Annotated in this window: 47 protein-coding genes, 1 tRNA gene, 1 pseudogene and 1 riboswitch; of the genes and pseudogenes, 21 read left to right on the top strand and 28 right to left on the bottom strand. The window is 71.3% G+C overall.

Annotation, left to right across the window (positions count from 1 at the left end):
- Nucleotides 1-776: 776 nt before the first annotated feature.
- On the top strand, nt 777-2,138 hold the full coding sequence (locus DY218_RS04485; RefSeq protein WP_128554591.1) for a ricin-type beta-trefoil lectin domain protein: 1,362 nt from the start codon (nt 777-779) through the stop codon (nt 2,136-2,138).
- Nucleotides 2,139-2,143: 5 nt separating this feature from the next.
- On the opposite strand, the gene hutI is transcribed toward DY218_RS04485, so the two are convergent.
- From hutI to hutU, 4 genes are all read right to left on the bottom strand, one after another.
- Nucleotides 2,144-3,331, bottom strand: a complete 1,188-nt coding sequence (gene hutI / locus DY218_RS04490) for an imidazolonepropionase (protein ID WP_128554592.1) — start codon at nt 3,329-3,331, stop codon at nt 2,144-2,146.
- 144 nt (nt 3,332-3,475) lie between these two features.
- The gene (locus DY218_RS04495) at nt 3,476-4,828 is read right to left on the bottom strand and encodes a formimidoylglutamate deiminase (RefSeq protein WP_128554632.1); all 1,353 of its coding nucleotides are present in this window, start codon (nt 4,826-4,828) and stop codon (nt 3,476-3,478) included.
- A complete protein-coding gene (locus tag DY218_RS04500) occupies nt 4,825-6,015 on the bottom strand; it encodes an allantoate amidohydrolase (protein WP_128554593.1) in 1,191 nt (396 codons plus the stop codon). Before DY218_RS04500 ends, DY218_RS04495 begins: the two co-directional genes overlap by 4 nt.
- Nucleotides 6,016-6,185: 170 nt before the next feature.
- Nucleotides 6,186-7,850, bottom strand: a complete 1,665-nt coding sequence (gene hutU, locus DY218_RS04505) for a urocanate hydratase (protein WP_128554594.1) — start codon at nt 7,848-7,850, stop codon at nt 6,186-6,188.
- A gap of 187 nt (nt 7,851-8,037) precedes the next feature.
- On the opposite strand from hutU, the gene DY218_RS04510 reads away from it, so the two are divergent.
- Nucleotides 8,038-9,420 (top strand): APC family permease, encoded by a 1,383-nt coding sequence (locus DY218_RS04510; RefSeq protein WP_128554595.1) that lies wholly within the window; start codon nt 8,038-8,040, stop codon nt 9,418-9,420.
- Nucleotides 9,421-9,451: 31 nt separating this feature from the next.
- On the opposite strand, the gene DY218_RS04515 is transcribed toward DY218_RS04510, so the two are convergent.
- Nucleotides 9,452-10,288 carry a MurR/RpiR family transcriptional regulator gene (locus DY218_RS04515; RefSeq protein WP_128554596.1) on the bottom strand — a complete coding sequence of 279 codons (837 nt, stop codon included), beginning with the start codon at nt 10,286-10,288 and terminating at the stop codon, nt 9,452-9,454.
- Between the two features lie 51 nt (nt 10,289-10,339).
- Nucleotides 10,340-11,830 carry an aromatic amino acid ammonia-lyase gene (locus DY218_RS04520; RefSeq protein ID WP_128554597.1) on the bottom strand — a complete coding sequence of 497 codons (1,491 nt, stop codon included), beginning with the start codon at nt 11,828-11,830 and terminating at the stop codon, nt 10,340-10,342.
- Nucleotides 11,831-11,978: 148 nt separating this feature from the next.
- Between DY218_RS04520 and DY218_RS04525 the strand changes: the two genes are divergently transcribed.
- The 5 genes from DY218_RS04525 (at nt 11,979) to DY218_RS04545 (ending at nt 16,082) form a co-directional block, all read left to right on the top strand.
- Nucleotides 11,979-13,130 carry an ABC transporter ATP-binding protein gene (locus tag DY218_RS04525; protein ID WP_128554598.1) on the top strand — a complete coding sequence of 384 codons (1,152 nt, stop codon included), beginning with the start codon at nt 11,979-11,981 and terminating at the stop codon, nt 13,128-13,130.
- Entirely contained in the window at nt 13,127-13,777 is a 651-nt protein-coding gene (locus DY218_RS04530; RefSeq protein ID WP_128554599.1) for an ABC transporter permease, read from the top strand. Before DY218_RS04525 ends, DY218_RS04530 begins: the two co-directional genes overlap by 4 nt.
- Before the next feature lies 1 nt (nt 13,778).
- Nucleotides 13,779-14,450, top strand: a complete 672-nt coding sequence (locus DY218_RS04535; RefSeq protein WP_128554600.1) for an ABC transporter permease — start codon at nt 13,779-13,781, stop codon at nt 14,448-14,450.
- A 27-nt stretch (nt 14,451-14,477) separates the two neighbouring features.
- Nucleotides 14,478-15,401, top strand: coding sequence for an ABC transporter substrate-binding protein (locus DY218_RS04540; RefSeq protein WP_128554633.1), 924 nt, complete (start codon nt 14,478-14,480; stop codon nt 15,399-15,401).
- 255 nt (nt 15,402-15,656) lie between these two features.
- Nucleotides 15,657-16,082 carry a hypothetical protein gene (locus DY218_RS04545; RefSeq protein WP_128554601.1) on the top strand — a complete coding sequence of 142 codons (426 nt, stop codon included), beginning with the start codon at nt 15,657-15,659 and terminating at the stop codon, nt 16,080-16,082.
- Nucleotides 16,083-16,393: 311 nt separating this feature from the next.
- Here the strand turns inward: DY218_RS04545 and DY218_RS04550 are convergent, their stop codons facing one another.
- Nucleotides 16,394-17,788, bottom strand: a complete 1,395-nt coding sequence (locus DY218_RS04550) for a cystathionine beta-synthase (protein ID WP_128554602.1) — start codon at nt 17,786-17,788, stop codon at nt 16,394-16,396.
- 205 nt (nt 17,789-17,993) lie between these two features.
- Between DY218_RS04550 and DY218_RS04555 the strand changes: the two genes are divergently transcribed.
- The 3 genes from DY218_RS04555 to DY218_RS04565 all read left to right on the top strand — a co-directional run bounded on the left by DY218_RS04555 (nt 17,994) and on the right by DY218_RS04565 (nt 21,559).
- On the top strand, nt 17,994-19,067 hold the full coding sequence (locus DY218_RS04555; RefSeq protein ID WP_128554603.1) for an SGNH/GDSL hydrolase family protein: 1,074 nt from the start codon (nt 17,994-17,996) through the stop codon (nt 19,065-19,067).
- Between the two features lie 70 nt (nt 19,068-19,137).
- A complete protein-coding gene (locus tag DY218_RS04560; protein ID WP_128554604.1) occupies nt 19,138-20,358 on the top strand; it encodes an acetyl-CoA C-acetyltransferase in 1,221 nt (406 codons plus the stop codon).
- Nucleotides 20,359-20,710: 352 nt separating this feature from the next.
- Entirely contained in the window at nt 20,711-21,559 is an 849-nt protein-coding gene (locus DY218_RS04565; protein ID WP_128554605.1) for a hypothetical protein, read from the top strand.
- Nucleotides 21,560-21,590: 31 nt separating this feature from the next.
- On the opposite strand, the gene DY218_RS04570 is transcribed toward DY218_RS04565, so the two are convergent.
- Nucleotides 21,591-21,902: a hypothetical protein gene (locus tag DY218_RS04570; protein ID WP_128554606.1), complete on the bottom strand. Its 312-nt coding sequence runs from the start codon at nt 21,900-21,902 to the stop codon at nt 21,591-21,593.
- A gap of 105 nt (nt 21,903-22,007) precedes the next feature.
- Here DY218_RS04570 and DY218_RS04575 point away from each other — a divergent pair, with 105 nt between their 5' ends.
- A complete protein-coding gene (locus tag DY218_RS04575) occupies nt 22,008-22,238 on the top strand; it encodes a DUF4287 domain-containing protein (protein ID WP_128554607.1) in 231 nt (76 codons plus the stop codon).
- Nucleotides 22,239-22,367: 129 nt separating this feature from the next.
- On the opposite strand, the gene DY218_RS04580 is transcribed toward DY218_RS04575, so the two are convergent.
- Nucleotides 22,368-23,258: a Bax inhibitor-1/YccA family protein gene (locus DY218_RS04580; RefSeq protein ID WP_128554608.1), complete on the bottom strand. Its 891-nt coding sequence runs from the start codon at nt 23,256-23,258 to the stop codon at nt 22,368-22,370.
- Between the two features lie 281 nt (nt 23,259-23,539).
- On the opposite strand from DY218_RS04580, the gene DY218_RS04585 reads away from it, so the two are divergent.
- The 4 genes from DY218_RS04585 to DY218_RS04600 all read left to right on the top strand — a co-directional run bounded on the left by DY218_RS04585 (nt 23,540) and on the right by DY218_RS04600 (nt 26,081).
- A complete protein-coding gene (locus DY218_RS04585; protein ID WP_128554609.1) occupies nt 23,540-24,025 on the top strand; it encodes a DUF1269 domain-containing protein in 486 nt (161 codons plus the stop codon).
- Nucleotides 24,026-24,148: 123 nt separating this feature from the next.
- Nucleotides 24,149-24,967, top strand: coding sequence for a hypothetical protein (locus tag DY218_RS04590; RefSeq protein ID WP_128554610.1), 819 nt, complete (start codon nt 24,149-24,151; stop codon nt 24,965-24,967).
- Nucleotides 24,968-25,040: 73 nt separating this feature from the next.
- A complete protein-coding gene (locus DY218_RS04595) occupies nt 25,041-25,592 on the top strand; it encodes a GNAT family N-acetyltransferase (protein ID WP_128554611.1) in 552 nt (183 codons plus the stop codon).
- Between the two features lie 15 nt (nt 25,593-25,607).
- On the top strand, nt 25,608-26,081 hold the full coding sequence (locus DY218_RS04600; protein WP_128554612.1) for a nitroreductase family protein: 474 nt from the start codon (nt 25,608-25,610) through the stop codon (nt 26,079-26,081).
- Between the two features lie 15 nt (nt 26,082-26,096).
- On the opposite strand, the gene DY218_RS04605 is transcribed toward DY218_RS04600, so the two are convergent.
- From DY218_RS04605 to DY218_RS04615, 3 genes are all read right to left on the bottom strand, one after another.
- The gene (locus tag DY218_RS04605; protein ID WP_199566629.1) at nt 26,097-26,783 is read right to left on the bottom strand and encodes a hypothetical protein; all 687 of its coding nucleotides are present in this window, start codon (nt 26,781-26,783) and stop codon (nt 26,097-26,099) included.
- Between the two features lie 173 nt (nt 26,784-26,956).
- Nucleotides 26,957-27,247 (bottom strand): hypothetical protein, encoded by a 291-nt coding sequence (locus DY218_RS04610; protein ID WP_128554613.1) that lies wholly within the window; start codon nt 27,245-27,247, stop codon nt 26,957-26,959.
- A 189-nt stretch (nt 27,248-27,436) separates the two neighbouring features.
- Nucleotides 27,437-28,918, bottom strand: a complete 1,482-nt coding sequence (locus DY218_RS04615; RefSeq protein WP_199566630.1) for an MFS transporter — start codon at nt 28,916-28,918, stop codon at nt 27,437-27,439.
- A 108-nt stretch (nt 28,919-29,026) separates the two neighbouring features.
- On the opposite strand from DY218_RS04615, the gene DY218_RS04620 reads away from it, so the two are divergent.
- A complete protein-coding gene (locus tag DY218_RS04620) occupies nt 29,027-29,896 on the top strand; it encodes a helix-turn-helix transcriptional regulator (RefSeq protein WP_128554614.1) in 870 nt (289 codons plus the stop codon).
- 27 nt (nt 29,897-29,923) lie between these two features.
- On the top strand, nt 29,924-30,061 hold the full coding sequence (locus DY218_RS34120) for a hypothetical protein (RefSeq protein ID WP_158573974.1): 138 nt from the start codon (nt 29,924-29,926) through the stop codon (nt 30,059-30,061).
- A 125-nt stretch (nt 30,062-30,186) separates the two neighbouring features.
- Here the strand turns inward: DY218_RS34120 and DY218_RS04625 are convergent.
- Nucleotides 30,187-30,269: transfer RNA gene (locus DY218_RS04625), tRNA-Leu, on the bottom strand.
- 363 nt (nt 30,270-30,632) lie between these two features.
- Here DY218_RS04625 and DY218_RS04630 point away from each other — a divergent pair.
- Nucleotides 30,633-31,448, top strand: coding sequence for an ABC transporter ATP-binding protein (locus tag DY218_RS04630; RefSeq protein WP_407703551.1), 816 nt, complete (start codon nt 30,633-30,635; stop codon nt 31,446-31,448).
- A gap of 51 nt (nt 31,449-31,499) precedes the next feature.
- A complete protein-coding gene (locus DY218_RS04635) occupies nt 31,500-34,034 on the top strand; it encodes an ABC transporter permease (RefSeq protein ID WP_128554616.1) in 2,535 nt (844 codons plus the stop codon).
- 88 nt (nt 34,035-34,122) lie between these two features.
- Here the strand turns inward: DY218_RS04635 and DY218_RS04640 are convergent, their stop codons facing one another.
- From DY218_RS04640 to DY218_RS04685, 10 genes are all read right to left on the bottom strand, one after another.
- Nucleotides 34,123-35,439 (bottom strand): SAM-dependent methyltransferase, encoded by a 1,317-nt coding sequence (locus DY218_RS04640; RefSeq protein WP_128554617.1) that lies wholly within the window; start codon nt 35,437-35,439, stop codon nt 34,123-34,125.
- A 281-nt stretch (nt 35,440-35,720) separates the two neighbouring features.
- The gene (locus tag DY218_RS04645; RefSeq protein ID WP_128554618.1) at nt 35,721-37,160 is read right to left on the bottom strand and encodes an NAD(P)/FAD-dependent oxidoreductase; all 1,440 of its coding nucleotides are present in this window, start codon (nt 37,158-37,160) and stop codon (nt 35,721-35,723) included.
- Nucleotides 37,161-37,558: 398 nt separating this feature from the next.
- Complete coding sequence (locus DY218_RS04650; protein WP_128554619.1) at nt 37,559-38,512, bottom strand: Ppx/GppA phosphatase family protein; 954 nt, start codon at nt 38,510-38,512, stop codon at nt 37,559-37,561.
- A 131-nt stretch (nt 38,513-38,643) separates the two neighbouring features.
- The gene (locus DY218_RS04655) at nt 38,644-39,156 is read right to left on the bottom strand and encodes a DUF501 domain-containing protein (protein WP_128554620.1); all 513 of its coding nucleotides are present in this window, start codon (nt 39,154-39,156) and stop codon (nt 38,644-38,646) included.
- An 85-nt stretch (nt 39,157-39,241) separates the two neighbouring features.
- The gene (locus DY218_RS04660) at nt 39,242-39,730 is read right to left on the bottom strand and encodes an FtsB family cell division protein (protein ID WP_128554621.1); all 489 of its coding nucleotides are present in this window, start codon (nt 39,728-39,730) and stop codon (nt 39,242-39,244) included.
- A 127-nt stretch (nt 39,731-39,857) separates the two neighbouring features.
- Nucleotides 39,858-41,138 carry a phosphopyruvate hydratase gene (gene eno / locus DY218_RS04665; protein ID WP_128554622.1) on the bottom strand — a complete coding sequence of 427 codons (1,281 nt, stop codon included), beginning with the start codon at nt 41,136-41,138 and terminating at the stop codon, nt 39,858-39,860.
- 422 nt (nt 41,139-41,560) lie between these two features.
- Complete coding sequence (locus DY218_RS04670) at nt 41,561-42,244, bottom strand: LysM peptidoglycan-binding domain-containing protein (RefSeq protein ID WP_128554623.1); 684 nt, start codon at nt 42,242-42,244, stop codon at nt 41,561-41,563.
- Between the two features lie 4 nt (nt 42,245-42,248).
- Nucleotides 42,249-42,433: riboswitch (cyclic di-AMP (ydaO/yuaA leader) on the bottom strand.
- 191 nt (nt 42,434-42,624) lie between these two features.
- Complete coding sequence (locus tag DY218_RS04675) at nt 42,625-43,794, bottom strand: transglycosylase family protein (RefSeq protein ID WP_128554624.1); 1,170 nt, start codon at nt 43,792-43,794, stop codon at nt 42,625-42,627.
- A 120-nt stretch (nt 43,795-43,914) separates the two neighbouring features.
- Nucleotides 43,915-45,303, bottom strand: coding sequence for a cytochrome P450 family protein (locus DY218_RS04680; RefSeq protein WP_128554625.1), 1,389 nt, complete (start codon nt 45,301-45,303; stop codon nt 43,915-43,917).
- On the bottom strand, nt 45,300-46,262 hold the full coding sequence (locus tag DY218_RS04685; RefSeq protein ID WP_128554626.1) for a nucleoside triphosphate pyrophosphohydrolase: 963 nt from the start codon (nt 46,260-46,262) through the stop codon (nt 45,300-45,302). The genes DY218_RS04680 and DY218_RS04685 overlap by 4 nt, the downstream gene beginning before the upstream one ends.
- A gap of 426 nt (nt 46,263-46,688) precedes the next feature.
- Between DY218_RS04685 and DY218_RS04690 the strand changes: the two are divergent.
- Nucleotides 46,689-46,918 (top strand): annotated as a pseudogene (locus tag DY218_RS04690) (hypothetical protein); the annotation flags it as partial.
- Nucleotides 46,919-47,121: 203 nt separating this feature from the next.
- Here the strand turns inward: DY218_RS04690 and DY218_RS04695 are convergent.
- The 4 genes from DY218_RS04695 to DY218_RS04710 all read right to left on the bottom strand — a co-directional run bounded on the left by DY218_RS04695 (nt 47,122) and on the right by DY218_RS04710 (nt 50,440).
- Nucleotides 47,122-47,778 (bottom strand): SurA N-terminal domain-containing protein, encoded by a 657-nt coding sequence (locus DY218_RS04695; protein WP_128554627.1) that lies wholly within the window; start codon nt 47,776-47,778, stop codon nt 47,122-47,124.
- Between the two features lie 313 nt (nt 47,779-48,091).
- Nucleotides 48,092-48,841 (bottom strand): N-acetyltransferase, encoded by a 750-nt coding sequence (locus tag DY218_RS04700; protein ID WP_128554628.1) that lies wholly within the window; start codon nt 48,839-48,841, stop codon nt 48,092-48,094.
- An 88-nt stretch (nt 48,842-48,929) separates the two neighbouring features.
- A complete protein-coding gene (locus DY218_RS04705) occupies nt 48,930-49,463 on the bottom strand; it encodes a GNAT family N-acetyltransferase (RefSeq protein WP_128554629.1) in 534 nt (177 codons plus the stop codon).
- A gap of 71 nt (nt 49,464-49,534) precedes the next feature.
- Complete coding sequence (locus tag DY218_RS04710) at nt 49,535-50,440, bottom strand: SCO6745 family protein (RefSeq protein WP_128554636.1); 906 nt, start codon at nt 50,438-50,440, stop codon at nt 49,535-49,537.
- A gap of 152 nt (nt 50,441-50,592) precedes the next feature.
- Here DY218_RS04710 and DY218_RS04715 point away from each other — a divergent pair, with 152 nt between their 5' ends.
- Entirely contained in the window at nt 50,593-51,228 is a 636-nt protein-coding gene (locus DY218_RS04715) for a TetR/AcrR family transcriptional regulator (RefSeq protein ID WP_128554630.1), read from the top strand.
- Between the two features lie 54 nt (nt 51,229-51,282).
- On the opposite strand, the gene mfd is transcribed toward DY218_RS04715, so the two are convergent.
- The gene (gene mfd / locus DY218_RS04720; RefSeq protein WP_128554631.1) at nt 51,283-54,819 is read right to left on the bottom strand and encodes a transcription-repair coupling factor; all 3,537 of its coding nucleotides are present in this window, start codon (nt 54,817-54,819) and stop codon (nt 51,283-51,285) included.
- Nucleotides 54,820-55,062 lie beyond the last annotated feature (243 nt).

The raw sequence follows: 55,062 nt of genomic DNA on the forward strand, positions 1-55,062 counted from the left end.
CCGCGGCGCAGCCCGCACCGCCGGCCGGGCCCGCGACGGCGGGTTCCGGCCTCGCCGCGCTTCCGAGGACCGCACGCGGACGGGCCGCCGGAGCCGCCTTCGGGTCCACCGCCGTTCCACCGCTGCCGACTTCGGCGTCGACGTCGGCAGGGGTTCGTGGGCGTACGGGACGCCGGGGCGGCCCGGCGGGAGGCGGAGCGCTGCCGGGCACCGGGGCGGTGCCGGCGCCCGCAGCCGCACCCGGGCCAGGGGCCGACGCCGTCGGCATACCACCCCGTCCGACATCGACGCCGGCAGGCGGCTCCGCACCGGGCGGCGAGACACCGGCGCCCTCCGCAGCAGCACCGAACCCCCTGACCGGAACCACCGACGGAACAGCACACGGCGCCACCGGCATACCGCCCCGCCCGGCCTCGGCGCCGGCAGCAGCGTCCGGACGGGCCGCGCGGCGGCGTACGGCGCAGGGTGGGCCTGGTCCAAGGGCGGGGCGAGCGGCCGTAGTCGGGGCGGGACCCGGCGGTGTCGAGGAGCCGTCCGGGCCTGCTTCCGCCGTGGAGCCGCGGGGCCGCAAGGCGCGGCGGCGGGAGGCCGAGCGGAGCGGCGGGGCGCCGGAGCGCGCAGGCGGGACACCGAGCTCCAGGACGATCCTCGGGACCCCGGGGACCGGGAGCCGCGGCACCGGCACACCGCCCCGCCCGACGTCACAACCGGCACCGACGGGAGTCGGCAGCGGGGCCTCCGGCGAGGCCGCCCGGCCGGGCACCGGCTCCGGGCACATGGCGGACACCGGGCAACAGTCCGCCCGGCAGCCCGGCGGCGGACCCGCACAGGACGGCACGGACTGGGCCGCCTTCGCGCCGGACGACAGCGCGACGGGCCGGACCACCACCGACCCCACGAACAGCAGCACCGCGGGGCCGGGCGCGAACGGCGCCCCGAAGCCCGGCGGGCGCTACGACTCCGGCAGCTCGGATCCGGACGGCGCGGACCGGGAGTGGGCCGCCTTCGGCCGGGAGCACGACGGCGCGGACCCCGGCACGCTCCGGCCCCACGGCGAGAGCCCGGACAGCAGCACCGGCGGGATCTACGGCGACCGACCGGACAGCGGCACGGCGTGGACCACCGGCGGGCTCGGGACGCAGGGCGCCCCCGCGATGCCCACCTCCCGGCCGAGCGAAGGCGCAGTCGGCGGGCACCACTCCGACCGGCCGGACCACCCCCTCACCCGGGAGGACACCGGGAGGCACAAGCCCGAGCGCACCCGGTTCGGCGGCACCCGCCGGCACGGGTGGGCCACCGGAGCCGACGGGCCGGCCGGCGCGGAGACCGGCGGGCACACGGTCCGCCCGGCCGACATCGCCGCGTTCGACGACGGCGGGACCGCTGTGGCGGACCACCCCGCCCCGGCACCGCGGCGCCGCGGCGGGCGGCACGGGAGCGGCGACGGGCTCGCCGCGCTCGGGGCGCCACGCGGCTTCACGCTCGGGGCCGTGGTGCTCGGGGTGACGCTGGCGCCGTTGGCCCTGATCCTGCTCACCACCGGCTCGGACGAGGACACCGGCTCACGCGGCAACGGCACCGCGCCGTCCGCCGCACCGCCCGGCCCCGAGGTCACCGTCACCGCCACGGTGCCCGCTCCACCGACCGAGCCCACCCCGCCCGAACAGGCCACGCCACCACCGGAGTCGGACCCGCCGGAGACCTCGGCGCCCTCGTACCGGCGCGGGGACTTCACCCAGCTGGTCAACGCCCGCACCGGGCTCTGCCTGGACATCGAGGACGGCGAACTGAAGAAGCGCACCGATGTCGTCTCGATCAAGTGCAGCGCATCCGACACCCAGCGCTGGCGGGTGGACATCGACCGCGGCGTCATCCAGTCGCACGCCGACCCGTACTTCTGCCTGGACGGCCGCGGCGAGCCGGACCGCGCGGTGGTCATCCGGGCCTGCGACGCGGTCGACGACGACGACCCGTCCGGCCTGTCGTTCACCGTGGACGCCGCGGGCACCATCCGCGCGGTCGCGGTGCGGGGCCACGTGCTCACCCCGCGGGACGACAAGGAGGGCAGCGGCGTGGTCCTGCGCAAGGCCGACTCCGGCCAGGACCAGCGCTGGAGGTCCGGCAAGTCCCCCGTCTGAGGCCTTCAGACCGCGGGCCCACCGCCGACGACCCGTGCGCCCCGCTGCCACACGTCGGTGACCAGCGGCACACCCGGACGGTAGGCGAGGTGGACGTGACTGGGCGCGTCGAGGAGCACCAGATCGGCGCGCGCCCCGGGCACGATCCGGCCGACGTCGTCGCGGCGCAGCGCCCGTGCGCCGCCCGCGGTGGCCGCCCGGATCGCCTCGTCCGGAGTCATGCCCATGTCCCGTACAGCGAGCGCGATGCAGAACGGCAGCGAGGACGTGAACGAGGACCCGGGGTTGCAGTCCGATGAGAGCGCCACGGTCGCGCCCGCGTCGAGGAGCCGGCGCGCATCGGGCCACTCGGCGCGGGTGGAGAACTCGGCGCCGGGCAGCAGCGTCGCCACCGTGTCGCCCTGGGCGAGCGCGTCCACGTCGCTGTCGGTGAGGTGGGTGCAGTGGTCCGCGCTCGCCGCGTCGAGCTCGACGGCGAGCTGCACCCCGGGGCCGTACGACAGCTGGTTCGCGTGCACCCGCGGGGTGAGGCCCTTGGCCCGGCCCGCGGTGAGGATCGCGCGTGCCTGATCCCCGTCGAAGGCGCCCTTCTCGCAGAAGACGTCGACCCAACGGGCGTACGGGGCACAGGCGTCGAGCATCTCGCCGGTCACCAGGGCGACGTACGCGGCAGGGTCCTCGGCGTAGTCCGGGGAGACGATGTGCGCGCCGAGGAAGGTGACCTCGTCGGTGTGCTCGCGGGCGATGCGCAGGGCGCGGGCCTCGTCCTCGACGGTCAGTCCGTAGCCGGACTTGGTCTCGAAGGTGGTGGTGCCCTGGCGGAGTGCCTCCGCGAGGTAGCGGGCGACGTTCGCGGAGAGCTCCTCGTCGCTCGCGGCGCGGGTGGCGGCGACGGTGGTACGGATGCCGCCGGCGGTGTAACTGCGGCCCGACATACGGGCGTTGAACTCCCGGGTGCGGTCGCCGGCGAAGACGAGGTGGGAGTGGGAGTCGACGAATCCGGGGATCGCGGCGCGGCCGCCCGCGTCGTGCGCGGTGTCGGCGGCGGGGGCGGTGGCCGCGGGGCCGGTCCAGGCGATCTCTTCGCCGTCCAGGACGACGGCGGCGGCCTCGATCAGGCCCAGGGGGCCGTCGCCCCGGGTCTCGTCGTTCGTGACGAGCGAGCCGATGTTCGTGATGAGGGTGGTGGTCATGGGTCCTCCCGGTGGGTTGTTTCCCCAGCCCCGCCCCTTCCCGAAAGTCCTCAATCGCCGGACGGGCTCCATAGGAGCCCCTCCGGCGTTTGAGGAGGCCCGCCCGGCAGGGCTTTCGGGAAGGGGCGGGGCTGGGGAGCATTTCTAGGGCCGCAGCGCGGCAATCGCAGACGCCAACTCCCCCGCCACGTCCGGCACGGACAGGTGGACACCGGACCGCACCACGGTCCGCCCCGCCACCACGACATGACGGACGTCACCCGCGGCGCCCGCGAACACCACCGCCTCCGCCGCAAGCCGCGGCACCGGCCCGGCCGTCCGTACCGAATCGAGCGCGACGCAAGCGAAGTCGGCAAGGCGGCCCACCTCGAGGGCCCCCGCAGAGTCCCACCCCAGCGCCGAGTGCCCCGCCCCGGACGCGGCTCGAAGGAGCGCCGCCGCCGTCCAGTGCCCCCGCGTCCGCGACCGCAGCCGCTCGTTCAGCTCGAGCGCCCGCGCCTCCTCCAGGAGATCGATCACGGCGTGGCTGTCGGAGCCGAGCGACAGTGGCGAGCCCGCCCGCTCGAGCGCGGGCGCGGGCCCGATCCCGTCGGCCAGATCGCGTTCCGTCGTCGGGCACATGCAGGTACCGGTGCGGGAGCCGCCGATAAGGGCGATGTCCTCGTCGGTGAGGTGGGTGTTGTGGACGCCGGTGGTCCGCGGCCCGAGCACCCCGTGGTCGGCGAGCAGCCGGGTGGGCGTACAGCCGTGGGCCGCCACACAGGCGTCGTTCTCCGCGGTCTGCTCGGAGAGATGGACGTGCAGCGGCGCGTCCCGCTGCCGGGCCCATTCGGCGACCGTGCCCAACTCCCCCGCGGGGACGGCCCGTACGGAGTGCACCGCCGCCCCGATCCGCGCATGCCCTGCGCCCTTGAGCGCCGAGACCCGCTCGGCCCACTCCTCCGCGCTGCCGTCGGAGAACCGCTGCTGGTGCGTGTTCGGCGGCTTCCCGAAGCCGCCCGCCAGATACGCCGTGTCGAGCAGCGTGATCCGGATGCCCGCCTCGGCGGCCGCGGCGATCAGCGCCTCCCCCATGGCGTTCGGGTCGTCGTAGCGCGCCCCGCCCGGCGCATGGTGGAGGTAGTGGAACTCTCCGACGGCCGTGATCCCGGCGAGTGCCATCTCCGCGTACACGGCCCGCGCGAGGCGGAAGTACGAGTCCGGGTCGAGCCGCGAGGCGACCTGGTACATCACCTCGCGCCAGGTCCAGAAGGTGCCGCTGCCCACCTGCACGGTGCCGCGCAGGGCGCGGTGGAAGGCGTGCGAATGGGCGTTGGCGAGGCCGGGGACCGTGAGGCCGTGCAGCGCCTCGTCGCCCGGTCCCGGGCGCTCGGCCCCGCGCCGTACCGCCGCGATCCGGCCGTCGGCGGCGACGTCCACGGCCACGCCGGGCTCGACGTGGGAGCCGAGCCAGGCGTGCTCCAGCCAGTACGTCCGCGACGGCTCCTGTGTCGTCATCGGCACGCGAGACCCTCCAGTACGTCGGCGAGCGCGGTCACCCCGGCCAGGCAGTCGTCCTCCGCGGCGAACTCGGCCGGGGAGTGCGAGACGCCCGTGGGGTTGCGTACGAACAGCATGGCCGTCGGGATGCTCGCGGAGAGGATTCCCGCGTCGTGTCCCGCGCCGGTGCCGAGCACGGGGGTGTCCGGGCCGAGGATGCCGGTGAGCTCGTCGCGCAGCGCGTGGCCGAACTCGACGACGGGTGTGAACGACTCGCGCACCACGTCCAGGTCGACGCCGTGCCGCGCGGCGTGCTCCCGGGCGGCCTTCTCCACTGCGGTGACGACGGTGTCGAGTGCGGACTGGTCGGCGGCGCGGCTGTCGAGCCAGCCGCGGACCAGGGACGGGATGGCGTTGACGCCGTTCGGCTCGACGGCGATCTTGCCGAAGGTGGCCACGGCGCCGGCGAGTTGGGCCTCCCGGCGGGCGGCGAGGACCGTCTCGGCGTACGGGAGCATCGGGTCGCGGCGGTCCACAAGGCGGGTGGTGCCGGCGTGGTTGGCCTCGCCGCGAAAGTCGAACCGCCAGCGGCCGTGCGGCCAGATGGCGCTCGCGACGCCGATGCGGTCGCCGGTCAGGTCCAGGGCGCGGCCCTGCTCGACGTGGAGTTCGACGAACGCGCCGATGCGGGCGAGGCGTTCCGGGTCCGGGCCGATCGCCTCGGGGTCGTGGCCGGCCTGCTCCATGGCCCGCGGCAGGGTGACGCCGTCGGCGTCCCGGAGGCGGTGGGCCTGGTCGCGGGTGAGCTGTCCCGCGGTGAGCCGGGAGCCGACGCAGGCGAGGCCGAAGCGGGCGCCCTCCTCGTCACCGAAGTTGACGATCGCCAGGGGTCTGGTGAACTCTGCTCCCCTGTGGCGGAGTTCGTCCAGGGCGGCGAAGGAGCTCACGACGCCGAGGGGGCCGTCGAAGGGGCCTCCGTCGGGGACGGAGTCCAGGTGGGAGCCGGTGACCACGGCGTCTTCCCGGGTGGGGTCGCCGAGCCAGGCCCACTGGTTGCCGTTGCGGTCCAGTTCGTAGGTCAGGCCCCTGGTCTCGGCCTGAGACCGGAACCAGTCCCGGCAGTCACGGTCTGCCTCCGTCCACGCGAAGCGGCGGTACCCCTTCGACTCTGCGTCGCGGCCGATGGGGGTCAGGTCTCGCCACATCTCGTGGAACGAGGGGGGATTGTCCCCAGCCCCGCCCCTTCCCGAAACCGGGGCTCCGCCCCGGACCCCGCTCCTCAAGCGCCGGAGGGGCTGAATTTCAGCCCCTCCGGCGTTTGAGGAGGCCCGTCCGGCAGGACTTTCGGGAAGGGGCGGGGTGGGGTGCATGTCACTCACGCGCCGTCACCCTCGCGCATGGGTACGCGGACACCCCGCGACGAAGCAACCGACTCCGCACCGGAGTAACCCGCATCCACATGCCGAATGACCCCCATCCCGGGATCGTTCGTAAGAACTCGCCGAATCTTCTCCCCGGCCAGCGCGGACCCGTCCGCCACCGTCACCTGCCCCGCGTGGATGGACCGCCCCATCCCGACCCCACCACCGTGGTGAAGCGAGACCCAGGACGCCCCGGACGCCACGTTCACCATCGCGTTCAGCAGCGGCCAGTCCGCGATCGCGTCGGACCCGTCCAGCATCGCCTCCGTCTCGCGGTACGGCGACGCGACGGACCCGCAGTCGAGGTGATCGCGGCCGATCGCAAGGGGCGCGGCCAACTCCCCCGAGGCGACCATGTCGTTGAACCGCTCCCCGGCCCGGTCCCGCTCCCCGTACCCGAGCCAGCAGATCCGCGCCGGCAGGCCCTGGAAGTGGACGCGCTCGCCGGCCATCCTGATCCAGCGGTGCAGCGACTCGTTCTCGGGGAAGAGCTCGAGGATCGCCTTGTCGGTCTTGTGGATGTCCGAGGCCTCCCCGGACAGCGCCGCCCAGCGGAAGGGCCCCTTGCCCTCGCAGAACAGCGGCCTGATGTACGCCGGTACGAAGCCGGGGAAGTCGAACGCCCGCCCGTACCCGGCGAGTTGCGCCTCACCGCGGATCGAGTTGCCGTAGTCGAAGACCTCGGCGCCCGCGTCCATGAAGCCGACCATGGCCTCCACGTGCCGGGCCATCGACTCGCGGGCCCGGGTGGTGAATCCGGCGGGGTCCTTCGCCGCGTACGAGGCCATCTCGTCGAAGTCGACGCCGACGGGGAGGTAGGCGAGCGGGTCGTGGGCGGAGGTCTGGTCGGTGACGATGTCGATGGGCGCGCCCTCGGCGAGCATCCGCGGGAGCAGCTCGGCCGCGTTGCCGAGCAGGCCGATGGAGAGCGGGCGGCGGGCGTCGCGGGCCTCGACGGCGAGCTGCAGCGCGTGCTCGACGGAGTCCGCGCGGACGTCCAGGTAGCGGTGCTCGATGCGGCGCTCGATGGCGCGCGGGTCGACGTCGATGCAGATCGCGACGCCGTCGTTCATGGTGACCGCGAGCGGCTGGGCGCCGCCCATGCCGCCGAGTCCGGCGGTGAGTGTGATGGTGCCGGCGAGCGTGCCGCCGAACTTCTTGGCGGCGACGGCGGCGAAGGTCTCGTAGGTGCCTTGCAGGATGCCCTGTGTGCCGATGTAGATCCATGAACCGGCCGTCATCTGGCCGTACATGGTGAGGCCGAGAGCCTCGAGGCGGCGGAACTCCTCCCAGTTGGCCCAGTCGCCGACCAGGTTGGAGTTGGCGATCAGGACCCGGGGCGCCCACTCGTGGGTCTGCATGACGCCGACCGGGCGGCCGGACTGGACGAGCATCGTCTCGTCCTGCTTGAGGGTGGTGAGGGTGCGCACCATCGCGTCGAAGGAGCGCCAGTCGCGGGCCGCCTTGCCGGTGCCTCCGTAGACGACGAGCTGCTCGGGGTGCTCGGCGACCTCGGGGTCGAGGTTGTTCTGCAGCATCCGCAGGGCGGCCTCCTGCTGCCAGCCCAGGGCGCTCGGCCGGGTGCCTCGGGGGGCTCGTACGGCGCGGGGTCCTGACATGGGGGGCCTCCTCGTGTAGCTGTCGGTGTCCGTGGCGGGTGTTCGTAAACGTATTCACATCCTGTTCCGCTGAATAGACCTAGTCAAGAGCGCGTCCGGGGCATCGTCCTGCCGGGCCTGGGCAGAACGACCGCAGAACGACCACTTGACCACCCGCGAGCAGTCCCCCAGACCTCCGGAGGTTGATGTGTCAGGCACCGTCCCGCCCGTCGAGGGCCCGGCCGACGGACCACCCGAAGGCCCCGCCGGCGAGCCGGCCCTCAAGCGCGCCATCGGCCCGAAGCTGCTGATCCTCTTCGTCATCGGCGACATCCTCGGCACGGGGATCTACGCGACGACGGGCAAGGTCGCCGACAAGGTGGGCGGCGCCCTCTGGCTGCCGTTCCTGATCGGCTTCGTGGTGGCCATGCTCACCGCCGCCAGCTATGTCGAACTGGTCGGCAAGTACCCGAAGGCGGCGGGAGCCGCGCTCTACACCCAGAAGGCGTTCAAGATCCCCTTCCTGACCTTCATCGTCGCCTTCATGGTGATGTGCTCCGGCCTGTCGTCGGCGAGCGCCGCGGCCCTCGCCTTCAGCGGCGACTATCTGAGCGAGCTGACCAGCGACGCGGTCTCGCCCACGCTCGTCGCGATCCTGTTCGTGCTGGCGCTCGCGGCGGTCAATCTGCGCGGCGTCTCGGAGTCGGTGAAGGCGAATGTGGTCCTCACCCTGGTCGAGCTGACCGGGCTCCTGGTGATCCTCGGCATCGGCGCCTGGGCCGTGCTCGGCGGCGAAGGGGAGCCGTCGCGGCTGGTCGAGTTCGAGACGTCGGGCACCGGATACGCCCTGATGACGGGGGTGCTCGGCGCCACCGCGCTCGGCTTCTTCGCCTTCGTCGGCTTCGAGGACTCGGTCAACATGGCCGAGGAGACCCAGGATCCGCAGCGCACCTTCCCGCGGGCGATCTTCATCGGCGTGACCGTCACCGGCACCATCTACGTCCTGGTGGCGCTGATCTCCTCGCTCCTGGTCAGCACCGAGACCCTCGCCGGCTCGAGCGGGCCGCTCCTCGAGGTGGTGAAGGCCGCGGGCACCGACTTCCCGCCGAAACTCTTCGCCCTGATCGCCCTGTTCGCGGTCACCAACTCGGCGCTGATCAACATGATGATGGCCTCCCGCCTCTGCTACGGCATGGCCAACGAGCGCATCCTGCCGCGGGCGATGGGCAAGGTCCTGTCCGGCCGCCGTACGCCGGTGGTCGGCATCGTCTTCGTCACGCTGCTCGCGCTCGGCCTGGTCTCCACCGGTGAGATCGCGGGGCTCGGCGACACCACCTCGTTCCTGCTCCTGTGCGTCTTCGCGGTGGTCAATGTCGCGGTGCTCGTGCTGCGCCGCGACCCGGTCGGCCATGCGCACTTCCGTACGCCGACGGCGCTGCCGGTACTCGGCGCGATCACGGCCCTGATCCTCGCCAGCCCGCTCGCCGACCGGCCCGCCGACGTCTACATCCGCGCGGGCGTCCTGGTCGCCCTCGGCATCGCACTCTGGGCGGTCAACAAGCTGGTGATGCGGGTACGGGCCGAGGGCTGAACCCGGGCACCGGGCCTGTTGGTGGAGCGGGTCACTCCACGAACAGCCCTCGCTCCGCCGCCGTCGCGTCGAAGGCCTCGAGTCGGGACTGCGCCTCCGGCAGGTGGTCGCACATCGCCTCGAGCAGGGCGCGCCCGAGCAGCATCGGCGAGCAGGCCGTGTCGAAGGCGAGACCGGTGCCGACGGCGGCCGGCAGCAGCAGGTCGGAGACCCGGGCGACCGGTGCGAAGGCGCTGTCCGCGACCGTGACCACGGTCAGCCCGGCCTGCTGGGCGTGTTCGAGCGCCTCGACGACCTCGCGCGGATGCCGCGGCAGCGCGAAGCAGAGCAGCACGCTCGCCCCGGCCCGTACCGCGGAGTCGATGCGGTCGCCGAGCATGGTGCCGCCCTCGTCGAGCAGCCGTACGTCGGGGTGCACCTTGGCGGCGAAGTACGCGAATCCGTGCGCCTGGGCGGCCGCGGCGCGCAGGCCGAGCACCGGCAACGGCCGTGATCCGGCCAGGAGTTCGGCCGCGCGCTGCACGGGGCCCGGATCGGCGAGCAGGTCGGCCAGATGCCGGAGATTCTCGATCTCCGCCTCGACGGCCTGCTGGAAGGTGTTGTCCGGGGCACCCGTCGCGGCGGGCTCGGCGGCCTCCAGCTCGCGCAGATGCTTGCGCAGCGCCGGGTAGCCGTCGAAGCCGAGGGCGACCGCGAAGCGGGTGACCGAGGGCTGGCTGACGCCCGCGAGTTCGGCGAGCTCCACGGACGAGAGGAAGGGCACGTCCGCGGCGCGCCGGACCATGCAGTGCGCGATGCGCCGCTGGGTCGGGGTGAGCCGGTGCCCCTCGAACAGCTGCTGCAGCCGGGTGGCCGGACGATCGCTCATGGGTTCCTCTCGGGCGGTTCCTACGGGGGCGGCGGCTTCGGACGGCGTGTCCTACAGCGCGGCGAGCCGGTCGAGCAGGCCCGCCGCCGCCGTGACGTCGTCGGTCAGCGGGCGGTCGGCGGGGTCGTCGTCGAGCAGTTCCGCTGCGAGCCGGAAGGCGACACCGACCGGCAGTTCGGGCTCCGGCTGCAGATCGCGCAGCCGCAACGCCCGTACGGCGGCCACGAGTTCACAGCCCACCACGAGACGGTACGGCTCCGCCACACGCAGGGTCTGCCGGGCGGCGAGCGAGGCGAAGCTGGCCTGTTCCTCGACGCCGCGGGAGAGCACGGTGTGCCCGAGCGAGGACGGCGCCGACACCTCGCGCAGCTCGCCGAGGGCGGCCCCGGCGGCGTACTCCAGGATCATCACCCCGGACGAGGCGGCCTCGCCGTCCGCGAGGAAGGGGCGCAGGCGGGTGAAGCCGGGCTCGTTCAGCGCCGCGAGCCGTGCGGTGGACAGGCGCGCGGTCCCCATCAGGGCCAGCCTGAAGTGGTCGAGTGCCAGGGCGAGTTGGGCGAGGTAGAAGCCGCCGTGGTGGTACGCGGCGTGGTCGTCGGCCGAGATCAGCGGGTTCTCCGCGGCGGCGTTGAGCTCGATGGCGAGGGTCTGCTCGAGCGTGTCGGCGGCGTCGCGCGCGGGGCCGTGGATCTGCGGCAGACAGCGGAATCCGTACGGGTCCTGGATCCGGCCGAGCGGCGGCGTCGGGCGCTCCGGGGCGCCGAGGAGATGGCGGCTGTGCGCGGCGACGGCGTACGAGCCCCGGTGCGGTCGGGCCGCGTGCACCGGCTCGGCGTAGGCCTCGTAGGAGCCGTCCACGGCGAGCAGCGAGAGCGCGCCGACCACCTGGGTGGCGACGGTGAGGGTGCGCAACTCCTCGAGTGCCAGGGCAGCTTGACCGAGCGTCAGGGCGTTGCTGCTGATCAGTGCGAGGGCGTCGTTGTTGTCGAGCGCGAGCGGTTCGGGGGCGCGGCCGCCGCGCCAGGGGCGTTCACCGGCGAGTGCGAGGCCGGCCTCGGAGAGGGCCGCGATGTCGCCGGTGCCGACCGAACCGTACTCGTGCACCACCGGATACGCCCCGCTGGTGAGGGCCTCGCACAGGCTGGTGACCACGGTGGGGCGCAGGCCCGCGCCGCCCGCCAGGATCTGGTTGGCACGGACGGCGAGCATGGCGCGCACCTCGCGGGCGGGCAGCTCCTCGCCGATCGCGCCGGCGTGCGAGCGGAGCAGGCGCAGCCCGTGCTCGGCGGCCGCCTCGGTGGGCACCGACTCGCTCCGGTTCGCGCCGACGCCGGTCGATCTGCCGTACACCCGGCCGGCCGCGGCGAGTTCACGTGCGGTGTCCCAGGACACCTCGGCGCGCTTGACGGCCTCGCTCGCGGGTACGGGTGCGGCGGTGCGGTCGGCGAGCCGGACCACGTCCGCGGCCCGCAGACTCCGCCCGTCGAGGGTCAGCGACTCGGTCGGCACCCCGGCCGCCTGGTCCACCATGCGAGATGACATCGGGCGCAAATCCCTCCGTTCCGGACAGGGCGTCTTGATCGGCGAGCACAAGTCACCCGCTCTTTACGTGCGGGCATTGACAACTTATTCACTCAGCAAGAACTCTGCATGAGCATATACAGCCGGGCAAGAGGCGAGTGATGAGCTGATGATCGAATTCCAAGCAGTGCACAAGCGCTTCCCGAACGGCACGACCGCGGTGCACGACCTGACCCTGGAGATGCCCGAAGGCGGCATCACGGTCCTCGTCGGATCCTCCGGTTGTGGCAAGACCACCACCCTTCGCATGATCAACCGCATGGTGGAGCCCACCAGCGGCACCATCCACGTGGGCGGCACCGACGTCACCGCACAGGACGCCGCCGAGCTGCGGCGCTCCATCGGATACGTCATCCAGCAGTCAGGCCTCTTCCCGCACCGCACCGTCCTCGACAACATCGCCACCGTGCCGCTGCTCCTCGGCTGGGGCCGCCGCAAGGCCCGCGCCCGCGCCGCGGAACTCCTGGACACCGTCGGCCTCACCGCCGAGTCCGGCAAGCGCTACCCGCACCAGCTCTCCGGCGGGCAGCAGCAGCGCGTCGGCGTGGCACGGGCGCTCGCCGCGGACCCGCCGGTGCTGTTGATGGACGAGCCGTTCGGCGCGGTCGACCCGGTCGTACGCACCCAATTGCAGGACGAACTCGTGCGCCTGCAAAAGGAGTTGAGCAAGACCATCGTCTTCGTCACGCACGACATCGACGAGGCGGTACGACTCGGCGACCGCATAGCCGTCTTCCGCACCGGCGGCCACCTGGTCCAGTGCGCCCCGCCCGCCGAACTCCTCGCCGCCCCGGCCGACGATTTCGTCGCCGACTTCCTCGGCGCCGAACGCGGCCTCAAACTGCTCTCCCTCGTCACCCTCGCCGACATCCCGCGCACCCCCGCCGCCACCGTCCACACCGGCGAGAAACCACCGGCCGGCGCCGGCTGGCTGCTCGTCACCGACGCGGCCGACCGCCCCCTCGGCTGGTTCGACGCCGCCACCGCGCCCAAGGGCACCGCAGCCGGCGACACCCCGCTGCTCCCCGTACGCCCCCTGCGCGACGGCGACACCCTGCTGTCCGCACTCAACGAATCCGTAGCGTCCCCCGCCGGACTTGTCGCACGCGTGGACGACGCCGGCGCCCTGACCGGAGTGTCCGCACGGGACGCCATCCACGACGGCGCGGGCCTCGCACACGCCGGCGCCCTCACCACCGCGGCCGGCACCCCCGCCCCGGCCGACGAGCCCGTCACCGCGGACGCGGGCGATGCCGTATGACCATCGACACCAGCTGGATCGGCAGCCATGCCGGCGAACTCACCTCACTGAGCGTCTCGCACCTCCAAGCCGCCCTGTCCGCCGTCCTGTTCGGCCTGCTGATCTCCCTCCCGCTCGCCGTCGTCGCCCACCGGATACGACCCCTGCGCGGAGTGCTCCTCGGCCTGTCCAACGTCCTCTTCACGATCCCGTCGATCGCGATCTTCGTCCTGCTGCTCCCGGTCTCCGGACTCACCCGCACCACCACCGTCATCGGCCTGACCATCTACACCCTGGTCGTCCTCCTGCGGAACACCGTCGAGGGCCTCGACTCCGTCCCGGCCAGGACCAAGGAGGCCGCCGTCGCCATGGGCACCCGCCCGCTGCGGGTCCTGCTCACCGTCGAACTCCCGCTCGCCCTGCCCGTCATCATGGCCGGCGTCCGTATCGCCACCGTCATGTCCATCTCGCTGGTCTCGGTGGCCACCTACATCGGCGACGGAGGCCTCGGCCAGCTCTTCACCGACGGCTTCCAGCGCAACTTCCCCACCCCGGTCGTCGCCGGCGTCGTCCTCACCCTGCTGCTCGCGCTGCTCGCCGACGCACTCCTGGTCGCCGCCCAGTACGCGCTCACCCCGTGGACCCGTACCAGGAAGCAGAGGGCCTGAGATGTACGAACTCTTCACCGACCTAGGCTCCTGGCTGGTCGGCTCACAGCAGTGGACCGGCGGCGACGGCATCGGCCACCGCCTCGCCGAACACCTCCAGTACTCCCTGATCGCCACGCTCATCGCCGCGGCCATCGCGCTGCCCGTGGGCCTGCTCATCGGCCACACCGGGCGCGGCGCCTTCCTCGCGATCAACCTCTCCTCGTTCGGGCGCGCCCTGCCGACCGTCGGCCTGGTCGTCCTGGTCTTCCTGGCCAGCGGACTGTCCATGACCCCGGTCTACGTCGCCCTGGTCGCCCTCGCCGTACCGGCCATCGTCACCAACACCTACGCCGGGATGAGCGCCGTCGACCCCGAGGTGCGGGACGCCGCACGCGGCCAGGGCATGCGCGGCCACCAGGTGCTCCTGCAGGTCGAGTTGCCCCTCGCACTGCCGCTGATCATGACCGGCCTGCGGCTCGCCCTCATCCAGGTCGTCTCCACGGCGACCATCGCCGCGTACGTCTCCTTCGGCGGCCTCGGCCGCTACGTCTTCGACGGTCTGGCCCAGCGCGACCTCGTCCAGGTGCTCGGCGGCGCGGTCCTGGTCGCCGTGCTCGCCGTCGCCCTCGACCTGGCACTCGCCGGTCTCCAGCGTTTCCTCTTCCGCCACCGCCGCGGCGCCACAGCCTAAAGACCCCAAGGACTTCGCATGCCCCACCTGAACCGACGCACCCTGCTCGGCGGCCTGCTCGCCACCGCATCCGTCCCCGCACTCGCCGCCTGCAGCAGCGGCATCACCTCACTGGACGGTGACGGAGGCGGCGGCTCCGGCGGCGGCTCCAGCAGCGGCGGCCTCACCATCGGCACCGCCAACTTCACCGAGAACCAGATACTCGGGTACCTGTACGCGGCCGCACTCGGCGCGGCCGGCGTCAAGACCGACGTCCGCGCCAACCTCGGCACCCGCGAGATCCTGATCCCCGCGATCAAGGGCGGCGACATCGACCTGCTCCCCGAGTACCAGGGCGCGCTTCTGCACTATCTCGACCCCAAGTCCGAGATCACCGAGGAGGGCGAGATGCAGAACGCCCTCGCCGTCGCCCTGCCGAAGGGCACCCAGATCCTCCCGTACGGCCGCGCCGAGAACTCCGACGTCTTCGCCGTCACCGAGGAGGCCGCCGAGAAGTACGGCCTGCGCACCCTCGCCGACCTCGCGAAGCACAACGGCAAGCTGGTCATCGGCGCCGCTCCCGAGGTCAAGAAGCGCACGGTCGGCGCGGTCGGTCTCAAGGATGTCTACGGCGTCGAGTTCAAGGAGTTCAAGTCCCTCGACTCCTCCGGCCCGCTGGTCAAGGGCGCACTCAAGAAGGGCGACGTCGACGTGGCCAACCTCTTCAGCACCGACACCGACATCAAGGCCGAGGGCTGGATCGTCCTCACCGACCCCAAGAACCTCATCCCCGGCCAGCACATCGTCCCCCTCATCGCCGACCGCAAGGCCGACTCCACGGTCCGCAAGGCCCTGGCCCGCCTCGGCACCGTCCTCACCACCCCCGAACTCACCGAACTCAACCGCAAGGTGGACAAGGACAAAAAGAACCCCCAGGAGGTCGCCGACACGTGGGCCGAGGCCCACCTCTAGAGCAGATCAATCTCAGCCCGCCCGACGTCGATTTCAGCCCGCCCGGCATCCATTTCAGCCCGTCCGGCATCCATTTCAGCCCGTACGGCGTTTGAGGACATCTTTTCCAGCCCGTCCGGCGTTTGAGGACATCCTTTCCAGCCCGTCCGGCCAAGGACAAAGACCCACGGCCCCGCACCCTGGGGGGCACCCCACACCCAAACCCTGGGGTTAACCCCACTGTGCAGAGCGCAGCGAATCCGTACCGTGGAACACATGGACGCCCCCGACCCCGAGCTCAAGAAGGAACTCGACGCCACCCTGCACACCCGCAGGGACCTCGGCGAGGAGTACGACTCCGCACTGATCGAGTCATTCCTGGAGAAGGTCGAGCACCGCATCGACACGACCATCGACCGCAGAGTCCGCCGACAGGTCGCCGAACAACAGATGAACGCGGCCCGCGACGCCCGCTCCGGCCGACCCTCCGAGGACTCCTGGGGCGAGCGCTTCGGCTTCGGCGTCGTCTCCCTCGTCCTGTCGGTCCCCCTGTCGGCGATCGGCGCGGTGAACGCGGGCCTCGCAGGCCTGATAGTCACCTGGGCCGGAATCGTGGGGGTCAACGCGGTACATGCCCGCCTCCGCTTCCCCCGCTTCGGCGAATCCCGCGGCCGCGACTCCGCATCGGACTGGGAGCCCTGAGCGCGAAGCGCGGGGACCGCCGCACCCCCTGGTGAAGGGGGGCGGGACGACGGCGGTCCCCGCGAGGGACGCGGGCCGGGTCAGGACCAGGCACTGTGCGCCCTGGGCGTTCAGGAGGTCCGGGAGCCGCTCCGGAGGTCCTGCGCGCCGCTCGGTCGCCGCCAGGCTTCCGGTCGCCCCCGAGCTGCCACCCGGTGGTCTCCGTCCCCCTGCCGACACCACGACTATGACGGACCCGTGTTAACCGAGTGCTGCGCCCACATGTCGCCCCCGTACCAGTCCGGGGAACCCCGACCGGGCGCCGCTCGCGCCTACTTGGAGCCGCGCGCCAGAAACGCGAGCAGGTCCTGACGGCTCACCACACCCGTCGGCCGGCCCTCCACCAGCACGATCGCCGCATCCGCCCCGGCCGACCGCCCGAGCACCTGCATCAGATCGGCCACCGGCTCACCCGAGCCGACCTGCGGCAGCGGATCCGACATGTGCTTCTCCAACGGGTCGGAGAGCGAGGCACGCTGGGCGAACAGCGCATCCAGCAGCTCCCGCTCCACGACGGAGCCGACCACCTCGGCCGCCATCACATCGGGGTGCCCGGCCCCCGGCTTGACGATCGGCATCTGCGAGACGTCGTACTCACGCAGCACCTCGATCGCCTCACCGACGGTCTCCTCCGGATGCATGTGGACCAGCTTGGGGATACCGCCCTGCTTGTACCGCAGGACGTCGCCGACGCTCTCGGACGGGCCGGACTCCTCCAGGAAGCCGTAGTCCGCCATCCAGTCATCGTTGAAGATCTTCGAGAGGTAGCCGCGGCCCGAGTCCGGGAGGAGGACGACGACGACGTCGTCGGGGTCGAGGGTCTTGGCGGCCTCGAGGGCCGCGACGACGGCCATGCCGCAGGAGCCGCCGACGAGGAGGCCCTCCTCGCGGGCCAGGCGGCGGGTCATCTGGAAGGAGTCCTTGTCGGAGACCGCGATGATCTCGTCGGTGACCTCGCGGTCGTAGGCCGAGGGCCAGAAGTCCTCGCCGACGCCCTCGACGAGATAGGGCCGCCCGGAGCCGCCCGAGTAGACCGAGCCCTCCGGGTCCGCGCCGATGATGCGGACCTTGCCGTCGGAGATCTCCTTCAGATAGCGGCCGGTGCCGCTGATGGTGCCGCCGGTGCCGATCCCCGCCACGAAGTGGGTGATCCGGCCCTCGGTCTGCTTCCAGAGCTCCGGGCCGGTGGTCTCGTAGTGCGAGCGGGGGTTGTCCGGATTGGAGTACTGGTCGGGCTTCCAGGCGCCGGGGGTCTCACGGACGAGGCGGTCGGAGACGTTGTAGTACGAGTCGGGGTGCTCGGGGTCGACCGCGGTCGGGCAGACCACGACCTCGGCGCCGTACGCCCGCAGCACGTTGATCTTGTCCGTGGACACCTTGTCGGGGCACACGAAGATGCACTTGTAGCCCTTCTGCTGGGCCACGATCGCCAGACCGACGCCCGTGTTGCCGCTGGTCGGCTCGACGATCGTGCCGCCGGGCCGCAGTGCGCCGCTCTGCTCGGCCGCCTCGATCATGCGCAGCGCGATGCGGTCCTTCACCGAGCCGCCGGGGTTGAAGTACTCGACCTTGGCCAGGACGGTGGCCCCGAGCCCTTCGGTCACGCGGTTGAGCCTCAGCAGCGGGGTGTTGCCGACGAGACTGATCATGGAGTCGTGGAAGTGCACCCTGTTCTCCAGGCATGAAGGAGTGATGATGCGGCCAGCGTATGCGCTTCGCGCCCGGTCGTCGCAGCACCGCCGGTACTGCCCGAGGAGTACCCGGGAAGTGCTCCGTACCCGTCCGGACCTTTCCCCCGGCTCGCCGAGATTGACCGACCGTCCTCACGGGGCAAGCAGTTGATGTACGGGCTTCGAGGAGGTGGCTGCGTCCATGTCGAGGGCGAGGGTGGCACGGCGCATCGCCGCGGGCGCGGCGTACGGCGGAGGCGGGCTCGGGCTTGTCGGTGCGGCGACGGTCGGTGTGGTGCTCGCGGAGGTACAGCTGGCGAAGCGCTCGGTGGGCAGCGGCGGATCGTCGTCCCCTCCGGTCGCGGACGGTCTCTACGGTGATCTGGGCGGCGAGGATCTGGCCGCGGGTGGTCCGCTGCGTCTGACGCTGCTCGGGGACTCGACGGCGGCGGGGCAGGGTGTGCACCGCGCCCGTCAGACGCCGGGTGCGCTGCTCGCCCTCGGGGTCGCGGCGATCGCCGAGCGGCAGGTGCGGCTGCGGAACGTGGCGTTGCCGGGTGCCCAGTCGGACGATCTGGACCGGCAGGTGAATCTGGTCCTGGCGAATTCGTCGGCGGTCCCGGATGTCTGCGTGATCATGATCGGTGCGAACGACGTGACGCATCGGATGCCGCCGACCCGTTCGGTGCGGCATCTGGCGACGGCGGTGCGCCGGCTGCGTACGGCGGGCGCCGAGGTGGTGGTCGGCACGTGCCCCGATCTGGGTTCGATCGAGCCGGTGTACCAGCCGTTGCGCTGGCTGGCCCGGCGGGTGTCACGGCAGTTGGCGGCCGCGCAGACGATCGGCGCGGTGGAGCAGGGGGCTCGTACGGTCTCGCTGGGTGATCTGCTGGGGCCGGAGTTCAAGGCGAATCCGCGGGAGCTGTTCGGTCCGGACAATTTCCATCCGTCGGCGGAGGGGTATGCGACGGCCGCGATGGCGGTGCTGCCGACGGTGTGTGCGTCGCTCGGTCTGTGGCCGGCCGAGGAGATGCGCCCCGACGTCTCGCGGAACGAGGGCTTCCTGCCGGTGGCCCGGGCCGCGGCGGAGGCGGCGTCCGAGGGCGGTACGGAGGTCACGGCCGCGATGCCGACGGGGCCCCGGGGCCCGTGGGCGCTCCTCAAGCGCCGTCGCCGGCAGCGGATTCCGGCGGACGCGGCGGTGGGCGTAGCCGATGCCCCCGTGGGTGAGCAAGCGCTTAGAAAAGAGGTGGGAGTCACACGCCGCAAGCGGTGACCCGCGCTCTACGTGCAGGTAACTTCCCCCACGGTCGTACCTGCTCGAACGAACCGAACTGGGAGTTCCGATGCCCGAAGCCGTGATCGTCTCTACCGCCCGGACCCCGATCGGACGCGCCTTCAAGGGCTCCCTGACGGAACTGCGCCCGGACGACCTGACCGCCACCATCATCCAGGCCGCGCTCGCCAAGGTGCCCGAGCTCGACCCGAAGGACATCGACGACCTGATGCTGGGCTGCGGCCTGCCGGGCGGCGAGCAGGGCAACAACCTGGGCCGCATCGTCGCCGTGCAGATGGGCATGGACCACCTGCCGGGCTGTACGGTCACCCGCTACTGCTCCTCGTCGCTGCAGACCAGCCGTATGGCGCTGCACGCCATCAAGGCGGGCGAGGGCGACGTCTTCATCTCGGCCGGTGTCGAGACCGTCTCGCGCTTCGCGAAGGGCAATTCGGACAGCCTGCCGGACACCCACAACCCGCTGTTCGCCGAGGCCGAGGCCCGCACCGCGACCGTTGCCGAGAAGGGCGCCGAGTCCTGGCACGACCCGCGCGAGGACGGCCTGGTCCCGGACCCGTACATCGCGATGGGCCAGACCGCGGAGAACCTGGCGCGGCTGAAGGGCGTGACCCGCGCCGAGATGGACGAGTTCGGCGTGCGTTCGCAGAATCTCGCCGAGGAAGCCATCAAGAAGGGCTTCTGGGAGCGCGAGATCACCCCGGTGACGACGCCGGACGGCACGGTCGTGAGCGCCGACGACGGCCCGCGCGCGGGCGTCACGCTGGAGGGCGTCTCGGGCCTGAAGCCGGTCTTCCGCCCCGACGGCCGGATCACCGCCGGCAACTGCTGCCCGCTGAACGACGGCGCCGCCGCGCTCGTCGTGATGAGCGACACCAAGGCCCGCGAGCTCGGCCTCACCCCGCTCGCCCGCATCGTCTCCACCGGCGTCTCGGGCCTGTCCCCCGAGATCATGGGTTACGGACCGGTCGAGGCGTCCGAGCAGGCGCTGAAGCGGGCCGGTCTGACCGTCGACGACATCGATCTGGCCGAGATCAACGAGGCGTTCGCCGCCCAGGTGATCCCCTCGTACCGGGACCTCGGGCTGCCGCTGGACAAGGTCAACGTGAACGGCGGGGCGATCGCCGTCGGCCACCCCTTCGGCATGACCGGCGCCCGGATCACCACCACCCTGATCAACAGCCTGCAGTTCCACGACAAGCAGTTCGGTCTGGAGACCATGTGCGTGGGCGGCGGGCAGGGCATGGCGATGGTCATCGAGCGCCTGAGCTGAGCCACGCCGGGGGCCGGACGGCCGCGGCTCTCCCCTCGCGCCGATCGGCGCGAGGTGGTGTGATGGGCGCACGGGGCAACTGTCCCGGCGTTCGCTCAGGGGCGCACGGGGCGTGACCCCGGGAGCACCCAGAGCATCAGGAGCCGCTCGAGCCCCAGTCGTGACCCAATCTCCCCCAGGATGTGACCTATGTCCTGGGGGAGCCGCATATCTGCAGGTCACAGGGGTCGCCGTCTAAACCTCGGGCCCTAAGACCTGACCGTTTCGTGACCTAATGCACTGACAGTTTCCCGTCCCTGACGACAAGCTGGGGTAGGAAGTCGGGGGTCGACTGAAATCCGGGAGAACGACAGTGAGCGCCATGCCTCTTGCCCTGCTGCTCACCACGGCCGCCGCCACGGCCGTGGGCGCCGTTGCCCTGCACTCCGTGCGCGGGCTCCGGAAGCAGATCACGTCGCTGCGCGGCGAGCTCGCCGCGAACCGCGCCGAGATCGACCAGTCCGCACGGGTCCCCGCCGCCCGCACCGCGCCGGAGGGCTCCGCGCGCACCGACCTGGCCACCATCCGCGCCGCCGTCTCCGAGGCCCTCGCCGAGGAGCGGGAGCGCGAGCTCGCCGAGGCGCGGGCCTTCTGGGCCGCGCAGGAGGCCCGCGACGCGTCGGACGCCCCGTCGCTGCTCGGCAATCTGCCGCCGAATCTCGCCGAGGAGCTGTTCCTGCCCCGCCCGGCCGACTTCGCCGGGCTCGAGCCGGGTCTCGATGCGGGCTTCGAGCCGGAGCTGGACACGGTGGAGACCACCGAGGTCGAGTTCGCCGAGGACTCCCCCGAGCTGGCCGCCGCCCGCCGCCGGCACCCCTCGCACCCCGACTTCGTGCCCGTGCAGGCCGTCCGGGACACCGTGAGCGACCACGAGTCGACGGTGCACCGCCTGGAGGGCCTGGCGCACGCCCGTACCGAGCTGTCCGACGTACGCCCCGGCCCGCTCGGCACGCTCGACGTGTACGTCTTCACCGACGGCACCACGCTCTGTATGACCCCGGGCCACCGGGAGACGGCCGAGCGCCTCGCTCAGGCGCTGCGGGCCGGTGAGACCCCGGTGCTGCTCGGCGGGTCCGGCATCTCCGGTGCGTACACCCTGACGTTCGAGTGCGGCGGCGAGACCGTCTACATCCTGGCGGACCGGGTCATAGCCTCCGCCTGACGCACTGCCGGGCCGGGGCCGCTCAGGCGGCTCAGACCCCGGCCCGCTGCTGCGCCTCGGCCACCAGGCCGACCGCTTCGGCGAGTTCACCGGGATCGGTGAGGACTAGCGCCAAATCCCGCGCGGCGACCGTGACTTGATCGGCGGCAGCGAACATGCCAGCGTCCGGCATCTCCCGCGGTTCTGTCCCCGGCTCCTCGATGGCCTGGGTCCGCGCCGACAACTCCCTGGCCAGACTCAGCGCTTCGGCGGCCGCGCCGCGCTGCAGCCGGCTCTGCGGGGCGGCCCGCAGCCGGTCGGCGAATCGGTCGGCGGCGCTCGTGAGCGTAGTGGTATCCAGCACTCCGCGACCCTATGCGCCCTCCGCGGACTGTTGCCAACGCACCGCCCCTCGGGCACGGTGGCGTGAAGGACTATCGACCAGTCACGCCAGCGTCCGGAGGCGCCGATGTCCCTAGTCTTCTCCGAGGAGACCCATCGCAATATGCTCGCCCGCATCCCCAACTGCACCGGCCGCGAAGTGTCCGACTGGCTTCGCGCCGTGGACGACGGCCCCGCCTTCCTCCGCTTCGAGGAGAAGGTCAGCTGGCTCCGCGGCGAGTACGACCTCGCATACGGCCACGCCAAGGCCATCGTCCACGAGTACGACATGAGAAGGGCCGCACGCCGGCTGATCTGAGCCGCGTGCCGCACCGTCCCGCTACCCGGCACGGACCGTCCGACCACTCCACACAGAGCCGAAGGCCCCGCGGACTGCTCCGCGGGGCCTTCGTCGTGGTCCGTCCGGCTGCTGCTGGGCTCAGCTGCGTCAGTCGTTGCCCTGCAGGATCGCGATCAGGCGCAGCATCTCCAGGTAGATCCACACCAGGGTCATGGTGAGGCCGAAGGCGGCCATCCAGGACTCCTCGCGCGGGGCGCCGTACGCGATGCCGTCCTCGACCTGCTTGAAGTCGAGGGCCAGGAAGAAGGCACCGAGCAGGACGCCGACGAGGCCGAAGATGATGCCCATCGTGCCGCTGCGGAAGCCGAGGCCGTTACCGCCGCCGAAGACCATGAACAGCAGGTTGACCGCCGTCAGAGCCAGGAACGAGATCGCGGCGATCATCAGGTAGCGCACGAAGCGTGCGTTGACCCGGACGATGCGGGTCTTGTACAGCACCAGCATGGTGACGAAGACCGCCATCGTGCCGAGTACCGCCTGCATGGCTGCGCCGCTGGCGACGAACTTGTTGACGTAGTTGCTGATCGCGCCGAGGAAAAGTCCCTCGAGGCCCGCGTACGCCAGGATCAGCGCGGGGACCGGCTTGCGCTTGAAGGACTGCACGAGCGCCAGGACCATGGCGACCAGACCGGCGCCGATGGCGAGGCCGAGGGCCATGTCGGTGACCCACGCCACCGCGGCACCGGCGATGACCAGGCCGAGCGTGATCGCGGTGCGCGAGACGACGTCGTCCATCGTCATGCGGCCGGTGGTGGTCGGGGCGCCGGGGAACCCTGGCTGGGCTCCGGGCTGTGCGTAAGGGTTCTGCGCGTACGGGTTGGTCGGTGCCTGCGGGGCCTGCGCGTACGGATTGCCTCCGTAGGGGGCGCCCTGGGTACCGACAGCGGGTCCCCCGGCCTGCGGCGCCGCGTTGAAGCCCGCGTGGCCGTTGTCGCGGCTGAACCCCCGTCGCGAGAAGACCGGGTTACTGCTCCTCATTTCACTCCTCCGTGGCCACCCAGTGTGGCCTTGGGTCAAGAGTAATGCGTTCGCAAAAGATGCACCCTAGTGCTCTGGGAGGATCTTTTCGCAGTACGCCCTCCCGTGGCCAGAGTCCATGGACCCCAGTTACGGCGAACCTTCCGCGAACCACGATCCACCAGGGGCAACGCGGCGGCATCCGGGAGCATTCCGTAGCGCGCATTTCTCGGCCTCAATTGGGCGAAATGCCCGACTCTGCTCTAGTTTTGCGGCATCCGAAGGAGACCTGAGGAGGCACCTTGTCCACGCTCACTGTTTGGAAGTTCGACACGGCGGACGGCGCGGGGGCGGTCGAGGAGACCCTGCAGTCGCTGCAGAAGCAACAGGTACTCAAGGTCCTCGACGCCGCGGTGGTCAGCTGGCCGGAGGGCGCGAGCAAGCCGGGGACCAAGCAGCTGCACAACCTGGTCGGGGCAGGCGCGCTGTCCGGCACCTTCTGGGGCATGCTCTTCGGCCTGATCTTCTTCGTACCGCTGCTCGGGGCGGCGATCGGGGCGGCCTCCGGTGCGCTCGCGGGCAAGTTCACCGACATCGGGATCGACGACGACTTCATCAAGGAGGTCAAGGAGCAGGTGACGCCGGGGACCTCGGCGCTGTTCCTGATGACCCAGGACGTCGTCGCGGACCGGGTGCGCGAGGCGCTGCCCGGACTGCAGGCGCAGCTGCTGCACAGCAATCTGGACGCGGACAGCGAGGCGAAGGTCCGGGAGATCTTCGCGGCCTGAGGTCCACCGGGCGCGCCGCCGGCCCGCGATCGCTGCGGATGCGACGCGGGCCGGCCTGTTCCACGCTGGGAGGCGTTCGGGGGACCCCCATCGGAAGGAACCGCGATGTCCAGGACGCCCAGGATGCCCAGGACTCCCGGGACACGGCGGGCGCCGCTCGTCGCCGCGGGCGCCACGCTGTGCGCGACCGCACTGCTCGGTGGTACGGCGGGCCTCGCGTACGCCGGGGACGCGGGCATCGGCCCGGACACCGCCGTCACCGAGGACAGAGCCGGTGCCGAGAACAGAGCCGTCGCCGAGGACAACGGCATCGCCGACATGAGCGCGTCCGAGATATCCGCGAAGGCCCGTGAGGCCGTACGGGGCGCCCGGTCGCTGCACATCCGGATGAGCATGGACGGCGCCACGGAGCCCGACGACGCGCGGTCCGTCGACCTGGCCGTCGACCGCGACGGAAACTGCGCCGGCACCGTCGGCTACGCGGGCAGTGGCGGCAACTTCGAGATCATCAAGCAGGGCGAGGACATCTGGCTGAAGCCCGACTCGGCCTGGTGGCGGGCCAACTTCGGCGCGGAGGCGGCCGAGGACACCGCCCAGTTCGAGGGCAAGCACCTGCAGGGCAGCACGGCGGACGAGGAGCTCGCCGACGTCGCCGAGGTCTGCGATCTCTCCGAGTACGTGGACGCGGTGGACGAGGGCCTCGGCGCCGACTCGCTGAAGAAGGGCGAGGAGAAGACCGTCTCGGACACCAAGGCCATCGAGCTCACCGGCACGGACGACGGCGCCGATGTGACCGTCGCGGTGGCCACGGACGGCAAGCCCTATCCGGTCGAGGTCACCCGGTCCGGCTCCGAGGCCGAGGAGGCCACCCTCGACTTCGACCAGCCGGTACCGTCCAACACCCCGCCGGCCGCCCAGTCGGAGCGGTGGCCGGAGCGGTAGCGACGAGCGCGCTCGGGTGCCGGGCCGCGGAAACCGCCTCGATGCGGGGGCCGGGTGTCACTACGGTGACCGGATGCCACCGGACTCGGCCCCGCCTACACCGGTGTCGGACCGCGTCCGGCACGCCACCGCGCTCGACGCCCCCGGCATCGGCGCCCTGAAGGTACGGGCCTGGCGGGCGGCGTACGGATCGTTCATGAGCCGCGCGCTGCTCGACTCGCTCGACCCTGCCGAGGACGCGGCCCGGTGGGCCGAGTACCTCTCCGACATCCCGGCCGATCACCGCCTCTGGGTCAGCGAGGCCGCGGGCGGGGTCACGGGCTTCTGCCGTACGGGCCCGACGGATGCGCGCCGGGACGCCGATCTCGGCGGCGCCGCGGCCGAGGTCCACGGCCTCTACATCGACCCCGCCCGCATCGGCACCGGTCTCGGCCGCGCGCTGTTCGCCCATGCGGTCACCGACCTCGAACGCCGCGGCCACGGCCCGGTCTGCGTCTACGCGTACACCCCGAACACGACCGCCGTCCGCTTCTACGAACGCGCCGGCTTCACCGCGGACGGCACCACCCGCCTCGACCCCGACGACGGCATCGAGGTCCCCGAAGTCCGCCTGGTCAAGCGGTAGTTCAGCCGCGCCTGGCTGTCGGACGCCGCGTCCCGGTGGCAGGATCGGCCGCCATGGCCGTTCGTGCCCGCCAGGGTCGAGCAGACACCGACCATGGCAAACGCCCCTCTGGTCGTCGTGCCGCTGGCGCACAAGGCCGCCTATCTCGCGCGGTACGCGGAGCCCGACAAGGGCTGGGAGGACCGTGCCGAATCCCGCTGGCCCGCCCCGTACTGGCACATCGACACCGGGATGGCCGCCTTGCTGATGCTGCTGACCGCGGTCGACGAGGGGCTCGGGGCCTGCTTCTTCGGCATCATGCCGGACGAACTGGTGCCCTTCCGGGAGGAGTTCGGCATCCCCGAGGAGTACGCGCCCATCGGCGGGATCACTGTCGGCCACCGCGCCGACGACGTCCCGGTTCAGAGTCCCCGCATCGCGGAGCGCCGTCGCACCGCCGAGGAGGTCGTCCATCACGGGCACTGGGGCGGCGGCGCGGCCGCACGCTGATCCCGGCGACCAGCCCTACCACCGCGGCTCGCCGTACCAGCGCCAGCTCGTACGGCGCGGGTGGCCGGGCAGCTCCGTGCGCCCCGTCGCCCACAGGAGCGTGGTCCACGGGTCGGCGGCGTCCGTCGGCGCATCCGGGAAGAGCCGGGCGAGCGTACGGGCGCAGGGGCCGGCCGGCGGGTCCCAGTCGAGACCGAGGCCTTCCGCCAGGTCGTGGGTGTGCACCAGGGTCTCGACGATCCCCATCGCCGCGAAACCCTCCGGGTCCGAGACGCCGAAGACGTGGTGGGCCCGGGTGTCGGGGGACGCCGTGCGCACCATGGCGACGAGCAGCGCCCCGCAGGCCTCCAGCACCTGCAGCAGGCCGGCCGGCCCGGCGGCGCGGTCGGCGTGCACGGAGTTGGCCGGCCCGCCGGGCCGCAGGCTCTGCCACATGAAGGGCACATCGCGGTCCAACGGCGGTTTCCTGGGCCCGAGTTGCACGGCGTACGCGAACAGGTCGTCGGCGAGGTGCTCGGCGGTCTCCCAGCAGTCCCACTCGAGCGAACCGGCCTTGCCGTCCCAGGCCTCCACGGGTGCCGCCCGCAGTGCTTCGACCGCCGACCGCACGGCCCGGCCGAGGTCGTCGGCGGTCACGGGGCCGTCGAAGGCCCCGGACGGTGCCGGCGCCCCGGATGCGCTCTCACGCGATGGTCGAGACATGGCACGACCCTAACTCCGGGGCGGCGTACGCCAACTCCGGGGCCACGTAGGCCCCGACGGACGAGGGCTCCATCGACGACGCCCCCGCCGCATCACTGCGACAGGGGCGGACGCCAGTCCTGCAGGACTCACGAGTACAGGACTCACGAGTACAGGCCTCAAGAGCACAGGACTCACGAATAGTCGACGTCCAGGAAGATCACGACGCCCCAGTTCACACACCTGTACTTGTGCCAGTCACCGTTCTTGAGGCCCTGCTTGCCCCGGACGTGGCAGGCCAGCAGTCCGGCCGGACCCCCGGGATAGGTGTCCCAGTGAATCCAGCCCTGCGTGCCGACGTCGCCACGTGTGCTCGACTGCTGGGCCTCGGCCGCCGGCGCGGCGGTCTGCTCGGCCGCCGCAGCGGCCCCTGTCCCCAGCACGAGCCCACCGACCGCCACCAGTGCGGCCACTGCCGTGCGCATGCCCATCCGTGCCATGTCCCATCAACCCCCGTGTCGGCTGTCGAAGCTCCGACGGCATCTGCCGCCGCTCACGACGGTGCCCCGGGCGGCGAGGCCCACTCGACCTCATTCGAGCGCGCCCGAAAGACGAACCACGCCTTCCCCATGACGGCGCACCCCGACGTACGGCTCAGGGTGCCGACGTACGGCTCAGGATGCCGACGTACGCCGCGGCAGAGCGCGGGCGCTGAGGGCGAAGGCGATCGCGAAGGCCGCCTGCACGACCATGCAGACCGCGAGGGCCGTCGTGTACGCCTGGCCGTCCGGTGCCGAGGTGGTGCCCAGCATGGTGCCGAGGAGACCGCCGGCCACCGCCACGCCGAGCCCCATCGCGGCTTGCTGGGTGGTGTTGAGCACCCCGGAGGCCGCACCCGCGGAGGCGGGCGGCACGTCGGCGATCATCGCCCCGACCAGAGGGCCGAACATCAGCGCCTGCCCCGTACCGACGCCGACCAGCAAGACGGCCAGGGACCAGGAGTCGAGGTCGTCGCCCTGGGCGAGCACCGAGGCCGCGGTGATCGCGAGCAGCAGCGCCTGCACCGCTCCGCCGATCGTCAGGAGCCGTCGGAAGCCGAAGCGGGGAGCGAGCTTCCCCGACCGGATCGACACGAGGAAGAAGCACGAGGCGTACGGCAGCAGCACCAGTGCGGCGTGCATCGGTGACCATCCGAGGCCGGTCTGCACGGACAGCGCGTACAGGAAGGTGAAGGCGCCGAACGACGACTGGAGCATCAGCGCCATCCCCAGACCGATCGCGTACGACCGCAGCCGGAACAGCGGCGGCGGGACCAGTGGCACCCGGTCGAGGCGGTGCAGCCTGAGCTGCCACCACCAGAACGCGGCGAAAAGCCCGGGCGCGCCCGCGAGCAGGACCGAGCACCAGACGGGCCACCCGAGAGCGCCGCCCTGGGACAGCGGGACGAGCAGTGCGAGCAGGGAGAGACCGAGGAGGGCCGTGCCGATCGGGTCCAGCGAGCGGCGGCCGCCGGGTGCACTGGTCCTCGGCATCCAGCGCAGCGCCGCGAGGAAGGCGAGGGCGCCCATCACGACGCTCGCCGCGAAAACGGTGCGCCAGGCGGCGCCGAACAGGGACACGGAGAGCAGCAGACCGCCGAAGACCTGGCCGATCGCCGTCGCGCCACCGGCCGTCGCGCCGAACAGGGCCACGGCGCGGGACCGTTCGCGCCCTTCGGTCGATGCGGTGATGGTCGCCAGGACCTGCGGCACCATCGCCGCCGCGGCGACGCCGGTGAGTGCGCGAGCGGCGATCACGACGGTGATGGTCGGAGCGGCGGCGGCCGCAAGCGAGAACAGGGTGAAGCCGGCCATGCCGTACAGGAAGAGCCGGCGCCGCCCGTACAGATCGCCGAGGCGTCCGCCGATCACCATGGGCACGGCGAAGCCGAGCGAGTAGGCGGACACGACAAGGGACTGCTGAGCCGCCGAGGCGTGCAGCGAGGCGCCGATGTCGGGCACGGCGATGCCGGTGGCGGCGAAGCTCACGACGGAGAGCAGCAGCGCGGACAGGGCGGTCAGGAGCCCGGCCGTGCCGAGGGTGCGGCGCGTGCCGTGCGCGGCCGGCAGGGAGGAAGAGGGATCGAGGTCGCTGCGGGGATCGGATGCTGTGGTCACGCGTCCATCTGACGGCGCTCGCGATACGGGTACCAAGAGCTCGTTTATGGGGGTACTGGGCGAACCCGGCTGTTGGCGATCGCCCCGTACGCCACGCAGGATGGGGCCATGACGGACACCAGGTCGCCCGCCGCCCGCCGTGAGCTGGGTGACTTCCTGCGGTCGCGGCGCGAGCGGCTGAGCCCCGAGAAGGCGGGCCTGCCACCGACCTCGCGCCGCCGGACGCCGGGCCTGCGGCGCGAAGAGGTGGCCGTGCTCGCCGGCGTGGGGGTCACCTGGTACACCTGGCTCGAACAGGGCAGATCGATCAACGTCAGTACGCAGGTCCTGGTGGCCGTCGGCCGAGCCCTGCAGCTGGACGGCGCCGAGCGGCAGCATCTGCACCGGCTCGCCGGCGTCCGGGCACCGGCCGTCGAGCCGGTCGGGGGCGACCTCGCGCCGGCCGAGACGTTCCAGCCCGTGCTCGACAAGCTCCACCCGTACCCCGCCTGCCTGCAGACACCGCTGTACGACGTGGTGGCGTACAACCGCGCCTACCGTTTCCTCTTCACCGACCTGGACCGGATCCCGCCGGGCGAACGCAACTGCGCCATGCAGTTCTTCACGGATCCCGGCTGGCGCAGCCGCTACGTCGACGACGACATCGTGGCCGCGAGGATGGTGGCGACGATGCGTGCCGTCGTCGCGGCCGATGCGGCGGAGTCGGAGGCCGCGGAATCGAGGGCGGCGGCGATGGTCGGTGAACTGCGGGCGAGATCGGGCGAGTTCGCCCGGCTGTGGAGTCGGCACGACATCCTGCCGCAGCACTACGAGACCAAGCGCCTGAAGAGCCCTCTCGTCGGCCCCCTGCACCTGACGTTCGTCACGACGAACGTCGGCGAGACGGGGAACCGCATGGTCGTCATGACTCCCGTGGACGAGGCCACGTCCGAGCGCCTGACCCGGCTCGCGGCCCTCACCGCACCTAGCGACGACTGACGACTGACGACCAGGGTCAGCCCCCTCATGGAAGAACTCACCCGGCTCGCCGACATCGAGCAAGTCACGGACGTCCACGGCCAGTTGATCTGGGCGGCCGCGCCGCCCTCATGGTCCTCACCGACGACACCCCGGCCATCACCCCGTACGAACGCCTCGGCGTGACCAGGACCCTGTGCGCGGCGGCACACGTACCGGGTGGATGAGGGCGGGGAAGCACTGCGCCGAGCGGACCCGCAGGGCATCGGAATCGGATCATCCGTGCAGGTCGGCCCGTATGAAGCGGGATGTGCCCGGAACCGGACTCGAACCGGTACGCCCCCGAGGGGCAGCGAGGTTTAAGCTCGCCGTGTCTGCATTCCACCATCCGGGCTGGTCCAGGTCCCGCATCCCCTGTCAGCGATCGTCCGAGCCTATCCGGACAGATCCCCCGAACAGTCGAGCATCAGTCCGATGTTGTCTTATTTTATTGACGTCTGAGGGGGTGTCAGCAGCCAGGGGGGATCATCGGCACATGCCGGGAGCCTGTTGCCCGGTGACCGGACATCGTCGAGAAATGACGCGATTGCATCGGCCCCGGGAACGTACGGACCGTGGGAGCGCAGCCGCCGCGGTCCGGCCGACGTCTCAGGGTGGGCGTCATCCCCAGGTATGACGAACGGGCTCGGGGTCCGTCTGAAGAGGCGGTCGCAAACGGCATCTGCGGTTGACCCCCGGCCGCGATCCGGCGGAGACGATGGAACGGTCCGCTACACCCGTCACGCCGACAGGAGCATGGCCCGTGACCACCACCCCGCTCGTCCACCAGGCGACAGCCGTTGCCGCCCGCGCCACGGAGCTGACCAAGGTCTACGGTCAGGGCGAGACCCAGGTGGTCGCCCTGGACCGCGTGACGGTCGACTTCCGGCAGGCCGAGTTCACCGCGATCATGGGACCCTCCGGGTCCGGCAAGTCGACCCTGATGCACTGCGTCGCCGGTCTCGACTCGTTCAGCAGCGGTTCCGTACGGATCGGGGACACCGAGCTCGGTTCGCTCAAGGACAAGAAGCTCACCCAGCTGCGCCGCGACAAGATCGGCTTCATCTTCCAGGCGTTCAACCTGCTGCCCACGCTCAGCGCGCTCGAGAACATCACGCTGCCGATGGACATCGCGGGCCGCAAGCCCGACAGGCAATGGCTGGACACGGTCATCAACATGATCGGCCTCTCCGACCGGCTCAAGCACCGCCCAAGCCAGCTCTCCGGCGGCCAGCAGCAGCGGGTCGCGGTGGCGCGTGCGCTGGCCTCCAAGCCGGACATCATCTTCGGTGACGAGCCGACCGGAAACCTCGACTCCCGCTCCGGCGCGGAGGTGCTCGGTTTCCTGCGCAACTCGGTGCGCGAGCTCGGCCAGACCGTCGTCATGGTCACCCACGACCCGGTGGCCGCCGCGTACGCGGACCGGGTCGTCTTCCTCGCCGACGGCCGGATCGTGGACGAGCTGACGGCGCCGACCGCCGACACGGTCCTCGACCGTATGAAGCGCTTCGACGCCAAGGGCCGCGTGAGCTGACCGCTCCGCCCGCCGCCTCGCCCCACCGACTCCCGGACTCCTGGACTCCTCATGTTCCGTACCGCCTTGCGCAACGTCCTCGCGCACAAGGCCAGACTGCTGATGACCGTGCTCGCCGTGATGCTCGGCGTGGCGTTCGTCGCCGGCACCCTGGTCTTCACCAGCACCATCTCCGACGCCTTCCAGAAGAGCTCCGCCAAGGGGCTCGAGCACGTCGACGTCGCCATCGACCCGACGACGCCGGACGACGGGTCCGAGACCCCCGGCAGCGCACCCGATCTCACCCAGAAGCTCCTCGACCGGGTCACGGACGTGCCCGGCGCCGCGGCCGCGACCGGTGACGCCTCCGGCTTCGCGGCGATCGCGGACAAGAAGGGCAAGCTCGTCGGCGACGGCTGGTCCACCAGGGGCGCCAACTACTACCCGGGCAAGGACGGCAAGGACCCGCGCTACCCGATGCGGGACGGCCGGGCGCCGGCCAAGAAGTCCGAGATCGCGCTCGACGCCAAGACCGCCGAGCGCGCCGGGTTCAAGGTCGGCGACACCGTACGGATGTCGGTGAACGGCCCGGTGCTCGAGCAGAAGCTCACCGGCATCTTCACCACCGACGACGGCAACGTCGCGGCGGGCGGCAGCATCGCGCTGTTCGACACCAGGACCGCGCAGGGCCTGTACACGAAGCCCGGCCGGTTCAGCCAGATCGCCGTCACCGCGGCGGACGGCACCTCGCAGACCGCGCTCAAGGCCGAGATCGAGAAGGTCCTGCCGAAGGACGCCGAGGCGACGACGGGCAAGACGCTCGCCGACGACGAGGCGAAGTCGATCGCCAACCAGATGAGCGGCATGCAGACCGGTCTGCTCGCGTTCGCCGGCATCTCGCTGTTCGTCGGCATCTTCATCATCGCCAACACCTTCACCATGCTGGTCGCCCAGCGCACCAAGGAGCTGGCCCTGATGCGCGCGGTCGGCGCGAGCCGCCGGCAGGTGACGCGGTCGGTGCTCATCGAGGCGTTCGTGGTCGGTGCGGTCGCGGCCGTGACCGGGCTCGCGGCCGGTATCGGCATCGGCGCCGGGCTGCGCTCCCTGATGGGCTCGTTCGGCGGGACCGTGCCGGACGGTCCGCTGGTCGTCTCGCCGGGTACGGTCGTCGCCGCCCTGGTCGTCGGCATCGTCGTGACCATGTTCGCGGCCTGGCTGCCGGGCCGCCGCGCGGCGAAGATCCCGCCGGTCGCGGCGATGAGCAGCGTGCACGCGGTCGCCACCACCAAGTCCCTCGTCCTGCGCAACACCATCGGTGCGCTCTTCGCCGGGTCCGGTGCCGCCGCGGTGATCGCGGGCACCACGATGGGCTCGGACGGCAAGCTCCCGATGGGCGCCGGTGCCGCACTGCTCCTGATCGGCGTCTTCGTCCTCACCCCGCTGCTCTCGCGGCCGATCATCGCCGCCGCGGCCCCGCTGCTTCGGGTGTTCGGGATCTCCGGCAAGCTCGCCCGGCAGAACTCGGTGCGCAACCCGCGCCGTACGGCCGCTACCGCGTCCGCCCTGATGATCGGCCTGACCCTGATCACCGGCATGACCGTGATCGCGGGCAGTGTGCAGCAGGGCATCGACAAGATGGCGACGGACTCCCTGAAGGCGGACTACGTCGTCAGCATGGCGAACTTCACGCCGCTGTCACCCGACGTGGAGAAGACGCTCACCGAGGCCGACGGCGTGGTCGCCACCAGCCCGATGCGCAACTCCCCCTCGGAGATCGGCGACTCCACCGAGTACCTGACCGGTGTCGACCCGAAGACCATCGGTGAGCTCGCCGAACTGCCCTTCAAGAAGGGCTCCTTCGAGGCGCTCTCCGGATCCGGTGTCGTCGTCGACAAGGCGACCGCCGACCGGGAGGGCTGGCACGTCGGCTCCCCGTTCACCGTCACCTACGAGGACGGCCGCAAGGGGCAGCTGAAGGTCGGCGGTGTGTACGAGGGCAACGAGATGATCCGCGGCATCCTCGTGGACAAGGACACGCTCGCCCCGCACCAGTCCGAGATCACCGACATGCAGGTGATGGTGAAGACGAAGGACGGCGCGAGCCAGTCGGTCAAGGACGCCCTGGAGAAGGAGCTGGGCAACAACCCGGCGGTCCTCGTCGAGGACAAGAAGGACGTCTCGGAGGCCATCGCGCAGATGTTCACGCTGATGCTGAACATGCTGTACGGCCTGCTCGCCATGGCGGTGATCGTGGCGGTCCTCGGCGTGATCAACACCCTGGCGATGTCGGTCTTCGAGCGGTCCCAGGAGATCGGGATGCTGCGTGCCATCGGCCTCGACCGGCGCGGCATCAAGCGCATGGTCCGCATCGAGTCCCTGGTGATCTCGCTGTTCGGCGGCCTGCTCGGGATCGGTCTCGGGGTGTTCCTCGGCTGGGCGGCGGGCGAGCTGATCGGCACGTCCCTGTCCACGTACGAACTGGTCCTGCCCTGGGGCCGGATGGGTGTGTTCCTGGCGCTCGCCGCCGTGGTCGGCATCCTGGCCGCCCTGTGGCCGGCCCGCCGGGCGGCCCGCCTGAACATGCTGGCGGCGATCAAGGCGGAGTGATCCTCCGGCAGCAACCGCGGGGCCCCGGACGGCAGTTGCGTCCGGGGCCCCGCGCGTATGCACACGCCTGCCGCGGTACGGGACCGGCTCAGCGCCAGTCGCGCGTATGCAGCGGCAGCCCCGAGTCTCCGGAGTCGGGGGTGCGTACGGCGAGCACCTGGTTGACGCCGATCCGGTTGCGCTCGAAGGACAGCGCGGACGCGGCCATGTAGAGCCGCCAGACCCTGGCCCGGCCGGGGCTGCTCAGGCGTACGGCCTCGGGCCAGTCGGCCTCCAGATTGGCCACCCAGCGCCGCAGGGTCAGCGCGTAGTGTTCCCGGATCGACTCGACGTCCCGGACCTCGAAGCCGGCGTCCTCCAGGAGCGAGACGGTGCGGCCGAGCGGGGCCAGCTCGCCGTCGGGGAAGACGTAGGCGTCGATGAAGTCGTCGATCTCGTAGGCCGATTCGTCCTCCTGGGGGCGGCGGGCGATCTGGTGGTTCAGGAGCCGGCCGCCGGGCCTGAGGAGGGCGTACAGGTCGCGGGCGTACTCGAGATAGCGCACCGATCCGACGTGCTCGGCCATGCCGATCGAGGAGATCGCGTCGTAGGGACCGTCGCGGACGTCCCGGTAGTCCTGGACGCGGATCTCGATGCGGTCGGTGAGCCCCTCCTCGGCGATCCGCTTGCGGGCGTGCGCGGCCTGCTCGGTGGAGAGGGTGACGCCGACGACGGAGACGCCGTGCTCGCGGGCGGCGTGGATGGCCATCGAGCCCCAGCCGCAGCCCACGTCGAGCAGCCGCCGGCCGGGCTCGAGGGCCAGCTTGCGGCAGACCAGTTCGAGCTTGTCGCGCTGTGCGTCCTCGAGGGTGGCGTCGCTCCCGGAGGGCCAGTAGGCGCAGGAGTAGACCATGGACGGGCCGAGGACCAACGAGTAGAAGTCGTTGCCCACGTCGTAGTGGTGGCTGATCGCGGCGCGGTCGCGGACCTTGGTGTGCAGCGCCCCGGAGCGGCGTCTGACCTCCTCGGCGGGCGGTGGCGGGGGCGGCAGCGGTCCGGCGAGTGCGAGCATCTCGCGGGCGGCGGCCCGTACTGCGGGGTCGCGAGCGAGGTCCAGGCGGGTGCGCGGCGGTACGTCGCTCTCCCAGAGCAGCCCGGCCATCGAGCTGAGCGCCTGGTACAGGTCGCCTTCCACGTCGATCTCGCCGGCGACCCAAGCCCGGGCGAGGCCGAGTTCGCCGGGCTTGAAGAGGATCCGGCGCAGGGCACGGCGGTGGCGTACGACGAGGGTGGGGGCCTCGGGATCGGCCGGGTGCGTCGTGGGCGGGCCGGACTCGCTGCCGTCCCAGGCCTTGATACGTACCGGAAGGGGGGTGGCGAGGAGCTGCTCGGCAAGGGTCCTGAGCCGCGTCGCGACGTCTGGCATGGTGCGTCCTTCCCTGGTGTCGTCCCGGGGCGCCGTGGGTGCCGCACGGAGATCTGCGGGCACCCCCTACACCACGTAAACACCAACGCACCGCCTGCGCAGTCCCGTTGCTCCGTAATGGGAGGGCAAAACATATGTACGGGGCATCTATGTCGGCGCGGACGACCCGCCAGGACTCCCCCGCCCCGCGGACACCACGGGGAGCACGCCGAAGGGGCCGTCCGCACCACGGATGGCGGACGGCCCCTTCGGGGTTCGGCGAGCGGCTCGGGCGGCTCGGTTCAGGAGGCCTTGGCCTTCTGCGCCTCGCCCTTCGACTCGTTCTTCACCTCGGCGGGCTTCTTGTCGCCGGCCTCGGTGGCGGGCGGCGCGGCCACCGGAGCGGGCGCGGGCTTGGCCGCCTCGTAGAACTCCTCGCGCGGCGTCTCCATCGCACCGAGGGAGACGACCTCGCGCTTGAGGAACATGCCGAGGGTCCAGTCGGCGAAGATGCGGATCTTGCGGTTCCAGGTCGGCATCGCCATGCCGTGGTAGCCACGGTGCATGTACCAGGCGAGGCGGCCCTTGAGCTTGATCTTCATCTTGCCCATGACGATCATGGCCACGCCCTTGTGCAGGCCGAGGCCGGCGACCGCGCCCTTGTTCGCGTGGCTGTACTCCTGCTGCGGGAAGCCCCGCATACCGGAGATCACGTTGTCGCCGAGGATCCTGGCCTGCCGCAGCGCGTGCTGGGCGTTCGGCGGGCACCAGGCGTTCTCGTTGCCGGCCTTGCGGCCGACGAGGTCCGGGACCTGGGCGTTGTCGCCCGCGGCCCAGATGTAGTCGGTGCCCTGCACCTGGAGGGTGGCCTGGGTGTCCACGTGGCCGCGCGGGCCGAGCGGGAGGCCGAAGCGCTGCAGCGCCGGGTTCGGCTTGACGCCGGCGGTCCACACGATCGTGTTGGAATCGACCTCGAGGCCGTTCTTCAGGACCACATGGCCGTCGATGCAGGAGTCCATCGAGGTGGAGAGGTAGACCTCCACGCCGCGGCCCTCGAGGTGCTCCTTGCCGTACTGGCCGAGCTTGGGGCCGACCTCGGGGAGGATCTTGTCGGCGGCGTCGACGAGCACGAACCGCATGTCCTCGCGGGACACGTTGGTGTAGTACTTGGCCGCGTCGCGGGCCATGTCCTCGACCTCGCCTATGGTCTCCGCTCCCGCGAAGCCACCGCCGACGAAGACGAAGGTCAGCGCCTTGCGGCGGACCTCCTCGTCGGTCGTGGAGTCGGCCTTGTCCAGCTGCTCGAGGACGTGGTTGCGCAGCCCGATCGACTCCTCGATGCCCTTCATGCCGATGCCCTGCTCGGCGAGGCCGGGGATCGGGAAGGTGCGGGAGATCGCGCCGAGCGCGATGACCAGGTAGTCGAACGGCAGGTCGTACGCCTCGCCGACGAGCGGCGAGATGCGCGCGACCTTGCGGTCCTGGTCGATGGTCGTGACCCGGCCGGTGAGCACCTCGGCCTTCGGCAGAACGCGTCGCAGCGGGACGACGACGTGCCGAGGGGAGATGCTGCCGGCGGCGGCTTCGGGGAGGAAGGGCTGGTACGTCATGTACGAGCGCGGGTCGACGACCGTGACGGTCGCCTCGCCGTAGCGCATCTTCTTCAGAATGCGACGAGCTGCGTACAGGCCTACGTACCCACCGCCTACTACGAGGATCCTGGGACGCTCCGTGGTGCTCATGCCATCGAGTATCCACCCCACCCGAGGGGGTCGCTCGTGAGCCCCTTCACAAGGGTGGGGGTACCCTCTGCTACACTGCGCGGCCCGGGTGACCGACTTCATGGTCCCGCAAGGGAACGATGGGGTGGGTGTGAGCCGTTGAGACCCCCGCTGAGCTGCCACTCCTGAGAGCAGAGCGGGCGGACCGGCCCATCGCTTCACCTTCTGTCGACAGTACGGAAACGTCCCCGAATCACACAGGACACCGCTCCCGGGTCCCCGATTCGGGTCGATCGGACGCGAAGTCCCTCCGTTGGGTCGCTTTTCCTTGTGAAGAACTTCACGAACTTATTTGCGGCACCCCGCCGGAACGCATCATTCCGGGCCGAACGGCGCGCTCAAGCGGGCCGTATCCGCGCTCAGCCGAGCCCTTCGGCGGTCTTCCAGGCGATGCCGTCGAGGATGTCGTGTTCGCTCACCACGACGTCCTCGGCGCCGGTGCGTTCCATGGTCGCCAGGAGTACGAGGGTGCCCGCGGCGATCACGTCGACCCGGCCGGGGTGCATCGCGCCGATCGCCGCGCGCTCGGCGTGCGTGGATTGCACGAGACGGCCGGCGATCTCCTTGACCCGGGCGAACGGCACGCGCGCGTGGTGGATCGCCGCGGGGTCGTACTCCTCGAGTCCGAGCGCGATCGCGGCGACCGTCGTCACCGAACCGGCCAGGCCCACCAGGGTGCGAGCCTCGCGGAGCGGCACGGTCTGCTCGGCCAGGTCGAGTGCGGCCTCGATGTCGGCGCGGATCGCGGCGATCTGCGCGGGCTCCGGCGGGTCGGTGACGGCGCCGTCGCGCACCAGGTGACGTTCCGTCATGCGTACGCAGCCGACGTCCACGGAGCGGGCGGCGCGCACGTGGTCGTCGCCGACGACGAACTCCGTGGAGCCGCCGCCGATGTCCACCACCAGGTAGGGGCGGTGCAGGTCGGTGCGGCCGGTGAGTTCCTTGGTGGCGCCGGTGAAGGAGAGCTCCGCCTCCTCGTCGCCGGTGATGACCTCGGGGTCGACGCCGAGGATCTCGCGTACGCCGTGGACGAAGTCGTCCCTGTTCTCGGCGTCGCGGGAGGCGGAGGTGGCGACGAAGCGGGTGCGCTGGGCGCCGTGCTTCTCGATGATGTCCGCGTACTCGCGGCAGGCCGCGAAGGTGCGGTCCAGGGCGTCTTGGGCCAGACGGCCCGTGCTGTCGACTCCCTGGCCGAGGCGGACGATCTGCATCCTGCGGTCCAGTTCGACGAGTTCACCCGTCGTGGGGTTCACGTCTGCGACGAGGAGGCGGATCGAGTTCGTACCGCAGTCGATGGCTGCGACGCGGGGCATGGTGCTCCTTCAGGTTGTTCGTCCCCGGTCCCACCCCTTCCCGAATCTCCTCAATCGCCGGAGGGGCTCAATTTGAGCCCCTCCGGCGATTGAGGAGATTCGGGAAAGGGTGGGGTGGGGTGACGTCTCGGTCAAGGGGAGACGCAGGGTCCCTTTGCCCACCACTCGGGCAGCATCGCGAGGGCCTCGTCCCCGAGGGGGTTCACCCCCGGTCCCGCGGCGAGGGAGTGGCCGACGAGGACGTGCAGGCACTTCACGCGGTCCGGCATGCCGCCCGCGCTCGGGAAGCCGGTCAGCTCCTCGATCTCGTCGCGCCGCCGGATGTAGTCCTCGTGCGCAGCCCGGTACGCGGCGGCGAGTTCGGGATCCGTGGCCAGCCGCTCGGTCATCTCCTTCATCACGCCGTTCGCCTCCAGCGTGCCGATCGCCGATGCGGCCCGCGGGCAGGTCAGGTAGTACAGCGTGGGGAACGGCGTGCCGTCGGGCAGCCGCGGCGCCGTCTCGACGACATCGGGCTGCCCGCACGGGCAGCGGTGCGCGATGGCGCGCAGCCCGCGCGGCGGCCGGCCGAGCTGCTGCTTGAACGCCTCCACGTCGGCGTCGGTGGGTTCGGTGCGCGGGGTGGACGGCGGAGGGGTTTCCATGAGACTGGCGTGTCTTTCGGTCACTGAGGGAGAAGGGGGAAGCTGGTGTCGGTCCGGGTGGAGGTCGCGGGTTTCGGGTGCGGCGTCAGTCCTGCGTACGGTCCGCGTCGTCGGCCTTGTCGAGGCCGTCGAAGAGGTTGGTCTGCCAGGCGCGGTCCGCGGCACCCGGGTCGCTGCGGAGCGCGGCGGGGGCGCCGGTGCCGGGCACCGTGTAGCCGGTCTCGCCCGGCAGCACCATGTGCAGCCGCTCGCGGGCCTGCCGCTGCACGTACGCCGGGTCCTTCCAGCGGGCCTTGGCGTCACGCAGCCGCTCGGTCTGTGCCCGGGCCTCGGCCAACTCCCGTTCCTGCTGCTGTATGTCGGCGCGCTGCCCCACGTACTCCCTTATCGGGTAGGCGAGCGCGACGATCAGGGAGCAGACGACCAGGGCGAGCAGGGCGGCGCGGCCGGTGAGCCGCGAGCGGCGGGCCTGCCTGCGGGTCTGCGAACGGTAGACGCGGGCCGCGGTCTGCTCGCCGAGCAGGCGGATCCTGGTGGCCGTGGAGAACCTGTCCCGGTTCTTGCCCGCTCCCATGGCTCGCCTCCCCTGTCACCGCGTACGCCGCCCACGCGCGTACGTCCCCGGACACGGTACGGGACCGCGGCCGGGGACGTACGTACGACTTGGCTGTCCGATCAGCCCTCGGACTCAGCCCTGGGACTCAGCCCTTGAAACGCGGGAAGGCGCTGCGACCCGCGTACACCGCCGCGTCGTCGAGGATCTCCTCGATGCGAAGCAGCTGGTTGTACTTGGCGACGCGCTCGGAGCGGGCCGGGGCGCCGGTCTTGATCTGGCCGCAGTTGGTGGCGACGGCGAGGTCGGCGATGGTGACGTCCTCGGTCTCGCCGGAGCGGTGGCTCATCATGCACTTGAAGCCGTTGCGCTGGGCCAGCTCGACGGCGTCCAGGGTCTCGGTGAGCGAGCCGATCTGGTTGACCTTGACGAGCAGGGCGTTCGCGGACTTCTCCTCGATGCCACGGGAGAGGCGCTCCGGGTTGGTGACGAACAGGTCGTCACCCACCAGCTGGACCTTCTCGCCGAGCTTCGCGGTGACGACGTTCCAGCCGGCCCAGTCGTCCTCGAAGAGCGGGTCCTCGATGGAGACGAGCGGGTACGCGTCGACGAGCTCCTCGTAGTACTCGGTCATCTCCGCGGCCGAGCGCTCCTTGCCCTCGAACTGGTACTTGCCGTCCTTGTAGAACTCGGAGGCGGCGACGTCCAGGGCGAGCGCGATCTGCTCGCCGGGGGTGTAACCGGCCTTCTCGATCGCCTCGATGATGAGGTCGAGCGCGGCGCGGTTGGAGTCCAGGTTCGGCGCGAAGCCGCCCTCGTCGCCGAGGCCGGTGGACAGGCCCTTCTCCTTCAGCACCTTCTTGAGGGTGTGGTAGACCTCGGCGCCCCAGCGCAGCGCCTCGGAGAAGGACTCGGCGCCGATCGGCGCGATCATGAACTCCTGGATGTCCACGTTGGAGTCGGCGTGCGAGCCGCCGTTCAGGATGTTCATCATCGGGACGGGCAGCAGGTGCGCGTTCGGGCCGCCGAGGTAGCGGAAGAGCGGCAGGTCGGACGCCTCGGAGGCGGCGTGCGCGACGGCGAGCGAGACACCGAGGATGGCGTTGGCGCCGAGCGAGCCCTTGTTGTCGGTGGCGTCCAGGTCGAACATCGCCTGGTCGATCAGGCGCTGCTCGGTGGCGTCGTAGCCGACGAGCTCCGGGCCGATCTGCTCGATGACGGCCAGGACGGCCTTCTCGACACCCTTGCCCTGGTAGCGGTTGGGGTCACCGTCGCGGAGCTCGACGGCCTCGAAGGCACCCGTCGATGCTCCGGACGGGACGGCAGCACGGCCGGTGCTGCCGTCGTCGAGGCCCACCTCGACCTCGACCGTGGGGTTGCCTCGGGAGTCCAGGATTTCCCGGGCTACGACGACGTCGATGGACGGCACGAGCATCTCCTTCTGGGATGTGACGCTGAGAGTGCGGCTGCGGGGGCGCGGCGGCCCTCGCGGATACGGGGACGCTGTGGCCCCGCGGACATGAGCCTAACCGGCCCGGGGCCTTCGGCCAGCCGACCGCCCGTCCCCTGGGACGAAAAGGACCCCGAAGGCCACTGTTACGGGGCAAAGCGACCCGTTTCCTACCTGTGGGTAACGGGACGGGGGTGCGCGGCGGCGGGCGTTCCGCGGGCAAGGGTGTGCCCCGCCCCGGCGCGTACGGGGGATGCGCGCCGGGACGGGGCAGCCCGGGGAAAACGTGGGGGGATGTGCTCCGTGGGGGCGCCCCGTGAGGGGCGGGAGCGGCCGGTTCGGCTCGTACGGGGCCCGCCGGAGACCCGTACGGACCGAGCCGGCGATCGGTTCGGCTCCGGTCAGCTCAGGTGGAGCTGCTGGCCCGGGAAGATGTAGTCGGCGTCGTCGACGATGTCGTCGTTCAGCTTGAACAGCTTCTTCCAGCCGCCGTCGACGTCGTGCGCCTCGGCGATCTTGGAGAGGGTGTCGCCGGTCTTCACCTTGTACTCGCCGTCGCCCTTCTCGACCTTCTTGCCGGTCGGGGTCTCGACGGTCTTCTCGGCCGGCTTCGGCTCGGCGCGCTCCTGCGAGCGGCTGGCCGCCTGGTCGTCCTGGCGCTCCTGCTGCGGGGCGGACTCCTGCGGCTGCTCGGCGGCGCCGCCCTCGTAGGAGGCGTTGGAGAGGCCGACGCCGCAGCTCGGCCAGGCACCCTTGCCCTGGCCGGCGAGGACCTTCTCGGCGACCGCGATCTGCTGGGACTTGGAGGCCTGGTCGGCCGACGGGGCGTAGGCGGTGCCGCCGTACGCGGCCCAGGTGGACGGCGAGAACTGCAGGCCGCCGGAGTAGCCGTTGCCGGTGTTGATCGACCAGTCGCCGCCGGACTCGCACTGGGCGACCGCGTCCCACTCGGAGGCGGTGGCGGCCTGGGCGCCGGTGGCACCCATCAGCGGGACGGCGACGGCGGCACCGGTCACGCCGGCGATGGTGGCGACGCGGGTGGCCTTGGACGGACGGCGGTGCTTGCCCTTGGAGTTGAACAGCATGGAGTGATCCCCTCACCGACGCCTGCGAGGTGAGCTGTCGGGTTCGGACCAAGTGAGTTGTCCGGTCTCGGGAGGGCTCCGCCCCCTCGCGACTACACCCCAAGCCGGTCCGCCGTCGAGCGAGTGCTCAACGGCCGGGCCCGGCGCAAACCTTGGGTCCCCCGCTCCTGCCTACGGCGCTTTACGCGACGACTGTTCCCTGGGGCCGCCGGCAGGATTCGGCGTGACGGCCATCGGGGCCCGCCAGTGGCGAGCGGTGATGACGTTAGGCACCGAATCGGGGGAAATACAAAGACGATCAGGGCTCATGAGACCCATCTCTCACTTCACTCCAAGCGCCTTTAACTCGGACATTCAGCGCGAACTGCCGCCCGTGCAGGCTACTTTTCGCCCAGATCAAGGCTTTGGCCAGGAAGGATCAGGTCGGGGTCGGATCCGACGACGTCCTTGTTGAGGTCGTAGATCGCGCTCCAACCACCCTCCACATGCTGCCCGTCCGCGATCGCCCAGAGGCTGTCGCCGACGCGCACCGTGTACGAGCCGTCGTCGCCGTCGCGGGACGAGTCGCCGCCGCGCGAGGCGTGCCGGCCCGAGCCGGCACCACGGCCGTCCTCGTCGCCCTCGCGGGCCTCGTCGCCGCGGTGACGGCCCTTGCCGGGCTCGGCGGACTCGGACGGCGAAGGGGTCGCAGTGTCGCCGCCTTCGGGCGAAGGGGTGGCGTTCTGCCCGGAGTTGTCCGGTTCTGTGACCCAGGAGCCGTCGCCGAAGCTGTCCGAAGGCTTACCGCTCGAGCGGTCGTCGGATCCGTCCGAGCCACCGGAGCTGCCCGAATCACCCGAACCATCCGAACTGTCGCCGTTCTTGCCCGGTTCGGCCTTTTCCGAGTCATTTGCCCCTCGGGAGCCCTCGGCGTCCTCGGCACCATCGGTGGCTTCGGTGGCTTCGGGCGAGGCGGACGGGTCCGCCGTGTCCGACGGCTCGCCGGACTCGCCGCTGTCGCCGGTCTCTGAGGCGTCCGGGGTGGCGGAGGGATCCTTCTGCTCACCGGAGGGCTTGGACGCGTCGCCCGACGAGTCCTCGGAACCCTCGGATCCGGACGAGTCGGCGGAGCCCTCCCCCTCACCCGAGGGCTTGGCGGTCTCGCCCGCGCCCGACGAGGAGCCGTCGGACCCGTCCGAGCCGTCGAGGCCGGCTATCGGCGCGCAGGTCGGCCAGGCGGCGGGCCCCTGGTCGGCGAGCACCTGCTCCGCGACGGCGATCTGCTGGGAGCGGCTGGCGAGGTCGGCGCGCGGCGCGTACTCGAGTCCGCCGTAGCTCTCCCAGGTCTCCTGGGTCAGCTGCAGTCCGCCGTAGAAGCCGTTGTCCATGTGCGCGCTCCACAGGCCGCCGCTTTCGCAGGCGGCGAGGCGGTCCCAGGCCGGGGCCTCCTCGGCACTCGCACCGGTGGCGCCGATCAGCGGAATCGCGATGGCCGAACCGGTGACGCCTGCCGCGACCACGAGGGCCGGGGCCTGACGGGGGCGACGGTGACGGCCGTTCCCGGAGAGCATGCAGTTGCCTTTCGCCTGACATCCACGCGACGAGTGAGTCGCGTGACTGGAGAGTCGACCGTGAACGTAGCGGGAGTCGAACGCTTGTCACAAGCCGGTTCAGAGGAGATCACACGAACATCACATTCTTGACGGCACGTCAGAACGCCGGCCGCCCGGCTCGGGCGCGAACTCCACGGGCAGCGTGCGCAGTCCACGCATGATCAGGCCACCCCGCCAGCGCAAATCATCCGGATTCACCGCGAGCCGCAGGTCCGGGAGCCGGCGCAGCAACGTCTCGACTGCCGTACGCCCCTCGAGACGAGCCAGCGGCGCGCCCACGCAGTAGTGGATGCCGTGACCGTAACCGAGGTGCTGATTGTCACGTCGCGTCAGATCCAGTACGTCCGGATCGCGGAACCGCTCCGGGTCCCGATCGGCCGCCGCGAGCACCACGAGGACCGGGTCGCCCGCGGCGATCGACTGCCCGCCGACGGTGAGCGGTTCAGTGGCGAAACGCCAGGTCGCGACCTCCACCGGACCGTCGTAGCGCAGCAGTTCCTCGATTCCCGTGTCGAGCAGCGAGTCGTCGCCGGCCGCGATCGCGGCGGCCAGACGCTCGCGCTCGGCCGGGTGCCGGAGCAGGGCGAGCGTGCCGTTGCCGATCAGATTGACCGTGGTCTCGAAGCCCGCGAAGAGGAGGATGAAGGCCATCGCCGCGGCCTCGTTCTCCGTCAGATGCTCACCGTGGTCCGAGGCGCGGATCAGACCGGACAGCAGATCCTCGTCAGGGGCGGGCACTTCGGGCAGTTCCGCACGCTTGCGGTGAATCAGCTCGGCAAGATATCTGCGCATCTTCTTCACCGAACGGGCCACCCCGCCACGCGGCCCTCCCCCGTGCCGGATCATCATGCCCGCCCAGTCGCGGAAATCGTCCTGATCCTCCCGCGGGACGCCCAGCAGATCGCAGATCGCGTAGATCGGCAGCGGGAACGCGAACTCGTGGATGAGATCCGCCGCCCCCTTCCCCGCGAACCCGTCGATCAGCTCGTCCGTCAACTCCTGCACGCGGGGCGCGAATCGGGCCACACGCCGCGGAGTGAAGGCCTTCGACACCAGACGGCGCAGCCGGGTGTGGTCCGGCGGGTCGATGTTGAGCAGATGCGTCATCAGCTCGGCCTTGCGCTCACCCGGAATGCCGGTCCGGCCCTTCGCATGGTCGGGCTCGTCGTGGTGCGCCGCGTTCTTGGACAGCCGCTGGTCGGCGAGCGCCACCCGGGCGTCCTCGTACCGGGTGACGAGCCACGCCTCCACCCCACTCGGCAGCCGGGTGCGGTGCACCGGCGCATGCTCGCGCAGCCACGCGTACGCGGGATACGGGTCGGTGGCGAACTCCCAGCTGAACAGTGGAGGTCGAGGACCGTCCGAAACCACGTCCGCCCCCGGGCCGCCCGGCGCCCGCGCTTCGTGCCCGGCATGCGGGCAGGCCCCGGAGGGCGACACCGGGGCCGGATCAGGCGCGTCCGTCATGCTCCCGACTCCGCGGCGAGGATCGCGTCACGGTAGGCGCGGCCCGCCGCCCGCAACGCGGACTCCGGATCGACACCCTCCGCCTGGGCGCGTACGGCCATCGCCAGAAGTTCGTAGCCGATGCCCTCGCCCGTCGGCAGCGGGACGTCGAGACCGGCACTCCGCGCGCGCCCCGCGAGCTTCGCGGCGAGCGCCAGACCCGGCTGGCCGAGCGGAATGCCCTCGGTGACCGAATTACGCTGCTTCTCCTCGGCCTTGGTGCGCAGCCAGTGCGCCTTGACGTCCTCGGGAGTCTCGGCGTGCTCGTCGCCGAACACATGCGGATGGCGATGGATCAGCTTCGCCACGATGCCGGCGGCCACATCGTCCACGGAGAACGGCTCCTCGGAGTCCTCCTCCGCGATCCGCGCATGGAACACCACCTGCAGCAGTACGTCGCCGAGTTCCTCACGCAGCTCGACCCGGTCACCGTCCTCGATCGCCTCGACGAGCTCGTACGCCTCCTCGATGCCGTACTTGGCCAAACCCTCGTGGGTCTGCCGCGAGGACCACGGGCAGTCGACGCGGATCCGGTCCATCACCTGCACCAGATCGAGCAGCCGCGCGCCGGGCAGATCGTACGAAGCGGGCAGCAGCTCCAGATCCGGCATCGCGACCCGGCCCGAACCGGCAAGACGGGCAAGACCATCGGTCAACCGGGGCTCGCCCTCCCCGGAGGCCACGACCACCACGGTGCGGCCGCCGGCGGTGGCATCGACGAGCTCCTGCGCCTCAGGCGCCACCTCCTCGACCACGACACCGGCCTCACGCAGATACGGCAGCTGCGGGTGCTGCGGATCCGAGCACACCACCCGCTGGGCACTGTGCAGCACCTGCCACGCGGGCCAGGACAACAGACCCGGTGCGACCCGGTGGCTGGTGGTGAGCAGGACGACACGACCGGCATCTTCAGCGTTCACACCCCGAACCTAACGCGGCCGGGCGCTCGCCGGTGGGGGAGGGGCCTCGAGGGCCCCGGGGGCCCGGGTTCACGGCGGCCACGGGCTTGTGGGGGCCACGGGCTTGTGGGGGCCACGCACATAGAGCCGTCGCGCAGGCGCCTCGGGACGGAACGTCGGTGACGCCGGGACGGCACGTCGCCGGCGCCGGCCGATCACCGTGGAATCAAGATGCAGCGGCGGGCATCGGCCGCGTAGCGAGCCGGACATGTCGAGTCCTGAGTCGGACGAGGAGGGGGCTTTCGGCCACGCCGTCAGCGCCCTGAACCACTGAGCTCAGGGCCCTGCCGCCTGCCGCCCCGAGTGGCGGGACCGGCGTGCGCTCGAGGCCGACCGCGGTGCCGAGACGACCTTCTCGTGCCCCTCCTCACCTCGGAGCCACTCGATATGCCACTCCCGCTGTACCTGCTTGCACTCCCGCTGTACCTGCTTGCCGTGGCGGTCTTCGCCATGGGCACCTCGGAGTTCATGCTCGCCGGCCTCCTTCCGGAACTCGCCTCGGATCTCGACGTCACCGTCGGGACAGCGGGTCACCGTCGGGACAGCGGGCACGCTCACCTCGGCCTTCGCGATCGGCATGATCGTCGGCGCTCCGCTGGTGGCCGCGCTTGCCGCCGTCGGCCCCGCCGTCGCTGCGGCCGCTCTCGGCACCGGAGCGGGGATCCTCGGTCCGCTCTGGGCGAGTGGACTGCTCGTCGCGGTCGCACTGCTCATCGCGTTCCCCCTGCTCGGCGTCATCACTGCCGAACGGACAACCGGGCGGAACACAGTGCGGCCAGGCGAACGCACGGCGGCCGGGTGGCGCCATCCAACCGTGAGGTCAGGCCTTCTGACTGTCCTTGGCGCTGACCTCGCGGAGCCACGGAGTCTTGGCGTCGACACGGCGGCTCTTGGTCACGTCCCAGGAGCCGTAACGCGGATTGAGGTCGACCTTCAGGGCCTTCGAGGCGTCGGAAAGCGCGCCCCAGAACGCCGCCTGCCCCTCCTCCGTCTGCGGCTGAACGCCCAGTGCCGCGTACAGCTTCTGCGCCTCGATCTCCGTACGCAGACTGTCGTCGATCCGGCCGGGCGCGATGCTGTACTGCTGCAACCAGCCCGCCTCGAACGCCTTGCGACCGCCCGACTGCTTCTCGACCTGGTCACGCAGCTCCTGCACCTCGCGGCGGCTGACCCGGACGCCCGCGTCGGCGGCGGCGCGGTGCAGTACGCGGTCGAGCACCATCGACTGCAGGGTGCTGCGGGTGAGGCCGCCGGTCTTCTCGACCGCCTGCGCATAGTCCCCCGACTTCTCGGTGGCCTGCTGCTGCGCCGTCCTGACCTCGCCGACCCGGGACTGCAGTTGCTCGACGGTGATGCGGTCCCCGCCGACCACGGCCGCGGCACCCGGGTGCGCCTCGTTCCCACAGGCGGACAGGAGCGGTGCCGCGACGAGCAGGGCGGCGGAAACGGTGAGCGCGGTGCGACGGCGGCGGTGCAAGGAGGCCTCCCGGCGGCGAGATTGACACCTTCGGCTGCCGCGCTCGACGCCGCGGCCTGGGTGGCGGCCGGGACGACGGACGGGCACAGGTGTTGCGGTGATCGATGTTAGGCAGTGGCTGCACGTTCGGCCACTGATTCGACCAACGATTCGGCGGGAGTTGGGGGCACGGTGAAGAGGTGGGTGCTTGTGGGGGGGGGGTGGGTGGGGGCCCCCCCCCCCCCCCCCCCCCCCCCCNGGGGGGGGGGGGGGGGGGGGGGGGGGGGGGGGGGGGCGGGGGGGCCCCTCCCCCTCCCCCTCCCTCCCCACCCCCTCACACTCGGTGCCTCACCCACACGTTCGGCTCCACATACACCGCGTAGTCGCGCTCCGGCTCGCAGTGGACGGGGACCAGGGCCCCGGGGACCTCCACCTCGCCCGGCTGGTCGAAGGGCAGTCCCGTCCACTCCCGCCACTGCCCCACCGAGGCCGCGACGCACATCGAGGTCGGGGCGACCTTGTCGATCACGCCGCCTGCCCGTACGTGCACCCGCAGCCACGGGTCGTGCGGCAGCCCGTCCTCCGGCCTGATCCGGCGCGCGTACTCGTGTATCGAGGCGTGCGGCTCCCGGTGTTTGGCGCTGGGCCGGACCGGGGCGACCACCTCGCCGAACCCGCGCGCCCGTGCGCTCTCCCGCATCGCGCTCAGCATCACGCCCGAGATTCCGCTGCCCTGCCGCCCGGCGGCCACGGTGATCTCGATGGCGCTCACGGTGTCCGGGGCGACTCCCTGGCGCAGGTCCGAGAACGCCCACATCAGGGCCTGGTCCCATCCTCCGTCGGGCAGTTGTCCATCACGTCCTCTCTTGTGCAGGGCGAACGGCACGCTCAGCGCCCTGGCCACCAGCTCGCCGTCCGGGTCGGTCGCCACCAGGACGTACTCCGGCAGTTCGGCGACGATCCGTCCGAAGTGCGACCAGCCGACCGGGTCGTTCTGGATGTACTCGGGCCAGTTGTCGGACATCTGCCACATGGGCCCCTGGAGTTCCGGCCGGGTGGCGAGGGTGGTGATCTCGAGCTCCATGGCCCGCACGCTATCCACCCGCTCGGTACGAGAACACTGCATTGCCCGGGCGCTCCGCCGTCTGATCAGCGTGCCGAACGTGGGTGGGTCAGAGCCGTCTGGTGTTGAACAGGGTGGTCCCGTGCAGCGCGTCCACTTCCTTTCGATCGGTCTCGGTGAACCCGACCTTGGCCAGCACGCGGCGCGAGGCGGTGTTCCAGTCCCAGACCGTGGCCCACAGACGCTCGTATCCGGATGCTCTCGCCCAGTCCAGTACGGCCGTCGCGGCCTCGGTCGCATATCCCTGTCGCCATACTCGGCGCAGCAGTTCGAAGGCCAGCTCCGGTTCCGCTGCCGGTCCTCGCCCGCTGTCGACCAGCCCGCAGTATCCGATGACGTCACGAGAGGTCTTTCGTTCGACCGCCAGCAGTCCGGTCGACCACACGGGTTGGGTCCGGATCGCATCCTCGAGCTCCGCGACCGTGGGGTGTCCGTCCGCGTCGATTCGGCGGTGCGGCGGTACTCGCGGATCGCGTTCGGTCCACAGTTCGTGCTGGACGGGGGCCTCGGCCACCCGCCAAGGTCTGAGCAGAAGGCGACTCGTCTCGAGCTCGATTTCGCTGCCAGGTGTGCCAACGGTCATGGCAGCAACCGTCCCACCACCGGCCGTCGACGGACGCTGTCCTCGGGGATCGGCGGAGCCACGCCGGTGAGTCAGATCTTGCCTATGCCCAGGGTGTTCTCGGAGGGGAGGAGGCCGGAGGTGATGACGGTGAGCCAGAAGTCGCCGAGGAGGTCGGCCAGGCGGGCCGTACGGTCCGGGCCGAGGGCGGTCCAGGGGCCGGCCGCGAGTATGTCCGTGCGGTGCTCGACCTCGTCCCGCAGCCGGTGGCCGTCGTCCGTGGCGACACCTGATGGGTCCAACAGGCCGCGCGCGGTGAGGCGTTCACGTGCGGATGTCCATTCGGCGCTGCTCCAGCCCCGGCTTTCGAAGCGTTCCGCGGGTGCCGCTCCGATCGCGGCGAAGGACACCAGCGATTCGACGGGGTCGAGTCGGGCGGCGAGGAGTGCGGCGAGGTGGCCGTCGCCGCGCTGCTCCCGCAGGATCGTCGCGGCCTGCCAGAAGATCAGGTGGGGTGATTTGGGCCAGGGCAGGACCGCGTTCGCCGCGGCGAGTGGGCGGCCCGCGGTGTCGGCGGACTCCGCGGCTGTGCGGGCGAGTTGGGCTGCCTCGGTGAGGGCGGGTGCCTCGATGTGCTTTCCGAACAGTGCGCGGTAGGTGCGGTCGACGGCGGTCAGCCGGCTGTCCAGGATGCGCTCCGGTCGGGCCACGGTCCAGGCCTTGGGGATGTGTTGGGCGACCATGTGCGGGCTGAAGCTGTAGAAGGCGGAGGTCACGCGCTGTGCGCCGAGGGCTCCGAGTGGCGCGGCGCGCCAAGCGAAGTAGCTCGGCCAGCGCTCCTCGACGTCGAAGCCCAGGGTCGCTGCCTCGTCGAACGCCTCGGGTGCGTAATACAGCACCGCATGCAGTGGCTCGAGCAGATGCCACATCTGCCGTACGCGGGCTCTGTCGATTTCCGGCTCGAGTGCCTGGTACTCGGTGTGGTCCAGCTCCGGCATGACGTACTCCCCCTCGGTCTCGGTCTCGATGCGGTTGGCGGTCACGGGTTGGGACTGTCCGCGGTCGGCCATCGACGACGGATCTTGACAGTGACAAGATTGCACGATCACGGGGAACTTGTCAATGCCTAGATTCTTCGTAGGGTGATCCCATGCCACGTTCCGAGGAATCCGCCGATCCGGACGCGTCCCCCGACCGGGGCGCCGACTCACCCGAGTCGCTTCAGCGCCCCTACCACCATGGCGATCTGCGCAGATCGATACTCGCCGCGGCCCTCGAAGTGATCGCCGACCAAGGGCCCGCCGCACTCAGCCTGCGCGACCTGGCCCGCCGGGCGGGCGTCTCGCACGCCGCGCCCGCGCACCACTTCAGGGACCGCACCGGGCTGCTCACCGCGATCGCAGCGGAGGGCTACGCGCTGCTCGCCGAGACCTTGTCGGCGGCGGACGGACTGCGCGAGGCGGGCGTGCGGTACGTACGCTTCGCGCGCGAGCACCCGGCGCATTTCGTGGTGATGTTCCGGCCCGAGCTGCTGCGCACGCAGGACCTGGAGCTGGCCACCGCGCAGGCGCTCGCCTCGCACAGCCTGCGCAGCGCCGTCGGCTCCGTACCGGCCGAGGAGCGTGGCGAGGACGCGCGCCTCGCGGGTGTCGCCGCCTGGTCGCTCGCGCACGGCTTCGCCACGCTGCTGCTCAGCCACAATCTGGACGACGCGGTGGGCGAGCGGGACCCGGAGGACGTGTTCCGGGCCCTGGGCGAGATGCTCTTCCGCTCCGCCGGATCCTGAACGCCGAAGCCACCGCCGAGACTCGCCCGCCTCACGGCCCCAGGATCGCCCGCCTCACGACCCCAGGATCGTGGTGAGGAACTCGCCGACCCAGGCGAGCAGTTCGCGGCCCGTCAGCGGCTTGCCGCCGACCTTGGCCGTCTTCGGGCGTGGCACGAGGAGCTGGTGGTTGGCCGGTTTGATGACCGTCCCGGGGTAGAGGCGCTTCAGGCGCAGCTCCTGGGACTCCCTCAACTCCACGGGCGCAAAGCGGATGTTGTTGCCCTGCAGCACGATCTCGCCGACGCCGCAGGCGCGCGACAGCATCCGCAGGCCGGCCACCAGGAGCAAGTTCTCCACCGGCTCGGGGAGCTTGCCGTAGCGGTCGGTGAGCTCCTCGCGTACGGCCTTGACGTCGTCCTCCGTGTTGGCGGAGGCGATGGACCGGTACGCCTGCAGGCGCAGGCGCTCGCCGGGTGCGTAGTCGTGCGGTACGTGGGCGTCCACGGGCAGTTCGATCTTGACCTCGAGCGGCGGCTCCTCCTCGACGCCGCCTTCCAGCGAGGCGCGATAGTCGGCGACGGCTTCACCGACCATGCGGACGTAGAGGTCGAAGCCGACACCCGCGATGTGGCCGGACTGCTCGCCGCCGAGCAGATTGCCCGCTCCGCGGATCTCCAGGTCCTTCATCGCGACGTACATGCCGGCGCCCATCTCGGTGTGCTGGGCGATGGTCGCGAGCCGCTCGTGCGCCGTCTCGGTGAGCGGCTTCTCCGGCGGGTACAGGAAGTACGCGTAACCCCGCTCGCGGCCGCGGCCGACGCGGCCGCGCAGCTGGTGCAGCTGGGACAGGCCGAAGTTGTCGCCGCGCTCGACGATCAGGGTGTTGGCGTTGGAGATGTCGATGCCCGATTCGACGATCGTGGTCGAGACGAGCACATCGAACTTCTTCTCCCAGAAGTCCACCACGACCTGTTCGAGCGCCGCCTCCGACATCTGGCCGTGCGCGGTGGCGATGCGGGCCTCGGGGACGATCTCGCGCAGGCGGGCGGCGGCGCGGTCGATGGAATCCACCCGGTTGTGGATGTAGAAGACCTGGCCCTCGCGCAGGAGTTCGCGGCGGACCGCGGCGCCGATCTGCCGCTCCTCGTACGGGCCGACGAAGGTGAGGACGGGGTGGCGTTCCTCCGGCGGGGTGGTGATCGTCGACATCTCGCGGATGCCGGTGACCGCCATCTCCAGGGTGCGCGGGATGGGGGTGGCGGACATGGTGAGGACGTCGACATTGGCGCGGAGCTTCTTGAGCTGCTCCTTGTGCTCGACGCCGAAGCGCTGTTCCTCGTCGACGATGACCAGGCCGAGGTCCTTGAACTTGGTCTCCGACGAGAACAGCCGGTGGGTGCCGATGACGATGTCGACGGAGCCGTCCCTGAGACCCTCCAGAGTGGCCTTGGACTCGGTGTCCGACTGGAAGCGGCTGAGCGCGCGCACATTGACCGGGAACTGCGAGTACCGCTCGGAGAACGTGCCGAAGTGCTGCTGCACCAGGAGCGTCGTCGGTACGAGCACGGCGACCTGCTTGCCGTCCTGCACCGCCTTGAAGGCGGCGCGCACGGCGATCTCCGTCTTGCCGTACCCGACGTCGCCGCAGATCAGCCGGTCCATCGGGACCGACTTCTCCATGTCCTCCTTGACTTCGGCGATCGTGGTGGCCTGGTCGGGCGTCTCGATGTACGGGAAGGCGTCCTCGAGTTCGCGCTGCCAGGGGGTGTCGGGGGCGAAGGTGTGGCCGGGGGCCGCCATCCGGGCGCTGTAGAGCTTGATCAGGTCGGCGGCGATCTCCTTGACCGCCTTCTTGGCGCGGGCCTTGGTCTTCGTCCAGTCGGCGCCGCCCAGGCGGTGCAGGGTGGGGGCCTCGCCGCCGACGTATTTGGTGATCTGTTCCAGCTGGTCGGTCGGGATGTAGAGGCGGTCGCCGGGCTGGCCGCGCTTGGCGGGGGCGTACTCGACGACGAGGTACTCGCGGGTGGCGCCCTGGACGGTGCGCTGCACCATCTCGATGTAGCGGCCGACGCCGTGCTGCTCGTGGACGATGTAGTCGCCCGACTCCAGGGTGAGCGGGTCGATGGTCTTGCGGCGCCGGACGGGCATCCGGGCGCCTTCCTTGCCGGCCGCCTTCTGGCCGGTGAGGTCGGTCTCGGTGAGGACGGCCAGCTTGAGCGCGGGGTCGACGAATCCGAAGTCGATGGAGCCGCAGGCGACATGCACGACGGAGGGGGAGATCTCCGCGAGGTCGGCTTCGAGGCGGGCCGCGATGCCCTCGGTGCCGAGCACCTCGACGGTACGGGCGGCGGGGCCGTGGCCCTCGGTCACGAACACCGTGCGCCAGCCGTCGGCGAGCCAGCCCTTGGTGTCGGCGAGGGCGCGGGCGGTGTCGCCGCGATAGGTCTCGGGCGCGTGCATGCCGAGCTTGAGGGTGTCGGCGGCGCCTTCGGCCTCCTCGTCGGCGGCGAACGGCGAGACGGACCACCACATCATCCCGAGCTCGCGGGCCCGGTCGCGGACGTCGGCGATGCCCCACAGGGAGGCGGCGTCGACATCGATCGGGGCCGCGCCGCCGCCGGCGGTGGCCGCCCACGAGGCGTGCAGGAACTCCTGGGAGGTGGCGACCAGGTCGGCGGCCCTGGTGCGTACCCGCTCCGGGTCGCAGACCACCGCCATGCTGTCCTCGGGCAGTACGTCGAGGAGGAGCTCCATGTCGTCGACGAGTGCGGGGGCCAGGGACTCCATGCCTTCGACGGCGATGCCTTCGGCGATCCTGCCGAGCAGTTCGCCGAGCTCCGGGTGCCGCTCGGCGAGGGACGCGGCGCGCTCCCGTACGGCGTCGGTGAGCAGGAGCTCGCGGCAGGGGGGTGCCCACAGGCCGTGTTCGGCGATCTCCAGGGAGCGCTGGTCGGCGACCTTGAAGTAGCGGATCTCCTCGACCTCGTCGCCCCAGAACTCGATGCGCAGCGGGTGTTCCTCGGTGGGCGGGAACACGTCGAGGATGCCGCCGCGTACGGCGAACTCGCCGCGCTTCTCGACCAGTTCGACTCGGGCGTAGGCGGCCGCGGCGAGCGCCTCGACGGTCTCCTGGAGGTCCGCGCTGCCGCCCTGGCGCAGGCTCACCGGCTCCAGGTCGCCGAGGCCCTTGACCTGCGGCTGGAGTACCGAGCGGATGGGGGCGACGACCACCGACACTGGGCCGGTCTCGGGATCGTCGGCGGAGGGGTGGGCGAGGCGGCGCAGCACCGCGAGGCGGCGGCCCACGGTGTCGGACCGGGGTGAGAGGCGCTCGTGCGGCAGGGTCTCCCAGGACGGGTACTCGACCACCGACTCCGGGTCGAGGAAGGAACGCAGTGCGGCTGCCAGGTCCTCCGCCTCGCGGCCCGTGGCGGTGACGGCGAGCACCGTGCGCCGGGTCTCACGGGCCAGGGCGGCCACCGCGAAGGGGCGGGCGGCGGGCGGTCCGACCAGGTCGACGTGCATCCGGTGCCCGTCGGACGCGGCCTGGACCGCCTGGTGAAGTGCCGTGTCCTTGACGACGGCGTCGAGGAGACCGTGCAGGCTCATGAAGGCTTGTCCGTCCGGGGTAGCGGGTGCGATGCGGATGCGGTGCCGGTGACAACGCAAACGGCCCGACACGTCGAACGGGCCGGGGTCTCCAGCCTACGTCCACGGTGTGACAGCGCGCGCCGACACGGTGCGGTGCGTGGGCCCGGGGCTGCCGGTACGGGTGCGGGCCCCGGCGGTTTCCCGCCGGGGCCCGTCCCCCGGGGGCGCGCCCCTCGCGCCCCGCTCCCCCGTTCCCCCGTT

The organism is Streptomyces triticagri (assembly GCF_003429565.1).
GTDB classification, from domain to species: domain Bacteria; phylum Actinomycetota; class Actinomycetes; order Streptomycetales; family Streptomycetaceae; genus Streptomyces; species Streptomyces triticagri.

Bases quoted from the DNA above. Each gene is read 5' to 3' on its own strand.
- DY218_RS04575 (WP_128554607.1), top strand. From the start codon at position 22,008: ATGTCCCTAGTCTTCTCCGAGGAGACCCATCGCAATATGCTCGCCCGC.
- DY218_RS04580 (WP_128554608.1), bottom strand. From the start codon at position 23,258: ATGAGGAGCAGTAACCCGGTCTTCTCGCGACGGGGGTTCAGCCGCGAC.
- DY218_RS04515 (WP_128554596.1), bottom strand. From the start codon at position 10,288: ATGAGCGATCGTCCGGCCACCCGGCTGCAGCAGCTGTTCGAGGGGCAC.
- DY218_RS04710 (WP_128554636.1), bottom strand. From the start codon at position 50,440: ATGCCGGAGCTGGACCACACCGAGTACCAGGCACTCGAGCCGGAAATC.
- DY218_RS04535 (WP_128554600.1), top strand. From the start codon at position 13,779: ATGTACGAACTCTTCACCGACCTAGGCTCCTGGCTGGTCGGCTCACAG.
- DY218_RS04605 (WP_199566629.1), bottom strand. From the start codon at position 26,783: ATGTCTCGACCATCGCGTGAGAGCGCATCCGGGGCGCCGGCACCGTCC.
- DY218_RS04530 (WP_128554599.1), top strand. From the start codon at position 13,127: ATGACCATCGACACCAGCTGGATCGGCAGCCATGCCGGCGAACTCACC.
- DY218_RS04705 (WP_128554629.1), bottom strand. From the start codon at position 49,463: ATGACCGTTGGCACACCTGGCAGCGAAATCGAGCTCGAGACGAGTCGC.
- DY218_RS04650 (WP_128554619.1), bottom strand. From the start codon at position 38,512: ATGCCCCGCGTCGCAGCCATCGACTGCGGTACGAACTCGATCCGCCTC.
- DY218_RS04675 (WP_128554624.1), bottom strand. From the start codon at position 43,794: ATGCTCTCCGGGAACGGCCGTCACCGTCGCCCCCGTCAGGCCCCGGCC.
- DY218_RS34120 (WP_158573974.1), top strand. From the start codon at position 29,924: ATGGAAGAACTCACCCGGCTCGCCGACATCGAGCAAGTCACGGACGTC.
- DY218_RS04630 (WP_407703551.1), top strand. From the start codon at position 30,633: ATGGAACGGTCCGCTACACCCGTCACGCCGACAGGAGCATGGCCCGTG.
- DY218_RS04520 (WP_128554597.1), bottom strand. From the start codon at position 11,830: ATGTCATCTCGCATGGTGGACCAGGCGGCCGGGGTGCCGACCGAGTCG.
- hutU (WP_128554594.1), bottom strand. From the start codon at position 7,850: ATGTCAGGACCCCGCGCCGTACGAGCCCCCCGAGGCACCCGGCCGAGC.
- DY218_RS04590 (WP_128554610.1), top strand. From the start codon at position 24,149: ATGCCCAGGACTCCCGGGACACGGCGGGCGCCGCTCGTCGCCGCGGGC.
- DY218_RS04700 (WP_128554628.1), bottom strand. From the start codon at position 48,841: ATGGAGCTCGAGATCACCACCCTCGCCACCCGGCCGGAACTCCAGGGG.
- DY218_RS04635 (WP_128554616.1), top strand. From the start codon at position 31,500: ATGTTCCGTACCGCCTTGCGCAACGTCCTCGCGCACAAGGCCAGACTG.
- DY218_RS04560 (WP_128554604.1), top strand. From the start codon at position 19,138: ATGCCCGAAGCCGTGATCGTCTCTACCGCCCGGACCCCGATCGGACGC.
- DY218_RS04500 (WP_128554593.1), bottom strand. From the start codon at position 6,015: ATGTGGCGAGACCTGACCCCCATCGGCCGCGACGCAGAGTCGAAGGGG.
- DY218_RS04485 (WP_128554591.1), top strand. From the start codon at position 777: ATGGCGGACACCGGGCAACAGTCCGCCCGGCAGCCCGGCGGCGGACCC.
- DY218_RS04715 (WP_128554630.1), top strand. From the start codon at position 50,593: ATGCCACGTTCCGAGGAATCCGCCGATCCGGACGCGTCCCCCGACCGG.
- DY218_RS04670 (WP_128554623.1), bottom strand. From the start codon at position 42,244: ATGCTGTTCAACTCCAAGGGCAAGCACCGCCGTCCGTCCAAGGCCACC.
- DY218_RS04595 (WP_128554611.1), top strand. From the start codon at position 25,041: ATGCCACCGGACTCGGCCCCGCCTACACCGGTGTCGGACCGCGTCCGG.
- mfd (WP_128554631.1), bottom strand. From the start codon at position 54,819: ATGAGCCTGCACGGTCTCCTCGACGCCGTCGTCAAGGACACGGCACTT.
- DY218_RS04645 (WP_128554618.1), bottom strand. From the start codon at position 37,160: ATGAGCACCACGGAGCGTCCCAGGATCCTCGTAGTAGGCGGTGGGTAC.
- hutI (WP_128554592.1), bottom strand. From the start codon at position 3,331: ATGACCACCACCCTCATCACGAACATCGGCTCGCTCGTCACGAACGAC.
- DY218_RS04555 (WP_128554603.1), top strand. From the start codon at position 17,994: ATGTCGAGGGCGAGGGTGGCACGGCGCATCGCCGCGGGCGCGGCGTAC.
- DY218_RS04620 (WP_128554614.1), top strand. From the start codon at position 29,027: ATGACGGACACCAGGTCGCCCGCCGCCCGCCGTGAGCTGGGTGACTTC.
- DY218_RS04495 (WP_128554632.1), bottom strand. From the start codon at position 4,828: ATGACGACACAGGAGCCGTCGCGGACGTACTGGCTGGAGCACGCCTGG.
- DY218_RS04545 (WP_128554601.1), top strand. From the start codon at position 15,657: ATGGACGCCCCCGACCCCGAGCTCAAGAAGGAACTCGACGCCACCCTG.
- DY218_RS04660 (WP_128554621.1), bottom strand. From the start codon at position 39,730: ATGGGAGCGGGCAAGAACCGGGACAGGTTCTCCACGGCCACCAGGATC.
- DY218_RS04680 (WP_128554625.1), bottom strand. From the start codon at position 45,303: ATGACGGACGCGCCTGATCCGGCCCCGGTGTCGCCCTCCGGGGCCTGC.
- DY218_RS04655 (WP_128554620.1), bottom strand. From the start codon at position 39,156: ATGGAAACCCCTCCGCCGTCCACCCCGCGCACCGAACCCACCGACGCC.
- DY218_RS04610 (WP_128554613.1), bottom strand. From the start codon at position 27,247: ATGCGCACGGCAGTGGCCGCACTGGTGGCGGTCGGTGGGCTCGTGCTG.
- DY218_RS04525 (WP_128554598.1), top strand. From the start codon at position 11,979: ATGATCGAATTCCAAGCAGTGCACAAGCGCTTCCCGAACGGCACGACC.
- DY218_RS04640 (WP_128554617.1), bottom strand. From the start codon at position 35,439: ATGCCAGACGTCGCGACGCGGCTCAGGACCCTTGCCGAGCAGCTCCTC.